General features: G+C 52.8%; 59 protein-coding genes, 1 pseudogene and 1 riboswitch (2 of these 61 running past the window's edge). Of the genes and pseudogenes, 29 read left to right on the forward strand and 31 right to left on the reverse strand.

Annotated features, from left to right (window positions below):
- On the forward strand, positions 1-595 hold the 3' portion of the coding sequence (ycgR, locus tag WB371_RS14700) for a flagellar brake protein YcgR (RefSeq protein WP_336220790.1). Its footprint begins 140 nt before the window's first position; the window shows 595 of its 735 coding nt (coding positions 141-735); its start codon lies off the left edge, out of view; the stop codon is at positions 593-595.
- Here ycgR and emtA read toward each other — a convergent pair whose 3' ends face one another.
- Positions 596-1207, reverse strand: coding sequence for a membrane-bound lytic murein transglycosylase EmtA (emtA, locus tag WB371_RS14705; RefSeq protein ID WP_336220791.1), 612 nt, complete (start codon positions 1205-1207; stop codon positions 596-598).
- Between the two features lie 138 nt (positions 1208-1345).
- On the opposite strand from emtA, the gene ldcA reads away from it, so the two are divergent.
- Entirely contained in the window at positions 1346-2260 is a 915-nt protein-coding gene (ldcA, locus tag WB371_RS14710; RefSeq protein ID WP_336220792.1) for a muramoyltetrapeptide carboxypeptidase, read from the forward strand.
- A gap of 97 nt (positions 2261-2357) precedes the next feature.
- Positions 2358-4094 (forward strand): potassium/proton antiporter, encoded by a 1737-nt coding sequence (locus WB371_RS14715; RefSeq protein ID WP_336220793.1) that lies wholly within the window; start codon positions 2358-2360, stop codon positions 4092-4094.
- Here the strand turns inward: WB371_RS14715 and WB371_RS23835 are convergent.
- From WB371_RS23835 to WB371_RS14725, 3 genes and pseudogenes are all read right to left on the reverse strand, one after another.
- Positions 4035-4178: pseudogene (locus WB371_RS23835) on the reverse strand (hypothetical protein); the annotation flags it as partial. The gene WB371_RS14715 and the pseudogene WB371_RS23835 sit on opposite strands and share 60 nt — an antisense overlap.
- Positions 4139-5209: a catabolic alanine racemase DadX gene (gene dadX, locus WB371_RS14720; protein WP_336220794.1), complete on the reverse strand. Its 1071-nt coding sequence runs from the start codon at positions 5207-5209 to the stop codon at positions 4139-4141. The gene dadX and the pseudogene WB371_RS23835, both read right to left, overlap by 40 nt.
- 12 nt (positions 5210-5221) lie before the next feature.
- Positions 5222-6520, reverse strand: a complete 1299-nt coding sequence (locus WB371_RS14725) for a D-amino acid dehydrogenase (protein WP_336220795.1) — start codon at positions 6518-6520, stop codon at positions 5222-5224.
- Positions 6521-6848: 328 nt separating this feature from the next.
- Between WB371_RS14725 and WB371_RS14730 the strand changes: the two genes are divergently transcribed.
- A complete protein-coding gene (locus tag WB371_RS14730; RefSeq protein ID WP_336220796.1) occupies positions 6849-8381 on the forward strand; it encodes a SpoVR family protein in 1533 nt (510 codons plus the stop codon).
- A 35-nt stretch (positions 8382-8416) separates the two neighbouring features.
- Here WB371_RS14730 and fadR read toward each other — a convergent pair whose 3' ends face one another.
- Positions 8417-9136 carry a fatty acid metabolism transcriptional regulator FadR gene (fadR, locus tag WB371_RS14735; protein WP_336220797.1) on the reverse strand — a complete coding sequence of 240 codons (720 nt, stop codon included), beginning with the start codon at positions 9134-9136 and terminating at the stop codon, positions 8417-8419.
- A 220-nt stretch (positions 9137-9356) separates the two neighbouring features.
- Between fadR and nhaB the strand changes: the two genes are divergently transcribed.
- Both nhaB and dsbB read left to right on the forward strand, forming a co-directional pair.
- Complete coding sequence (nhaB, locus tag WB371_RS14740; RefSeq protein WP_336220798.1) at positions 9357-10901, forward strand: Na(+)/H(+) antiporter NhaB; 1545 nt, start codon at positions 9357-9359, stop codon at positions 10899-10901.
- Positions 10902-11042: 141 nt separating this feature from the next.
- Positions 11043-11573: a disulfide bond formation protein DsbB gene (dsbB, locus tag WB371_RS14745; protein WP_336220799.1), complete on the forward strand. Its 531-nt coding sequence runs from the start codon at positions 11043-11045 to the stop codon at positions 11571-11573.
- A 46-nt stretch (positions 11574-11619) separates the two neighbouring features.
- Here dsbB and WB371_RS14750 read toward each other — a convergent pair whose 3' ends face one another.
- From WB371_RS14750 to WB371_RS14760, 3 genes are all read right to left on the reverse strand, one after another.
- Complete coding sequence (locus WB371_RS14750) at positions 11620-12066, reverse strand: YcgN family cysteine cluster protein (RefSeq protein WP_336220800.1); 447 nt, start codon at positions 12064-12066, stop codon at positions 11620-11622.
- A 93-nt stretch (positions 12067-12159) separates the two neighbouring features.
- Positions 12160-12819 carry a fumarylacetoacetate hydrolase family protein gene (locus tag WB371_RS14755; RefSeq protein WP_336220801.1) on the reverse strand — a complete coding sequence of 220 codons (660 nt, stop codon included), beginning with the start codon at positions 12817-12819 and terminating at the stop codon, positions 12160-12162.
- Positions 12820-12886: 67 nt separating this feature from the next.
- Positions 12887-13180: a YcgL domain-containing protein gene (locus WB371_RS14760; RefSeq protein ID WP_336220802.1), complete on the reverse strand. Its 294-nt coding sequence runs from the start codon at positions 13178-13180 to the stop codon at positions 12887-12889.
- Positions 13181-13306: 126 nt separating this feature from the next.
- Between WB371_RS14760 and minC the strand changes: the two genes are divergently transcribed.
- Genes minC through minE form a run of 3 tightly spaced genes read left to right on the forward strand, consistent with a single transcriptional unit; the run spans position 13307 to position 15120 of the window.
- Positions 13307-14014, forward strand: coding sequence for a septum site-determining protein MinC (gene minC / locus WB371_RS14765; protein ID WP_336220803.1), 708 nt, complete (start codon positions 13307-13309; stop codon positions 14012-14014).
- Between the two features lie 23 nt (positions 14015-14037).
- Positions 14038-14850, forward strand: a complete 813-nt coding sequence (minD, locus tag WB371_RS14770; RefSeq protein WP_336220804.1) for a septum site-determining protein MinD — start codon at positions 14038-14040, stop codon at positions 14848-14850.
- A gap of 3 nt (positions 14851-14853) precedes the next feature.
- Complete coding sequence (gene minE, locus WB371_RS14775) at positions 14854-15120, forward strand: cell division topological specificity factor MinE (RefSeq protein ID WP_336220805.1); 267 nt, start codon at positions 14854-14856, stop codon at positions 15118-15120.
- Positions 15121-15248: 128 nt separating this feature from the next.
- On the opposite strand, the gene WB371_RS14780 is transcribed toward minE, so the two are convergent.
- Entirely contained in the window at positions 15249-16166 is a 918-nt protein-coding gene (locus WB371_RS14780) for a LysR family transcriptional regulator (RefSeq protein ID WP_336220806.1), read from the reverse strand.
- 103 nt (positions 16167-16269) lie between these two features.
- On the opposite strand from WB371_RS14780, the gene WB371_RS14785 reads away from it, so the two are divergent.
- Positions 16270-17349, forward strand: coding sequence for a tartrate dehydrogenase (locus WB371_RS14785; RefSeq protein WP_336220807.1), 1080 nt, complete (start codon positions 16270-16272; stop codon positions 17347-17349).
- 92 nt (positions 17350-17441) lie between these two features.
- On the opposite strand, the gene rnd is transcribed toward WB371_RS14785, so the two are convergent.
- The 5 genes from rnd to WB371_RS14810 form a co-directional block, all read right to left on the reverse strand.
- Entirely contained in the window at positions 17442-18569 is a 1128-nt protein-coding gene (rnd, locus tag WB371_RS14790) for a ribonuclease D (RefSeq protein ID WP_336220808.1), read from the reverse strand.
- A gap of 69 nt (positions 18570-18638) precedes the next feature.
- Complete coding sequence (gene fadD, locus WB371_RS14795; protein ID WP_336220809.1) at positions 18639-20324, reverse strand: long-chain-fatty-acid--CoA ligase FadD; 1686 nt, start codon at positions 20322-20324, stop codon at positions 18639-18641.
- 204 nt (positions 20325-20528) lie between these two features.
- Positions 20529-21110: a Slp family lipoprotein gene (locus tag WB371_RS14800; protein ID WP_336220810.1), complete on the reverse strand. Its 582-nt coding sequence runs from the start codon at positions 21108-21110 to the stop codon at positions 20529-20531.
- 59 nt (positions 21111-21169) lie between these two features.
- On the reverse strand, positions 21170-21865 hold the full coding sequence (tsaB, locus tag WB371_RS14805; protein WP_336220811.1) for a tRNA (adenosine(37)-N6)-threonylcarbamoyltransferase complex dimerization subunit type 1 TsaB: 696 nt from the start codon (positions 21863-21865) through the stop codon (positions 21170-21172).
- Positions 21866-21922: 57 nt separating this feature from the next.
- Positions 21923-23833 carry an ATP-dependent DNA helicase gene (locus WB371_RS14810; RefSeq protein ID WP_336220813.1) on the reverse strand — a complete coding sequence of 637 codons (1911 nt, stop codon included), beginning with the start codon at positions 23831-23833 and terminating at the stop codon, positions 21923-21925.
- A 134-nt stretch (positions 23834-23967) separates the two neighbouring features.
- Between WB371_RS14810 and WB371_RS14815 the strand changes: the two genes are divergently transcribed.
- On the forward strand, positions 23968-24312 hold the full coding sequence (locus WB371_RS14815; protein ID WP_336220814.1) for a RidA family protein: 345 nt from the start codon (positions 23968-23970) through the stop codon (positions 24310-24312).
- Positions 24313-24319: 7 nt separating this feature from the next.
- On the opposite strand, the gene WB371_RS14820 is transcribed toward WB371_RS14815, so the two are convergent.
- Positions 24320-24499: a YoaH family protein gene (locus tag WB371_RS14820; RefSeq protein WP_043000413.1), complete on the reverse strand. Its 180-nt coding sequence runs from the start codon at positions 24497-24499 to the stop codon at positions 24320-24322.
- Between the two features lie 73 nt (positions 24500-24572).
- Here WB371_RS14820 and pabB point away from each other — a divergent pair, with 73 nt between their 5' ends.
- The 4 genes from pabB to WB371_RS14840 all read left to right on the forward strand — a co-directional run bounded on the left by pabB (position 24573) and on the right by WB371_RS14840 (position 29816).
- Positions 24573-25934, forward strand: a complete 1362-nt coding sequence (gene pabB, locus WB371_RS14825) for an aminodeoxychorismate synthase component 1 (RefSeq protein ID WP_336220815.1) — start codon at positions 24573-24575, stop codon at positions 25932-25934.
- Positions 25935-25937: 3 nt separating this feature from the next.
- Positions 25938-26516 carry a CoA pyrophosphatase gene (locus tag WB371_RS14830; RefSeq protein WP_336220816.1) on the forward strand — a complete coding sequence of 193 codons (579 nt, stop codon included), beginning with the start codon at positions 25938-25940 and terminating at the stop codon, positions 26514-26516.
- A 185-nt stretch (positions 26517-26701) separates the two neighbouring features.
- Complete coding sequence (gene sdaA, locus WB371_RS14835; RefSeq protein WP_336220817.1) at positions 26702-28066, forward strand: L-serine ammonia-lyase; 1365 nt, start codon at positions 26702-26704, stop codon at positions 28064-28066.
- A 151-nt stretch (positions 28067-28217) separates the two neighbouring features.
- The gene (locus WB371_RS14840) at positions 28218-29816 is read left to right on the forward strand and encodes an EAL domain-containing protein (RefSeq protein ID WP_336220818.1); all 1599 of its coding nucleotides are present in this window, start codon (positions 28218-28220) and stop codon (positions 29814-29816) included.
- 6 nt (positions 29817-29822) lie between these two features.
- On the opposite strand, the gene yoaE is transcribed toward WB371_RS14840, so the two are convergent.
- Together yoaE and WB371_RS23840 are read right to left on the reverse strand one after the other, a co-directional pair.
- Positions 29823-31382, reverse strand: a complete 1560-nt coding sequence (gene yoaE / locus WB371_RS14845) for a CNNM family cation transport protein YoaE (protein WP_336220819.1) — start codon at positions 31380-31382, stop codon at positions 29823-29825.
- Positions 31370-31675 (reverse strand): protein YoaL, encoded by a 306-nt coding sequence (locus tag WB371_RS23840; RefSeq protein ID WP_420704054.1) that lies wholly within the window; start codon positions 31673-31675, stop codon positions 31370-31372. The genes yoaE and WB371_RS23840 overlap by 13 nt, the downstream gene beginning before the upstream one ends.
- Before the next feature lie 148 nt (positions 31676-31823).
- Here WB371_RS23840 and manX point away from each other — a divergent pair, with 148 nt between their 5' ends.
- From manX to mntP, 5 genes are all read left to right on the forward strand, one after another.
- Positions 31824-32792 (forward strand): PTS mannose transporter subunit IIAB, encoded by a 969-nt coding sequence (manX, locus tag WB371_RS14850; protein ID WP_336220820.1) that lies wholly within the window; start codon positions 31824-31826, stop codon positions 32790-32792.
- A gap of 57 nt (positions 32793-32849) precedes the next feature.
- The gene (locus WB371_RS14855; protein WP_336220821.1) at positions 32850-33650 is read left to right on the forward strand and encodes a PTS mannose/fructose/sorbose transporter subunit IIC; all 801 of its coding nucleotides are present in this window, start codon (positions 32850-32852) and stop codon (positions 33648-33650) included.
- Positions 33651-33662: 12 nt separating this feature from the next.
- A complete protein-coding gene (locus tag WB371_RS14860) occupies positions 33663-34514 on the forward strand; it encodes a PTS mannose transporter subunit IID (RefSeq protein WP_336220822.1) in 852 nt (283 codons plus the stop codon).
- A 54-nt stretch (positions 34515-34568) separates the two neighbouring features.
- Positions 34569-35027 (forward strand): DUF986 family protein, encoded by a 459-nt coding sequence (locus tag WB371_RS14865; RefSeq protein WP_336220823.1) that lies wholly within the window; start codon positions 34569-34571, stop codon positions 35025-35027.
- A 197-nt stretch (positions 35028-35224) separates the two neighbouring features.
- Positions 35225-35328, forward strand: a riboswitch (yybP-ykoY riboswitch).
- Between the two features lie 116 nt (positions 35329-35444).
- Complete coding sequence (gene mntP, locus WB371_RS14870) at positions 35445-36011, forward strand: manganese efflux pump MntP (protein WP_336220824.1); 567 nt, start codon at positions 35445-35447, stop codon at positions 36009-36011.
- Here mntP and rlmA read toward each other — a convergent pair.
- The 6 genes from rlmA to mgrB form a co-directional block, all read right to left on the reverse strand.
- The gene (gene rlmA / locus WB371_RS14875) at positions 36008-36817 is read right to left on the reverse strand and encodes a 23S rRNA (guanine(745)-N(1))-methyltransferase (RefSeq protein ID WP_336220825.1); all 810 of its coding nucleotides are present in this window, start codon (positions 36815-36817) and stop codon (positions 36008-36010) included. The genes mntP and rlmA overlap by 4 nt on opposite strands.
- A gap of 63 nt (positions 36818-36880) precedes the next feature.
- Positions 36881-38626: a peptidoglycan glycosyltransferase FtsI gene (ftsI, locus tag WB371_RS14880; RefSeq protein ID WP_336220826.1), complete on the reverse strand. Its 1746-nt coding sequence runs from the start codon at positions 38624-38626 to the stop codon at positions 36881-36883.
- Positions 38627-38844: 218 nt separating this feature from the next.
- Positions 38845-39054 carry a transcription antiterminator/RNA stability regulator CspE gene (cspE, locus tag WB371_RS14885; RefSeq protein WP_001062678.1) on the reverse strand — a complete coding sequence of 70 codons (210 nt, stop codon included), beginning with the start codon at positions 39052-39054 and terminating at the stop codon, positions 38845-38847.
- A 12-nt stretch (positions 39055-39066) separates the two neighbouring features.
- Positions 39067-39210: a DUF2627 domain-containing protein gene (locus WB371_RS14890; protein ID WP_043000402.1), complete on the reverse strand. Its 144-nt coding sequence runs from the start codon at positions 39208-39210 to the stop codon at positions 39067-39069.
- Positions 39211-39852: 642 nt separating this feature from the next.
- The gene (locus WB371_RS14895; protein WP_336220827.1) at positions 39853-40140 is read right to left on the reverse strand and encodes a YebO family protein; all 288 of its coding nucleotides are present in this window, start codon (positions 40138-40140) and stop codon (positions 39853-39855) included.
- A gap of 74 nt (positions 40141-40214) precedes the next feature.
- Positions 40215-40358: a PhoP/PhoQ regulator MgrB gene (gene mgrB / locus WB371_RS14900; RefSeq protein WP_042318479.1), complete on the reverse strand. Its 144-nt coding sequence runs from the start codon at positions 40356-40358 to the stop codon at positions 40215-40217.
- Between the two features lie 160 nt (positions 40359-40518).
- Between mgrB and WB371_RS14905 the strand changes: the two genes are divergently transcribed.
- Positions 40519-40758, forward strand: a complete 240-nt coding sequence (locus tag WB371_RS14905; RefSeq protein ID WP_336220828.1) for a YobH family protein — start codon at positions 40519-40521, stop codon at positions 40756-40758.
- Between the two features lie 178 nt (positions 40759-40936).
- Here the strand turns inward: WB371_RS14905 and kdgR are convergent, their stop codons facing one another.
- On the reverse strand, positions 40937-41728 hold the full coding sequence (kdgR, locus tag WB371_RS14910; RefSeq protein ID WP_336220829.1) for a DNA-binding transcriptional regulator KdgR: 792 nt from the start codon (positions 41726-41728) through the stop codon (positions 40937-40939).
- A gap of 176 nt (positions 41729-41904) precedes the next feature.
- Between kdgR and WB371_RS14915 the strand changes: the two genes are divergently transcribed.
- Positions 41905-43278, forward strand: a complete 1374-nt coding sequence (locus WB371_RS14915; protein WP_336220830.1) for an MFS transporter — start codon at positions 41905-41907, stop codon at positions 43276-43278.
- A 42-nt stretch (positions 43279-43320) separates the two neighbouring features.
- On the opposite strand, the gene htpX is transcribed toward WB371_RS14915, so the two are convergent.
- The 4 genes from htpX to WB371_RS14935 all read right to left on the reverse strand — a co-directional run bounded on the left by htpX (position 43321) and on the right by WB371_RS14935 (position 47744).
- Positions 43321-44202: a protease HtpX gene (gene htpX / locus WB371_RS14920; RefSeq protein ID WP_336220831.1), complete on the reverse strand. Its 882-nt coding sequence runs from the start codon at positions 44200-44202 to the stop codon at positions 43321-43323.
- 192 nt (positions 44203-44394) lie between these two features.
- Positions 44395-46443 (reverse strand): carboxy terminal-processing peptidase, encoded by a 2049-nt coding sequence (gene prc, locus WB371_RS14925; RefSeq protein ID WP_336220832.1) that lies wholly within the window; start codon positions 46441-46443, stop codon positions 44395-44397.
- Between the two features lie 19 nt (positions 46444-46462).
- Positions 46463-47149, reverse strand: a complete 687-nt coding sequence (proQ, locus tag WB371_RS14930; RefSeq protein WP_336220833.1) for an RNA chaperone ProQ — start codon at positions 47147-47149, stop codon at positions 46463-46465.
- A gap of 97 nt (positions 47150-47246) precedes the next feature.
- Positions 47247-47744 (reverse strand): GAF domain-containing protein, encoded by a 498-nt coding sequence (locus tag WB371_RS14935; protein ID WP_336220834.1) that lies wholly within the window; start codon positions 47742-47744, stop codon positions 47247-47249.
- Between the two features lie 128 nt (positions 47745-47872).
- Between WB371_RS14935 and yebS the strand changes: the two genes are divergently transcribed.
- From yebS to WB371_RS14960, 5 genes are all read left to right on the forward strand, one after another.
- A complete protein-coding gene (gene yebS, locus WB371_RS14940) occupies positions 47873-49156 on the forward strand; it encodes a membrane integrity lipid transport subunit YebS (RefSeq protein WP_336220835.1) in 1284 nt (427 codons plus the stop codon).
- Positions 49125-51758, forward strand: coding sequence for a PqiB family protein (locus tag WB371_RS14945; protein ID WP_336220836.1), 2634 nt, complete (start codon positions 49125-49127; stop codon positions 51756-51758). Before yebS ends, WB371_RS14945 begins: the two co-directional genes overlap by 32 nt.
- 76 nt (positions 51759-51834) lie before the next feature.
- Positions 51835-53274 carry a 16S rRNA (cytosine(1407)-C(5))-methyltransferase RsmF gene (gene rsmF / locus WB371_RS14950; protein WP_336220961.1) on the forward strand — a complete coding sequence of 480 codons (1440 nt, stop codon included), beginning with the start codon at positions 51835-51837 and terminating at the stop codon, positions 53272-53274.
- Between the two features lie 113 nt (positions 53275-53387).
- Positions 53388-53624: a DUF1480 family protein gene (locus tag WB371_RS14955; protein ID WP_336220962.1), complete on the forward strand. Its 237-nt coding sequence runs from the start codon at positions 53388-53390 to the stop codon at positions 53622-53624.
- 101 nt (positions 53625-53725) lie between these two features.
- Complete coding sequence (locus WB371_RS14960; RefSeq protein ID WP_336220837.1) at positions 53726-53926, forward strand: YebW family protein; 201 nt, start codon at positions 53726-53728, stop codon at positions 53924-53926.
- Positions 53927-54350: 424 nt separating this feature from the next.
- On the opposite strand, the gene WB371_RS14965 is transcribed toward WB371_RS14960, so the two are convergent.
- Genes WB371_RS14965 through yobA form a run of 3 tightly spaced genes read right to left on the reverse strand, consistent with a single transcriptional unit; the run spans position 54351 to position 55955 of the window.
- Positions 54351-54689, reverse strand: coding sequence for a YebY family protein (locus tag WB371_RS14965; protein WP_336220838.1), 339 nt, complete (start codon positions 54687-54689; stop codon positions 54351-54353).
- Positions 54690-54705: 16 nt separating this feature from the next.
- On the reverse strand, positions 54706-55578 hold the full coding sequence (gene copD, locus WB371_RS14970; RefSeq protein ID WP_336220839.1) for a copper homeostasis membrane protein CopD: 873 nt from the start codon (positions 55576-55578) through the stop codon (positions 54706-54708).
- A 2-nt stretch (positions 55579-55580) separates the two neighbouring features.
- The gene (gene yobA, locus WB371_RS14975) at positions 55581-55955 is read right to left on the reverse strand and encodes a CopC domain-containing protein YobA (RefSeq protein WP_336220840.1); all 375 of its coding nucleotides are present in this window, start codon (positions 55953-55955) and stop codon (positions 55581-55583) included.
- Positions 55956-56092: 137 nt separating this feature from the next.
- Here yobA and WB371_RS14980 point away from each other — a divergent pair, with 137 nt between their 5' ends.
- Positions 56093-56323, forward strand: coding sequence for a DNA polymerase III subunit theta (locus tag WB371_RS14980; protein ID WP_336220841.1), 231 nt, complete (start codon positions 56093-56095; stop codon positions 56321-56323).
- A gap of 96 nt (positions 56324-56419) precedes the next feature.
- Positions 56420-56601, forward strand: partial view of a carbon-nitrogen hydrolase family protein gene (locus WB371_RS14985; RefSeq protein WP_336220842.1) — the beginning only. The gene runs 475 nt beyond the window's last position; the window shows 182 of its 657 coding nt (coding positions 1-182); it begins with the start codon at positions 56420-56422; its stop codon lies beyond the right edge, outside the window.

Consider the following 56601-nt stretch of genomic DNA (forward strand, 5'->3'; position numbering starts at 1 on the left):
AGCAGCAAGACTGGTGATGGATTTTGGCAGTCAGCAAAATGAAAACATCGCCGTTCAGAAAGCGCACAATATTACGTTCACCGCAGAAACCCAGGGCGCAAAAGTCGAATTCACCCTTGAGCAGGTGCGTAGCGGGGAATATCAGCAGCTTCCGGCCTTTATTACGCCGCTGCCGCCATCATTATGGTTTGTTCAGCGCCGGGAATACTTCCGCATCTGCGCGCCGCTTCACCCGCCTTACGGTTGTACTGCGTCGATGCCGGATAACAGCACCCTGCGCTTTCGCCTGTACGATCTGTCGCTGGGGGGAATGGGTGCGTTGCTGGAAGGACCGAAACCGGCAGGCCTGACGGAAGGCATGCTTTTTTCACACATTGCACTGAATATGGGGCAATGGGGAATCTTTCACTTTGATGCGCAACTGATCTCAATAACCGAACGGAAAGTGATTGATGGCAAGAATGAGACGATCTCCACTCCCCGCCTGAGCTTTCGTTTTCTCAACGTCGGCCCGGCGGTGGAGCGGGAACTACAGCGGATTATCTTTTCACTCGAACGGGAAGCGCGAGAGAAATCGAATAAAGTGCGAGAGTGATTACATCGCGTCCAGCGCGCGTTGCAGCTTATAGATATAACGCGGCGCCTGCGGTGCCGGATGGTTATCCGCGACGTGTTCAACAAACTCATCGGGACTCAGATCGTTGATTTTACTGACCGCTTTTTTCCGGTCAGAGGAGAAAGTACGTAGCAACGCGCCTGCGCCATTAGCGTAGGAGACCACTAACGCGTACTGCATCACCTGTGGGTCTTCAATCCCGGCGAGCGGGCCGTTTTCCAGAATACTCAGGTAGGCGGCTCCCATGGAAATATTGCGCTCCGGGTTCTTCAGTTCGCTGGTGGAGGGTTCGCCGCTCCAGCCCATACGACGGTAGACATCACGCCCGGACGTTGACGCTTTAAGCTGCATCAGTCCAATCGCATTTGATTTGCTGACCGCATTCGGATTCCCACCTGACTCGATGGCGATGATCGCCGTAATCAACTGCGGGCTGACGCCCCACGCGGCCCCTGCCTTTTCGCTGATCGGCATCCATTGCATCGCACGCTTGACCGGTACTTCCGCGTTCCACGGTGGATTTTTATAATCCTGCTTTGAACTACAGCCTGCGAGAATCACAATCAAAAAAGCAAACCATCTTAATTTCACGTCTTCTGTCCTTATCGCCGGAATTTTTCGTTGCTGAAACCACCGTTATCCACCGGATAAAAAAAGCGTCATCCGGCAAAACGTTCTAATATAGGCGGCATGATATACATTTGGTTTCTGTTGTAGCAAGGAATAGCCATGTCGCGTTTTCACTTAATTGCCCCGTCGGGCTACTGCATCAATCAGCAAGCCGCATTGCTCGGTATCCAGCGTCTTACGGAGGCAGGACATCAGGTTAGCAACACGGCGGTCGTCGGTCGTCGGGATCAACGCTTTGCGGGTACGGAAACGGAGCGCCTTGCTGATGTAAACGGTCTCGCTGCGCTCACCGCGCCTGACACTATCGTCATGCCTGTACGCGGTGGCTATGGCGCAAGCCGGTTGCTCGAACAGATTAACTGGCAGGCGCTGGCAAAGCGACAGCAGCAGGATCCGCTACTGATTTGTGGACACAGTGATTTTACCGCGATTCAGTGCGGTCTGCTGGCACAGGGAAATGTCATTACCTTCAGCGGCCCGATGCTGGCCGCGAACTTCGGCGCACCGACGCTGAATACCTTTACGGAAGCACATTTCTGGAAGGCTTTGCGTAATGCGCAGTACACAGTCGAATGGCAAAGTAATGGCCCAGCGTGTCACGCAGAAGGCATGCTGTGGGGCGGGAATCTGGCCATGCTGATTTCACTCATCGGCACGCCGTGGATGCCGAAAATTGATAACGGTATCCTGGTGCTGGAAGACATCAATGAGCACCCCTTCCGCATTGAGCGGATGTTGCTTCAGCTCTTTGACGCGGGCATTCTCAACCGCCAGAGTGCCATTGTGCTGGGTAGCTTTAGCGGCAGTGCGCCAAATGATTACGATGCCGGTTATGATCTGAATTCGGTCTGTGCGTTTATATGTGAACGGCTCTCTGTCCCGCTGGTGACCGGACTCGATTTTGGTCATGAGCAGCGCACCGTTACGCTGGCTCTGGGCGCTCATGCAGTGCTGGATAACACGCCTGATGGCGCGCAGCTCACGCTCTCGGGTCATCCCTTTCTGAAATCGTAAAAAAAGCGGCCGCAAGGGCTAAGTAAAACCCGGTTGCGGTCGTTATTATGATAATGTGAATAGATACGAAAATGCGTAATTGAGGAGTATACGAACGTTGGACGCCACGGCAATAATCAGTCTTTTCATCCTGGGGTCCGTCCTCGTCACCAGCAGCATTTTACTCAGTTCATTTTCATCACGCCTCGGCATTCCGATTCTGGTTATCTTCCTTGCAATTGGCATGCTGGCAGGTATAGACGGCGTGGGTGGGATCCCCTTCGATAATTATCCCTTTGCCTATATGGTCAGTAACCTGGCGCTGGCAATTATCCTGCTTGATGGCGGAATGCGGACCCAGGCGAGTTCCTTTCGGGTTGCGCTGGGACCGGCGCTGTCACTCGCGACGGTAGGCGTGCTGATCACCTCCGGTTTAACCGGCATGATGGCCGCCTGGCTGTTTAAACTCGATCTGATCGAGGGGTTGCTGATTGGCGCGATTGTCGGGTCAACGGACGCGGCGGCAGTCTTCTCGCTTCTGGGCGGCAAAGGGCTCAACGAACGCGTCGGCTCAACGCTGGAAATTGAATCCGGCAGTAACGATCCGATGGCGGTTTTCCTGACCATCACGCTGATTGAGATGATTCAGCAGCATGAAAGCGGTCTGAGCTGGATGTTCGCGGTCCACATTATCCAGCAGTTTGGTCTCGGTATCCTGCTTGGGTTGGGCGGTGGCTATCTGCTCCAGCAGATGATTAACCGTATTTCTCTACCTGCCGGGCTCTATCCGTTACTGGCCCTGAGCGGCGGGATCCTCATTTTTTCCCTGACAACAGCACTGGATGGCAGCGGGATCCTGGCGGTCTATCTGTGCGGATTTTTGCTGGGAAACCGCCCGATTCGTAACCGCTATGGTATTTTGCAAAACTTCGACGGGCTGGCCTGGCTTGCGCAAATTGGCATGTTCCTGGTGCTTGGACTGTTAGTGAATCCTTCCGACCTGTTGCCGATCGCCGTTCCTGCGCTGATCCTCTCGGCGGGCATGATTTTCCTCGCCCGTCCGCTTTCCGTTTTTATTGGGCTGCTGCCGTTTCGCGGCTTTAACCTGCGTGAACGCGTCTTCATCAGTTGGGTGGGTCTGCGTGGCGCGGTGCCCATCATCCTCGCTGTTTTCCCGATGATGGCAGGACTGGAAAACGCCCGCCTGTTCTTTAACGTCGCCTTCTTCGTGGTCCTCGTTTCACTGGTCTTTCAGGGGACATCGCTCACCTGGGCTGCAAAAAAGGCGAAGGTGGTGGTGCCGCCTGTCGGTTGGCCGGTTTCTCGCGTTGGCCTCGATATTCACCCGGACAATCCGTGGGAGCAGTTTGTCTATCAGTTGAGCGCCGATAAATGGTGTGTGGGCGCAGCGCTGCGCGACCTGCATATGCCGGAGGAAACGCGGATCGCAGCGCTGTTTCGTGACAATGTGCTGTTTCATCCGACTGGCAGTACGCGCCTGCGTGAAGGTGATGTGTTGTGCGTCATCGGACGCGAGCGCGATCTGCCAGCGCTCGGTAAACTGTTCAGCCAGTCGCCCCCGGTGGCGCTGGATCAACGTTTCTTCGGTGACTTTATTCTCGAAGCCAGCGCTAAATACGCCGATGTGGCGCTGATCTACGGCCTGGAAGACGGGACAGAATACCGTGATAAGCAGCAAACGCTGGGCGAAATTGTTCAGCAATTGCTGGGAGCCGCGCCGGTCGTCGGTGATCAGGTGGAATTTGCCGGGATGATCTGGACGGTTGCAGAGAAAGAAGATAACGCCGTGCGCAAAGTCGGGGTTCGCGTGGCCGGAGAGGAAGACGAAGAGTAGTTGCCATGCCGGATAAGCGCAGCGCCATCCGGCACACAAAAAAGTTACACTGTCACCACTGGCACACGTAACGCCAGAGCACACATTAACTCATAGCCCACCGTGCCCGATGATTTCGCCACATCATCAATCTTGATCTCTTTGCCCCACAGTTCTACCGGCGTTCCAATCCCCGCCTGTGGGCATGGGGTTAAATCAACCGCCAGCATGTCCATCGACACCGTTCCTACCGTCGTGGTCCGGACGCCATCGACCATAACCGGCGTTCCGCTGGGGGCATGACGCGGGTAACCGTCCGCATAGCCCGCCGCCACAATGCCAATTCGCTGCTCGCCTTTGGCGGTATAGCGTCCGCCGTAACCCACCCTATCGCCCGCTCTCAACGTCTGTACGCCAATGATTTCGCTGCTGAGCGTCATTACCGGTTTCAGTCCGGTATTGGCAATATCGCGCCACTCCCCCGACGGTGATGCGCCATACAGAATAATCCCCGGTCGTACCCAGTCGAAATGCGCTTCAGGATGCCACAGCGTAGCCGCTGAATTGGACAATGAGCGACGGCATTCCATTCCTTCTGTCGCCTGTGCGATACGCGCCATTGCATTGCGGATCCCGTCAGGGTGTTCTGCATCGGCAAAATGCGACATCACTGTCATTTCGCCGACGTTCGGCATCGCCCGCAGTTGTTGCCAGACCGTTTGCAGGCGTTCCGGCAGAAAGCCAAGACGGTTCATGCCGCTGTTAACCTTCACGTAGACGTCCAGCGGCGCTTTCAGTTTTGCATTCTGAATGGCTTTCAACTGCCAGTTGCTGTGAACACAGGTCGTCAAACGCCACGTATCGTAAACCGCTAAATCTTCTGCATGAAAGAACCCCTCCAGCATCAGGATCGGCCCTTTCCAGCCGCGCTCACGCAGTGTGACTGCTTCTTCCAGATTTAACAGGGCAAAACCGTCGGTGCCTCCCAGGGCGCTCCAGACGCGTTCTATACCATGTCCGTAGGCATTGGCTTTTACCACCGACCAGACGCGGGCATCCGGTGCGGCCTGACGGACTATGCTTAGATTTTGTTTCATCGCCTGCAGGTCAAGGCTGGCCAGTATCGGGCGGGTCATTTCGCGTCCTTCTTAGTGATGTGCGCCGTGTAAATGTTGCGCTCGGGCCGGTGTAAAGCCAGCGCTGTAGCGCGCCACGCTCAAATCTTCATAGGGAATGGCCGGCGTGCGACCCGACAGAATGTCGCTTAACAACTGTCCGGAGCCACACGCCATCGTCCAGCCCAGCGTGCCATGTCCGGTATTCAGTAGCAGATTCTTAAAGCGGGTGCGCCCGACCACCGGTGTGCCGTCAGGCGTCATGGGGCGTAAACCGGTCCAGAAGGTCGCCTGTTCAATATTACCGCCGCGCGGGTAGAGATCGCGCACCACCATTTCGAGCGTTTCACGGCGCGGCTTAAGCAACTCGGTGTTAAACCCGACGATTTCCGCCATGCCGCCAACGCGAATACGCTGGTCAAAACGAGTAATCGCAATTTTGTACGTTTCATCAAGAATAGTCGAAACCGGCGCACCGTCCTCCTCTGCGACCGGAATGGTCAGTGAATAGCCTTTCAGCGGATACACCGGAATATCAACGATCCCTTTCAGCATCGCCGTGGAGTAAGACCCCATCGCCATGACATACGCATCAGCTTTGACAATCTCTGCGCCACATTTCACGCCGTAAATTCTTTCACCTTCGCACAGCAGTTTGTCCACCGGCGTATTAAAGCGGAATTTCACCCCGGCCTGTTCGCACATCTGTGCCAGACGTTGGGTAAAGAGCTGGCAGTCACCGGTTTCGTCATTCGGCAATCGCAGGCCGCCGGTAAGCTTATGCGCCACTTCAGCCAGCGCCGGTTCAACTTCCGCCAGGCGACGGGCCTCCAGCAACTGATACGGTACGCCAGCATCTTCCAGAACGGCGATATCACGCGTTGCATTCTCATACTGCTGTTCGGTCCGGAACAACTGCAACGTGCCGCCCTGCCGTCCTTCATACTGGATACCGGTCGAGGCACGCAGCGCTTTCAGGCAATCGCGGCTGTATTCTGCCAGCCGAACCATCCGGCTTTTGTTTTCCATATAGTGGCTGGTGTCGCAGTTGCGCAGCATTTGCCACATCCATTTTAACTGGAACGGCGTGCCATCCAGTCGCACCGCCAGCGGCGCATGACGCTGGAACATCCATTTTATCGCCTTCAGCGGAACGCCAGGCGCTGCCCAGGGCGCGGCATAGCCCGGGGAGATCTGCCCCGCATTCGCCGCGCTGGTTTCCAGCGCCGGACCGGGTTCCCGATCGATGACGGTGACATCATGTCCAGCCTGACTCAGATACCAGGCGCTGGTCACGCCAACGACGCCACTTCCCAGTATGACAACTCGCATAGCCACTCCGTTAACATTAACAGTAAAAGAACAATCATCTAATTACATCTTGATAACTCAGATGAAAATATTATTCAACATATGGCTTTTTTATGGTGACAGACCTCACATCGTATGCTTAGTGCATTGATATCACGGCTTTGGCATCTCCTGCTGCGATGCATTTTTATACAGCACAAAATAGCGTTAAGTAGTCAAAATGTGGCGAATTGGTCAGCGGAAATCGCAAAGAAAAAAATTCTTCCGGAACACGGTTTTTAACAGGGTGTTCTATGCTTGAAATGAGGTGCTCCACACAGAGAGTGCCGCCAACAATGAGGGTGCGCGAATGGCTACGATTGATTCCATGAACAAGGACACCACACGGTTGAGCGATGGACCCGACTGGACGTTTGATCTGCTGGATGTCTATCTGGCAGAGATAGACCGCGTGGCGAAACTCTACAGACTGGATACCTACCCGCACCAGATTGAGGTCATCACCTCTGAACAGATGATGGATGCGTATTCCAGCGTCGGGATGCCGATCAACTATCCTCACTGGTCGTTCGGTAAAAAGTTTATCGAGACCGAGCGCCTGTATAAACACGGGCAGCAAGGGCTGGCCTATGAAATCGTCATCAACTCAAACCCATGTATCGCCTATCTGATGGAGGAGAACACCATTACCATGCAGGCACTGGTGATGGCTCACGCCTGCTACGGGCATAACTCCTTCTTCAAAAATAACTATTTGTTCCGTAGCTGGACCGACGCCAGCTCGATTGTGGACTATCTGATTTTCGCCCGTAATTACATTACCCAGTGTGAAGAGCGGTACGGCGTGGACGAAGTTGAGCGGCTTCTGGACTCCTGCCATGCGCTGATGAACTATGGCGTCGATCGCTATAAGCGCCCACAAAAAATCTCGTTGCAGGAAGAGAAAGCCCGTCAGAAAAGCCGGGAAGAGTATCTGCAAAGTCAGGTGAACATGCTGTGGCGCACCCTGCCGAAGAAAGAAGAAGAGAAAACCATTGCCGAAGCGCGGCGCTATCCTTCTGAGCCGCAGGAAAACCTGCTCTACTTTATGGAGAAAAATGCGCCGCTGCTGGAATCCTGGCAGCGTGAGATCCTGCGCATTGTGCGCAAAGTCAGTCAGTATTTTTATCCGCAAAAACAGACGCAGGTGATGAACGAAGGCTGGGCCACCTTCTGGCACTACACCATCCTGAACCACCTGTATGACGAAGGAAAAGTCACTGAGCGTTTTATGCTGGAGTTTCTCCATAGTCATACCAACGTGGTATTTCAGCCGCCCTACAACAGTCCGTGGTACAGCGGAATCAACCCTTACGCACTGGGTTTTGCCATGTTCCAGGATATTAAGCGTATCTGTCAGTCGCCAACGGAAGAGGATAAATACTGGTTCCCGGATATGGCCGGTTCTGACTGGCTGGAGACGCTGCATTTCGCGATGCGTGATTTCAAAGACGAGAGCTTCATCAGCCAGTTCCTGTCGCCGAAGGTTATGCGCGATTTCCGTTTCTTTACGGTGCTGGATGACGATCGGCAAAACTACCTGGAAATCTCCGCCATTCACAATGAGGAAGGCTATCGCGAAATTCGCAACCGCCTCTCCTCGCAATACAACCTGAGCAATGTCGAGCCGAATATTCAGGTCTGGAACGTGGACCTGCGCGGCGATCGCTCTCTCACCCTGCGTTATATCCCGCATAATCGCGCGCCGCTGGATAAAGGACGCAAAGAGGTACTCAAGCACGTCCATCGCCTGTGGGGGTTTGATGTGATGCTGGAACAGCAAAATGAAGATGGTAGTGTGGAACTGCTGGAACGCTGTCCGCCTCGGCTGAACAGCCTGTAAAAAGCAAAACCCCCTCATCATGAGGGGGTTCGTTTTTATCGGCCCTGAATGGCTAAATCGCCAGGCAGGTTCTTCTGCATACGGTGCCAAATCTCGCCGCTGTCATGACCATAACGACGCACCGTTTCGTACACCTGATCGTGCGCGCCCTGCAGACAAAGCTGTGACAGCTTATGATAGAACCCAAGCGCAAGGCCGCGCGCTTCCGGGTTGGCGAAATAGTGACGGCCAATGCGGGTATATAACCCTTTCATCCCGTTCAGAATCAGACCGTAAATGGGGTTGCCGGAGGCAAACGCCAGACCGCGGAAAATGTTGTAATCGAGATCCGCAAACGCATCGGCGTGGTCGGCAACTTCCTGTGCGGTCGCCAGTACTTCCTGGGCTTTATCCGGATGCTGACGAAACGCAGTGCGGATAAAGATTGTGGAGATATTCGTACGAACCGACAGCAGATTATCAATCAACTGTGGAACGCTTTCGTGATCGAGACGCGCCAGGGTTTCCAGAATATTCAACCCGGACGTTTCCCAGAAATTATTCACCTTCGTCGGTTTGCCATGCTGAATGGTCAACCAACCGTCTCGCGCCAGACGCTGCAACACTTCGCGTAACGTGGTACGCGTCACTCCGATAAGTTCAGAGAGTTCACGTTCTGCAGGCAAGATAGTACCAGGTGGGAAGCGGTTATTCCAGATACTTTCAATGATGTACTCTTCCGCGAAACCCGCCGGGCTCTGCGCCTTAATGACCATAGTGAGATTTCCATTACACAGCAAAACATAGTTGGACTCATCATACCAGACGGGTTTGACGCCCGATAGCAGACACAATGAAGAAAAAGGGGATCAAGGCTCCATTTTCTTGATAACAGGGCCGGTGGGGTTTAAGTCTTGCCTGTATCAAGACTGACCGCTAAGCTTTGCGGCTAAACATAAAAATATCAACTTAAGTTATAAGGTAAGGGAAACCACCATGGAGCTCTCCTTGGGCCGTGCGCTATGGCGCAATTTTCTGGGCCAGTCCCCCGACTGGTACAAACTCGCACTACTGATCTTCCTGATCGTTAACCCGCTGATTTTCATCATCAACCCGTTTATTGCAGGCTGGCTGCTGGTCGCGGAGTTTATCTTTACGCTGGCGATGGCGCTGAAATGTTACCCGCTACTGCCCGGCGGACTGCTGGCTATTGAAGCGGTTATTATCGGCATGACCAGCGCGGCCCACGTGCGCGAGGAAGTGGCGAATAATCTGGAAGTCTTGCTGCTGCTGATGTTTATGGTGGCGGGTATCTATTTTATGAAGCAGCTCCTGCTGTTTATTTTTACCCGTCTGCTGCTGAGTATTCGCTCCAAAACGCTGCTGTCGCTGGCGTTTTGTATCGCAGCCGCCTTCCTTTCCGCCTTCCTCGATGCGCTGACCGTTGTGGCGGTAGTCATCAGCGTCGCCGTCGGATTTTACGGTATTTATCATCGGGTGGCCTCTTCCCGTGGCGATGATAGCGACATTCTTGATGACAGCCATATTGATCAGCACTATAAAGCCGTGCTTGAACAGTTTCGGGGTTTTTTACGTAGCCTGATGATGCATGCCGGAGTGGGAACCGCGCTGGGCGGCGTAATGACGATGGTAGGTGAACCGCAAAACCTGATTATCGCGAAAGCCGCTGGCTGGCACTTTGGCGACTTCTTCCTGCGGATGTCACCCGTTACCGTTCCTGTACTGATTTGCGGTCTGCTGACGTGTGTTCTCGTAGAGAAAATGCGCTGGTTTGGCTACGGCGAAACGCTGCCGGAAAAAGTGCGCGACGTTCTGCAACAGTTTGACGACAGAAGCCGTCAGCAGCGTACCCGTCAGGACAGAGTAAAACTGATTGTCCAGGCGTTGATTGGTGTCTGGCTGGTTGTCGCGCTCGCCCTGCATCTGGCGGAAGTGGGACTGATTGGTTTGTCGGTGATTATCCTCGCGACCTCACTGACTGGCGTCACTGACGAACACGCTATTGGTAAGGCATTCACTGAATCCCTGCCGTTTACGGCCTTGTTGACGGTCTTTTTCTCCATTGTCGCCGTCATTATCGACCAGCATCTTTTCTCGCCGATTATTCAGTTCGTCTTACAGGCGTCGGAACATGCGCAATTGACGCTGTTCTATCTCTTTAACGGCCTGCTTTCATCAATCTCTGACAATGTCTTTGTCGGCACGATTTACATCAATGAAGCGAAAGCGGCGATGGAAAGCGGCGCAATTTCGATGAAGCAATATGAACTGCTGGCTGTCGCAATCAATACAGGCACCAACCTGCCCTCTGTGGCGACGCCAAACGGTCAGGCCGCGTTTCTGTTCCTGCTCACCTCTGCGCTGGCGCCGTTGATCCGTCTTTCCTACGGGCGTATGGTCTGGATGGCGCTGCCTTATACGATTGTACTGACACTTATTGGTTTGCTGTGCGTTGAATTCACGCTCGCGCCGTTAACGGAATGGATGATGCAAACCGGCTGGTTAGCTACACTTTCATAACAACTTACCGGGCGTTTCGCTGCCCGGTTTGTTTTTTTGCGTAATATTTATCCAATTACACATTATTTGAATTTCTCCTGGTGGCGCTGTAAACGATTTAGTTTACACTGCCGTATCTACGCATCTTGCAGGGAAATAATTATGTTGCGATATTTGAACCAGTGCTCACGGGGTCGGGGTGCATGGTTATTAATGGCTTTCACCGCCCTGGCGCTCGAACTCGTTGCGCTGTGGTTTCAGCACGTGATGCTGCTTAAGCCGTGCGTCCTGTGCATCTATGAGCGCTGTGCGCTGTTTGGCATCATGGGCGCCGGGATCGTGGGTGCCATCGCGCCTAAAACTCCGTTGCGCTATATCGCGTTGGTCATCTGGATCTACAGTGCCTGGCGTGGAGTACAACTGGCATGGGAACACACCATGATCCAGCTTCACCCTTCTCCATTTATGACCTGTGATTTCATGGCACGCTTCCCGAGCTGGTTGCCGCTGGATAAATGGTTGCCGCAGGTGTTTGTCGCTTCAGGTGACTGCGCACAGCGTCAGTGGGAATTTTTGACGCTCGAAATGCCGCAGTGGCTGCTGGGTATTTTCGCCGCATATCTGGTCGTCGCGGTGCTGGTGCTGATTGCCCAACCGCTGAAACCCAAAAGACGTGATTTGTTTAGTCGTTAATCTCATACGCTCCCATTCGGGAGCGTTTTTTATCAGCCGCGAAAAATCAGTCAGCCCACGATGGTTTATTCAGGATATGATCCTGCCAGTCATGCACATCTGACTCTTTAACCGCGATATGGCGTACCGAAATTCGCTCGCCATGCATCGCCGCTTTTGATCCGGTAAGCAACGGATGCCACTCTGGCAGCGCTTTTCCTTCCGCCAGAAGACGATAGGAGCAGGTCATCGGCAGCCATTCAAACGTGGGCAGGTTATCACGCGTCAGTTTGATACAGTCCGGCTCGTATTCGAACCGGCGTTCATAGTTGCGACACTGGCAGGTTTTAATATTGAGCTGTCGGCACGCGACGTTGGTGAAGTAGATTTCATCAGTGTCCTCATCCATCAGCTTATGCAGGCAACACTGACCACAACCATCACAGAGCGACTCCCATTCGGCATCGGTCATTTCATCCAGGGTTTTACGTTGCCAGAAAGGTAAATCGCTCATCAGGGTATCCGCCATTGCTATAAAGGTGCACCTTATAACCAGTCTGGCACGCTGATGCAAGTTTTGCCGCCCCAAAAAGGCGGCAAGCAGAGATTACATTACGCGGGTGGTCAGAGAGTGACCATTAAAATTGACCACCAGCTCATCGCCGCTGGCGAGCGGTCCAACGCCTTCTGGCGTACCGGTGAGTACAACATCGCCAGCTTTCAGCGTGAAAAATTTGCTCATATAGGCAATTAAGGGCACGATTTTATGAATCATGTCGGCGGTAGTCCCCTGCTGGCGAACCTCACCATTGATGGTAAGACTCAGCGAGGTATCCTGCGGATCGCCGGTGAACTCTGCCGCAGGGATAAACCCAGACAGCGGGCAGGAATTATCGAACCCTTTGGCTTTTTCCCAGGGTTGTCCGGCTTTCTTCATCTTTCCCTGAATATCACGTAGCGTAAGATCGAGCGCCACGCCGTAGCCGGCAATGGCTTTACGTACATGCTCTTCTGTGGCCTGACGTAGCGTCGCACCAATCAGAACAGCCAGTTCAATCTCATGATGAACCGACCCCATGTCCGTTGGGATCGCCAATGGCTGGCGTATATCGCAGAGCGCGGTTTCCGGTTTGATAAACAGCACCGGCTCATCCGGCGTCGCACTGCCCATTTCCTTTATATGTTTCGCGTAGTTACTGCCCACACAAACCACTTTACTTACCGGGTAGTCAAGCAGCGCGCCCTGCCAGTTATGATGTTGATACATTCATTTCCCCTAAATCTGTCATCGTAAACGTCAGAAATAGCGCCGGCAGGAATAACGCCGACGCCCCTTATTTGTCTGTTTCAGGATTGTTTTGCGTCGATGCTGATAGATGTTTCTTCAATAAATCTTCCGGTGGTGGCGGCAACTGTAAATAATAACCCTGCTCGGTTAAGGCTTGTTTGACTTTATCCAGGGAAGCGTTAACTAACTTTTTGCGACCGTCCAGCGGCAATATCATTGCCAGTTGCGGTTGACCAAATCCTTTCATCAGATCTTCAGGTACACGAGAGAAATCGTCTTTTTTTTCGACATATAAATAGGTCTGGTCACGTTTAGTACTTCTGTAGATCACACAAAACATACTTTTTACTCTGAATTAAACGGATGGCGACTTGCCTCAATATAATAGTGACTATAACATGCCTTCTGGACTTCGGAATATCACTCCGCATCGGGGATGATAAATAGCAAATTGAGTAAGGCCAGGATGTCAAACACGCCCATCGAACTTAAAGGCAGCAGTTTCACCTTATCAGTGGTTCATTTGCATGAAGCAGAACCCGAGGTTATTCGTCAGGCGTTAGAAGACAAAATCGCTCAGGCTCCGGCTTTTTTAAAACATGCCCCTGTGGTGGTGAACGTCAGTGGACTTGAAACGCCCGTCAACTGGCCGGTTCTGCAAGAGGTTGTCGCGTCGACAGGGTTGCGTATTATTGGCGTCAGCGGCTGTAAAGATACCCGTTTAAAAGCGGAAATCGACCAGATGGGTCTTCCTTTACTCACTGAAGGTAAAGAGAAAGTGGCACGTTCCGCTCCACCTGAACCCGTTGCACCCGCCGTTGTCACGCAAAACGCTACTTCCGTCACAAAAACGCGTTTTATTGATGTGCCGGTTCGTTCCGGTCAGCGTATTTATGCACCACAATCAGATCTGATTGTCACAAGTCACGTCAGCGCTGGCGCTGAGCTTATCGCTGATGGCAATATTCATGTTTACGGCATGATGAGAGGCCGTGCGCTGGCAGGCGCCAGTGGTGACCGGGAAGCGCAAATTTTTTGTACCCACCTGACGGCAGAACTGATGTCTATCGCAGGTGTTTATTGGCTGAGTGATAAAATCCCAGCAGAATTTTATGGCAAAGCGGCGCGTTTGCAGTTGGCAGACAACGCTTTGACAGTTCAACCGTTGAATTGATCCCTTTTTAACAAGGAATTCCTATGGCACGCATTATTGTTGTTACTTCGGGTAAAGGGGGCGTTGGCAAAACCACCTCCAGCGCGGCCATCGCTACTGGTTTGGCCCAGAAGGGAAAGAAAACTGTCGTTATTGATTTTGATATCGGCCTGCGTAACCTCGATCTGATCATGGGGTGTGAACGTCGGGTTGTTTACGATTTCGTCAACGTCATTCAGGGCGATGCAACGCTGAACCAGGCGTTAATCAAGGACAAGCGCACAGAAAACCTCTTTATTCTTCCTGCCTCTCAGACTCGCGATAAAGACGCGTTAACGCGTGAAGGCGTCGCAAAAGTGCTTGACGATCTGAAAGCGATGGATTTTGATTTTATCGTTTGTGACTCGCCTGCGGGGATAGAGACTGGCGCGCTGATGGCGCTCTATTTTGCTGATGAAGCCATTATCACTACCAACCCGGAAGTCTCATCGGTTCGCGACTCAGACCGTATCCTGGGCATTCTGGCCTCGAAATCCCGCCGCGCCGAGAACGGCGAAGATCCGATCAAAGAGCATCTGCTGTTGACCCGCTACAATCCGGGTCGTGTCAATAAGGGCGATATGCTCAGCATGGAAGATGTACTGGAGATCCTGCGCATTAAACTCGTCGGGGTTATCCCGGAAGATCAGTCTGTCCTGCGCGCCTCTAACCAGGGTGAACCGGTCATTCTGGACATCAATGCAGACGCTGGTAAAGCGTATGCCGATACGGTAGATCGTCTGTTGGGAGAAGAACGTCCTTTCCGCTTCATTGAAGAAGAGAAGAAAGGTTTCCTCAAACGCCTGTTCGGAGGATAAGTTATGGCATTACTGGATTTTTTTCTCTCGCGGAAAAAGAATACAGCGAACATCGCCAAAGAGCGATTACAGATTATTGTCGCCGAACGTCGTCGTAGCGACGCTGAGCCACATTATTTGCCGCAATTGCGTAAAGATATTCTTGAAGTCATTTGTAAGTATGTCCAAATTGATCCGGAAATGGTCACCGTTCAGCTTGAACAAAAAGACGGCGATATTTCTATTCTCGAATTGAACGTTACCTTGCCGGAAGCCGAAGAGTCGAAATAATCTCTTTGTTAAGAAAATTCCTGGGCATTAAAAGGCAGAGCAATCTGCCTTTTATTTTTTTGAAAAAATCTGAATAACATTCCCCTTTTCTTAAATAGATTGGTTATTTATACAGTGTTTTACTCTTTTTATTTGAGTGAAAAGGCCGGATACCGCTCTGCGAAATAGTGGCGTAAAAATTCCACAGTAATACGAACTTTAGCCGAGGTGGCCAGTCGGGATACATAGACAGCCCAGATATTGGCGGGCTGATAATACTCTGGCAACACATGTACAAGATGCCCGCTGGCGATGTTATCGCAGACATCCCACCAGGAGCGTAGCGCAATCCCCTGCCCGTCCAGGCACCATTGATGCACAATCTCTCCGTGATTTGACGACAGCGCGCCAGTGACCTTAATAGCATGATCCCCCTCTTTGTTTCGCAACTGCCAGATGCCAAAGGGGTGGTCGCGCTCCTTGATAACCAGACAAGAGAATGACGACAGATCGGCAAGTTGCTTTGGCATCCCTTTTTGCGCAAGGTAATCGGGTGAAGCACAAAGAATTCGGTAGTTAGTGCCGAGTTTTCTGGCAATTAAATTCGGCGCGATATCATCGCCTATCCGGATATCAAGATCGACGCCCTCGTTGACCAAATCCACCAGCCGGTCTTCCACATCAAAGCGCAGTTCCAGTTGCGGGTACTGTTTTGCCAGCGCCGAGAGCGCAGGCGCCACAATCCGTCGGCCAAAACCGAAACTGCTGATAATACGGAGCATCCCCTGTGGAACCTGACGCACATCAGAGAGCTCGTCCATCATCTGATCCACATCCTGCAGGATGCGCTGCGCCCATTCATAGATACGTTCTCCTTCTTCGGTGATCGTGACACGACGGGTTGTCCGGTGCAGTAACACCACATTCAGGTTCTGCTCAAGCAGAGCGATGCGTTTACTGACAAACGCCGGTGAAACGCCCATTTCCTGAGCGACAGCGGCAAACCCGGCACGGCGGGCGACCATCATAAAGACGCGTAAATCAGTCAGCAGAGGAGGATTATTCATGATCTGTGTTTTATGTTTCACCAGTTAGGGAGATTAACTCTCGCTCAGTCAATTATAGGATAGCGAAGATGTCAATTATGCAACCCGATATGTGAGAACTGCTATGAAGAAAACCTGTCGTATTGCCGCTATTCCGGGGGATGGTATTGGGAAAGAAGTGCTGCCTGAAGGCATTCGTGTGCTACAGGCTGCTGCTAAACGCTGGGATCTGTCTCTCCATTTTGAAACGTTCGAATGGGCCAGTTGTGAATATTATCTTCGCCACGGGAAAATGATGCCGGATGACTGGCGTGAGCAGCTATCGTCCTTCGATGCCATTTACTTTGGCGCCGTGGGCTGGCCGGAAACCGTCCCGGACCATATCTCTCTTTGGGGATCGCTGCTGAAATTCCGTCGCGAGTTTGATCAGTATGTGAACCTGCGCCCGGTTCGTCTTTTCCCCGGCGTGCCATGCCCGCTGGCAGGGAAAAAGCCCGGCGACATTGATTTCTACGTGGTGCGTGAAAACACCGAAGGCGAGTATTCCGCGCTGGGCGGTCACATCAATCCAGGCACCGAGCATGAAGTGGTCATTCAGGAATCGGTTTTTACCCGTCGCGGCGTGGATCGCATTCTGCGGTATGCGTTTGAACTGGCGCAAAACCGCCCACGGAAAAGGCTCACGTCTGCGACCAAATCAAATGGTCTGGCGATCAGCATGCCGTTCTGGGATGAACGAGTGGAAGCAATGGCACAGCATTATCCTGATATTCACTGGGACAAGCAGCACATCGATATCCTCTGCGCCCGGTTTGTCATGCAACCGGAGCGCTTTGATGTCGTGGTCGCGTCGAATCTGTTTGGCGATATTCTCTCCGATCTTGGCCCGGCATGTACCGGCACTATCGGTATTGCGCCTTCCGCTAACCTGAACCCGGAACGTTCATTTCCCTCGCTGTTTGAACCGGTGCATGGTTCAGCTCCTGATATTTATGGCAAGAACCTCGCTAACCCTGTTGCCACAATCTGGGCAGGGGCGATGATGCTGGATTTCTTAGGAGAGGGGGATGCCCGTTACACCGCGGCACATGACGGTATTCTGACCGCCATTGAGCAGGTTATTGCCAGCGGACCTAAAACACCGGATTTGCAGGGAAGCGCCACAACCCAACAGGTCGGTGAAGCGATCTGCGCGCAGATATAACGGTTCAATGCCTGATGGCGCTGCGCTTATCAGGCCCACGGTCGCGTAGTCTGTAGGCCGGATCGGGCGTAACCGCCATCCGGCAAAAAACATTAAAGCGGATACTCTGCCAGCAACGCGTTCAGCTTCACCGCCATTAATTCCGCGCGCCAGCCGGAAATCATTTCAGGCTCAGCGTTCTGCGGTTTGAGTTTCCAGTGCCAGTTCAGCAACTGATTTATCTGCCGACGCGACGCCAGTAGCTCTGCGCTGACGCTATGCTCTGCGCTCACTTCTGTTACCAGCGCCTTGATCGCTTTAAACGCTTTGCGATAACCGGGCATATCCATCAGATTGAGCTGCGGTTCCGGCAACGCCTCTTCGGGTAACGCCTGGGCTTTGGCCACCAGCGAAAGCAGCGTTTTCCCATGAAAACGAATTTCACTGCCCGAGAGACCGAGACTATCCAGTTCACCCATACTCCCCGGCATATAGCGCGCCACGGCCCACAGATGTTCTTCGCGAACCACGAAATTAACCGCCAGATCGCGCTCGCGCGCTTTGCGCAGACGCCAGTCGGCAAGCAGTTGCAGGCAGGCCAGTTGACGCGTGCGCAACTGCCAGGCGTTGGTGATGTCGCGCCAGGCTTCTTCCGGCGCCAGAATCTCCTGACGACGAGTTTGCATCAGGCGACACTCATCCAGCGCGGCAGACAGCCACCCCGCCACCTCGGTTTCCGCCATCAGCTTCCCGGCGATAGGCAACAAATACCAGACGTCCGCCGCCGCATATTCACACTGACGTTCGGTCAGTGGTCGCGCCAGCCAGTCGGTGCGTGACTCGCTCTTGTCCAGCGCCACCCCCGTAAACTCTTCCACCATTGACGCAAATCCCCATGACAGCGGACGACCGCAGAACGCCGCCAGAATCTGGGTATCAATGAGCGGTTGCGGCAGTTCGCCAAACGCATTCAGAAAGACTTCCAGATCTTCACTGCCCGCATGCAGGTACTTGGTGATGGCGGTATCGCGTAAAATGGCCTTCAGCGGCGACCAGTCAGTGATACCGTGTGGATCGATCAGCGCAACATGCTCGCCATCAAACAACTGAATCAAACCCAGTTGCGGATAATAGGTACGGGTACGAACAAATTCAGTATCCAGGGCAATTGCGGGAAACGCGCGGACTGCTTCGCACAGCGTTGCCAGCGCGTCATCAGTGGTGATCAGTTGATAATTCAAATCGCATTCTCTCGGTTTACGCCAAAAAAAACGCCGGATTCATCCGGCGCTTGACGTGTTGCTTAACGCTCAGCCCTTATTGTCCACTTTGGCACGGGCTTCGTCACGCAATTCTCGACGTAAAATTTTCCCGACGTTGGATTTTGGCAGTTCATCGCGGAACTCCACCAGCTTCGGGACTTTATAACCGGTGAGCTGACGTCGACAGAAGGTCACCAGCGCTTCATCGGTGAGCGAGGCATCTTTTTTTACGACAAAAATCTTCACCGCTTCGCCGCTGCTGCCTGAAGGCACGCCCACCGCCGCGACTTCCAGCACACCGGGATGCTGCATGACGACATCTTCAATTTCATTCGGATAGACGTTGAAGCCGGAGACCAGAATCATATCTTTTTTACGATCGACAATACGCAGAAAACCTTCATCGTCCATCACTGCGATATCACCTGTATGCAGCCAGCCGTCTTTTATGATCTCATCCGTCGCATCAGGACGTTGCCAGTACCCCAGCATCACCTGCGGACCTTTCACGCACAGTTCGCCGGGCTCGCCTGCTGGCACTTCGTTGTCGTCATCATCCACCAGTTTGGCTTCGGTCGACGGTACCGGCAATCCAATGCTGCCACTGTGATAATCAATATCATGCGGGTTCACGCTGACCAGCGGCGCGCATTCTGTCAGACCATACCCTTCGAGGAGATACTGACCGGTCAATTTAACCCAACGCTCGGCGACCGCCTGTTGTACCGGCATACCGCCGCCGGCGGAAAGATGCAGCGTGGAGAAATCGAGTTGCTGGAACTCTTTATTGTTCAGCAATGCATTAAACAAGGTGTTCACGCCCGTCATTGCAGTGAACGGGTATTTCGCCAGCTCTTTTACCAGGCCTGGAATATCGCGCGGATTGGTGATCAGCAGGTTCTGCCCACCCAGTTCAATAAACAGCAGGCAGTTCATGGTCAGGGCAAAAATGTGATACAGCGGCAACGCGGTCACTACCAGTTCTTTGCCAGGGTACAAAAGCGGCCCATAGGTGGCTTTCACCTGTTCGAGGTTAGCCAGCATATTGCGGTGCGTCAGCATCGCTCCCTTCGCTACACCGGTCGTCCCCCCGGTGTATTGCAGGAACGCCAAATCTTCAGAAACCACTTCCGGTTTGACATACTGCATGCGGTAACCGGCGTGCAGCGCGCTGCGAAAAGAGATCGCATCGGGCAGATGATACTTTGGCACCAGACGTTTGATGTACTTCACCACAAAGTTCACCAGCGTGCCTTTGGCCGTCGAAAGCTGATCGCCCATCCGGGTCAGAATCACATGCTTCACGCTGGTTTTATCCACCACTTTTTCCAGGGTATGGGCAAAGTTGGAGACAATCACAATCGCCGCCGCGCCGCTGTCATTGAGCTGATGCTCCAGTTCACGCGGGGTATAAAGGGGATTGACGTTCACGACGATCATTCCGGCGCGCAAAATGCCGAACAGCGCCACCGGATACTGCAACAGGTTCGGCATCATCAGCGCCACGCGGTCACCTTTTTTCAGTCCGAGGCCTTGTTGCAGGTAAGCGGAAAACGCACGGCTGCGCTCCTCCAGCTTACGGAAGGTCATCACCTCCCCCATATTAACGAAAGCAGGCTGATCGGCGTAGCGTGCGACAGACTGTTCAAACAGCTCCACCAGGGATTGATAACGGTCAGGATTGATCTCCGCAGGAACATCCGCGGGATAACGGTTTAGCCAAACCTTCTTCACTGCATCACCTCTAAAATGAGTGTTCGTCGTCATCTCAACCCCAGATAATAAACAAGTCGTTAACATAATATTAACTCAGCGTACCAGTTTATTAATCACTCGACTGAAAGGTTGCGAAGCGCGTCACTATTTATTTTTCTTATGACATAACGAATGCAGAAACAGCGGACCAGCCGCTGTTTCTTTTACTGATAATACAAAGGGTTACTCTGTGACTATCGTTTGAACTTGTGCGGGCCCCGGGTTGTACCAACCCCAGCCGCCATAGCCATATGGCCAGCCCCGCCCGCCATAAAACCACGGGTCGATCGGTTGTGGTGGCATCACCACCTGCTGGGCAAGCCGCCAGCGTTTATAGCCCGTGACGTCCATAGTCATGAATTTGTAAGGCGTACTGCCCACTTTACCCTCGATGGTGCCCGTAATCGGCCCAACGACGGTGACCAGTTGCCCACGGAAATCGACCGGATCGAGGAAACCATTCACGTTTGCGTAAATACGCCCGCGTGAAGCTTCACCCAGAACAGGCCGCGCGCCGCTATCCAGCGGAACGGTGGCGATTTCCAGCCGGGTTTTCCCCTGCTGGTTCTGGATATCCACTACTTTGCCGCCAAAGCGCGCTTCCTGGCCGACATACAATTGCGGGGCATTCATCACCCGAACCAGATCGTCTTGCGGCGTGGGACTAGAGCCTTTAATCGCATCCGGAACCGTGACGCACCCGCTCAGCATGAACGCCATCGCGCCGGCAAGCAGGCCTTTAAAAACGTATTGTTGAACCGCCATACTGCGACTCCTTTTCTCAGCGCACTGACCCGGCGTTTTACGGGCCATATTACTGAGAGTCATTCTTTTCCGGGAAGTTTCTTCCAGGCCACGTTGTTACGCAAATAAACCGGTTCGGCGTGTTCAACCGCCACGGTGCGACCTTCAGTCAACATCTGGCAGGCAATCGGCAACATGTCCTCTGCTGCTGGCAACAAAACCTCACCGTCGCGCAGTGTCAGACCGCTCTCTTTACCCAGTTCAGGCCAGGCGGGCCAACCGGTGCCCACCGTTACCCATTCCCCGGAAAGCTGCTGTAACCGCTCAGTCACCTGCTCAGGTTTCAGCACGGCCTCGGTGTCTTCACCGTGCCAGATACCGTTTTCGTCGCGCTGGTACTCGGCCCAGTAAACTTCGCCCATCCGCGCGTCAATGGCCGCCAGTACGCGCCCCGCTCCGGTTTTACGCCAGGCGCCCTGCGCCATCGTCGCGAGGGTAGAAACGCCGATCATTGGCAGGTTCGCGCCCAGTGCCAGCCCTTGTGCAATCCCAATCCCAATACGCACGCCGGTAAAGCTTCCTGGTCCACGACCATAAGCCAGCGCGTTGAGTTCCGTCAGGGTTGTGCCGCCAGCGGCAAGAATATCCTGCACCATTGGCAGGATGCGTTGAGTATGTTCCCGAGGGCAAAGCTCAAATTGAGCAGAGAGAGTACCGTCGTTCCACAGAGCCACAGAGCAGGCTTCTGTGGCGGTATCGATAGCCAGAATTCGCATGAGTCTTCGTGCTTAGATCAACAAAATGGCCCGCATCTTACCATAGCCATTCAGAAATTACTCGGATGACGGTATCGCCAGGAATCGCACGGCGCGGGCGATGTCACGGGTACGCGGCGCAGGCGGCAGACTGGCGAGAAAGGTCGCGCCGTAAGGACGCATCACTAACCGGTTGTCGCATATCACCAGTACACCGCGATCGTCAGCATCACGGATTAAGCGTCCAACCCCCTGCTTCAGCGTGATGACCGCATCCGGCAGTTGCACATCTTCAAACGGATCGCCGCCGCGTAAGCGACAGTCCTCCATTCGCGCTTTCAGCAGTGGATCGTCCGGCGAAGTGAACGGCAGTTTGTCGATGATAACCAGTGAAAGCGTATCACCGCGCACATCCACCCCTTCCCAGAAGCTGCTGGTTGCCACCAGCAAAGCGTTACCCGCGCTGACAAACTGCTGTAACAGTTGCCCCTTACTGGTTTCGCCCTGTAGCAGCACCGGCAGCGTCATGGTGGCGCGGAACTGCTCCGCCAGATCGCGCATCATTGCGTGCGAAGTACAGAGCATAAAACAGCGGCCATTGTTCGCTTCGATGATCGGTCTTAACATTGCCGCCAGTTGGCGCGCCGCGCCCGGCTGGTTAGTTTGCGGCAGATTGCGCGGCACACAGAGTAACGCCTGACGGGTGTAATCAAACGGGCTGGGCAGCAACATCGACTCTGCCTGCTCAATTCCCAGACGCGCCGTGAAGTGGTGTAAATCGTCATTCACTGAGAGCGTTGCAGAGGTGAAAATCCAGCTTCCGGGCTTCTGCTCCATCACCTCTTTGAATTTATCCGCGACCGTGAGCGGCGTTAATGCCAGGGTGAAATTCCGCGAGGTGCATTCGTACCAGTAGCTGTAACCGGGCTGGTTTATCTCTTTCAAACGCTTGAGGCGCGCGCGATACAGCGTGGCGCGTTCAAACGCGGCATCGAGCAGTGCCGAACGCCCCAGCGACAATTTCGCCACGTCGTAGCAAAGCTCCAGCGTGTCATCAAGCAGTAAAAAGGCGCGCTGCACTCGCTGATCGGCCAGCAGTTCTCGCAGGTTGCCGCGATAGCCCGGCTCGCCCAGTTGCAGGCGGAAATCCTGAGCACTTTGTGCCAGACGGTCAGCACACTTTTGCAACTGTTGGGTATCTTTCAGCTCAGTGCGGTACGCAATGGTGATGTCTTTGGCCAGGTCCATCAACTGGCGGCTGGAGAGCGACTGGCCGAAATACTGGCTGGCGATATCCGGTAACTGATGGGCTTCGTCGAAAATCATGACGTCGGCTTCCGGGATCAGCTCGCCAAAACCACTCTCTTTCACCACCATGTCGGCCAGAAACAGATGATGGTTCACCACCACGACATCCGCATCCATCGCTTTTTTACGCGCTTTTACTACAAAACAGTCTTTGTACAGCGGGCAGTCGCTACCGAGACAGTTATCGTTGGTGCTGGTGACCAACGGCCAGGCCTGGGAATCTTCTGCGACGCTGACGCAGGTACTGATGTCGCCGTCTTCGGTCTGATTCGACCAGGAGCGCAGCAAAATCACATCGCTTAAGGTCTGGACAGGGAGATCGCCGCCCGCCAGCGCCTGTTGTTCAAGGCGCTCAAGGCATAGATAGTTGGAACGTCCTTTCAACAGAGCCAGTCGTCCGGTGTACTTCAGCGCTTTTGCTACGGTGGGCAGGTCGCGGCTGTAAAGCTGATCCTGCAGGGCCTTTGACCCCGTTGAGACAATCACCTTCTTTTTCGCACGCAGAGCAGGCGCCAGATAGGCGTAAGTTTTCCCCGTGCCCGTTCCGGCTTCCACCACCAGAGGCTGCGATTTTTGAATGGCCTGAGCGACCGCAACTGCCATCTGCCGTTGTGGTTCACGCGGTTTAAATCCCGGTATCGCTTTAGCCAGTTGACCGTCTGGTGCAAAATCGTCCGTCACACTACCCCCTGTTGATTTGAACAGGGATTATGTCAGGCCCGGCACGCTTACGCCAGTTGAAGAGGTGACGACGCCCTGACATTATGGCAGTCTTGCCCTTTATGCAGAATATGAACGTAAAAGAGGAAGGCTTTATGACTATTATCCGCATTGATGCCGAAGAACGCTGGTCTGACGTGGTGATTCACAACAATACGCTGTACTACACGGGCGTACCGTCAAATCTCGACGCCGACGCGTTTGAGCAGACCGCCAACACGCTGGCGCAAATTGACGCCGCGCTGCAACAGCAAGGCAGCAGCAAGTCACGCATTCTTGATGCCACCATTTTCCTTGCCGATAAAGCCGATTTCGCAGCAATGAACAAAGCCTGGGACGCCTGGGTCGTCGCCGGTCTCGCGCCTGTGCGCTGTACCGTACAGGCCGGGTTGATGAACCCGAAATACAAAGTGGAGATTAAGATTATCGCGGCGGTGTAAACCGACGTTACTCGTCTTCGTCTTCAAAGCGCGCCACAATACGTTCTCCGGTGTGAGTGGCGCGCAACTCTTCTGCCACCAGCGCGATGGCCTGACCGCTGCTCATTCCCTGTGACATCAGTTCCTGAATACGCTCGACCGCTTTTTGTTGCTGTTCGTGACTGAGTGAAGGTAAACCTGCAAACATCGTTAACTCCTGCTAAATTGTCTGCGCTAATTATTTCATGCTACCCGGAACATAGCCAGTACAGTCAGGATCAATGAAGACGTTATCTCCCGCGATTATCACGCTCCCCTGGCGTCAGGACGCCGCAGAACACTATTTCGCCCCTCTAAGCCACCTGCCCTGGGCGATGCTGTTGCATTCCGGTCATGCGGAACATCCGCACAGCCGCTTCGATATTGTGGTGGCCGATCCGGTTTGTACGTTGCAAACGCGCGGCGAGACCACGCAGATTCGCGATGCAAAGGGCAACCACGTCACGCATGACGACCCGATGGCGGTGCTGCAACAGGCGTTATCTGCTCTGGGTCTTCAGTCGCCTGCTAACACAGACTTACCGTTTCAGGGTGGCGCGCTCGGGTTGTTTGGCTACGATCTGGGGCGTCGCTTTGAATCGTTGCCCTGCCATGCCCGCCCGGATATCGCGCTGGCGGATATGGCGGTGGGTCTCTATGACTGGGCGCTTACCGTCGATCATCAGCGCCGCGTTGTGACACTCCTCAGCCACACGGACGTGCAGGCGCGACTTAACTGGCTGGAAAGTCAAATGCCGCCTTCACGTAAGCCCTTTAAGCTCACCACAGGCTGGCGGTCAAATATGACACGGGAACAGTACGGCGAGAAATTCCGTCAGGTGCAGGCGTATCTGCACAGCGGCGACTGTTATCAGGTCAATCTCGCCCAGCGCTTTCAGGCCTCTTTTGAGGGCGATGAATGGCTGGCTTTCGTGCGCCTGAATCAGGCCAACCGCGCCCCGTTCAGCGCGTTTTTACGCCTGGAGGATGGCGTCATTCTGAGCCTTTCGCCCGAACGGTTTATTCTGCTGGCTGAGGGTGAAATTCAGACCCGACCAATCAAAGGCACGCTGCCGCGCCTGCCACAGCCGGACGCGGACCGGAAGCAGGCAGAGAAACTGGCGAATTCCCCAAAAGACCGGGCGGAGAATCTGATGATCGTCGATTTGATGCGTAATGACATCGGGCGCGTGGCCGTACCCGGCTCTGTGAAGGTGCCGGAACTGTTTGTTGTCGAACCCTTCCCGGCGGTGCATCATCTGGTTAGCACCGTGACCGCCCGTTTGCCGTCCACCCTCCATGCCACCGATCTGCTGCGCGCGGCCTTTCCCGGCGGGTCGATTACCGGTGCGCCAAAAATCCGCGCGATGCAGATCATTGACGAACTAGAGCCCCACCGCCGCAACGCCTGGTGTGGCAGTATCGGCTATCTGAGCGTCTGCGGGACTATGGACACCAGCATTACTATCCGTACTCTGATAGCCGTAGACGGTCAACTGTATTGTTCGGCGGGCGGCGGCATCGTGGCAGACAGCGAAGAACAGGCGGAATATCAGGAAACCTTTGATAAAGTGAATCGTATCCTGCAGCAACTGGAGAACTAAAACGTGGATAATCAGAGTCTGACGCTGGATGATTTCTTGTCGCGTTTTCAACTTTTGCGCCCACAGATCAACCGTGAGTCACTTAATCAGCGCCAGGCAGCGGTTCTCATTCCCATTGTTCGTCGCCCTCAGCCGGGAATGCTGCTGACCCAACGCTCGGTACATCTGCGTAAGCATGCCGGACAAGTGGCGTTTCCCGGTGACGCGGTAGACAGTACCGACGTATCGCTTATTGCCGCCGCGCTGCGTGAAGCTGAAGAAGAAGTGGCGATTCCGCCCGAGGCCGTGGAGGTGATTGGCGTGCTGCCGCCGGTCGACAGCGTGACCGGATTCCAGGTGACGCCGGTGGTCGGCATTATTCCCCCGGATCTACCCTGGCGCGCCAGTGAGGATGAAGTTTCTGCGGTCTTTGAAATGCCGCTGGCGCAGGCGCTGCATTTAGGCCGCTATCACCCGCTGGATGTTTACCGACGCGGCGATTCACATCGCGTCTGGCTTTCGTGGTATGAGCATTATTTCGTCTGGGGCATGACCGCCGGAATAATTCGTGAGCTGGCGCTACAAATCGGCATGAAGCCCTGACTATACTTATCTTTACGCGCAGAAGACACAACCTGAAACTCCCGTCACAACATTAGTAAAAACGCGGTTACTCATTAGTTTAATTCATGTGAATAGTTAAGCCGATCCCCGCGTTCCCTCTTACACTATGCGCAGTTATTACATCGTTTCTGGAAGTTTCCAGTCACCCTGTCAGGAGTATTATTGTGATTAGTCTATTCGACATGTTTAAGGTGGGGATTGGTCCCTCATCTTCCCATACTGTAGGGCCTATGAAGGCGGGTAAACAGTTCGTCGATGACCTGGTCGAAAAAGGATTACTGGATAGCGTTACCCGGGTTGCTGTCGACGTGTACGGTTCACTGTCGCTGACGGGTAAAGGTCACCACACCGATATCGCCATTATTATGGGTCTGGCGGGCAATGAACCTGCCACCGTGGATATTGATAGCATCCCGGGCTTCATCCGCGATGTGGAAACGCGCGGACGCCTGCTGCTGGCTCAGGGTCAGCACGAAGTGGATTTCCCGCAAAACGACGGGATGCGTTTTCATAACGGCAACCTGCCGCTGCATGAAAACGGTATGCAGATCCATGCGTATAACGGCGATGACGTCGTTTACAGCAAGACGTATTACTCCATTGGCGGTGGCTTTATCGTTGATGAAGAACATTTTGGTAAGGATGCGGCAAATGAGGTAAGCGTTCCTTATCCGTTCAAATCCGCAACTGAAATGCTGGACTACTGCAACAGCACCGGCCTTTCCCTTTCCGGTCTGGCGATGCAAAACGAACTGGCCTTGCACAGTAAGAAAGAGATTGAAGAGTATTTCGGCAACGTCTGGCAGACCATGCAGGCCTGTATCGATCGCGGCATGAATACCGAAGGCGTATTACCGGGTCCGCTGCGCGTGCCTCGTCGTGCTTCCGCACTGCGCCGGATGCTGGTCTCCAGCGATAAGCTCTCTAACGATCCGATGAACGTGATCGACTGGGTGAACATGTTCGCGCTTGCCGTGAATGAAGAAAACGCGGCGGGCGGTCGTGTTGTGACCGCGCCTACCAACGGCGCGTGCGGTATCGTGCCTGCGGTTCTGGCTTATTACGATCATTTTATCGAATCCGTCAGCCCGGATATCTATACCCGTTATTTCCTGGCGGCAGGCGCTATCGGCGCGCTGTATAAAATGAACGCGTCAATTTCAGGCGCTGAAGTCGGATGCCAGGGGGAAGTCGGCGTGGCCTGCTCGATGGCAGCCGCTGGCCTTGCTGAACTGTTGGGTGCGAGCCCGGAGCAGGTTTGCGTCGCCGCCGAAATCGGCATGGAACATAACCTGGGACTGACCTGTGACCCGGTTGCCGGACAGGTACAGGTGCCGTGTATTGAACGCAATGCGATCGCGTCTGTGAAGGCCATCAACGCCGCACGTATGGCGATGCGTCGTACCAGCGCCCCGCGCGTCTCGCTGGATAAAGTCATCGAAACCATGTACGAAACGGGTAAAGATATGAACGCCAAATACCGTGAAACATCGCGTGGCGGTCTGGCGATTAAAGTTCAGTGTGACTAAACAAATCATAAAGCAAATCTAATACTCACTCTTCGCCCATCTGCAACGGATGGGCGAAATTTATCCCCCTTTCTCGTCTGCCTGTGGTTTCCCCACTACACTTGCACTGTTACGGTTGGCTTTAGTGGCTTACGGTTGTCAGGTGGCCGGCATGCAGACAGCACAACGAATCATTAAAAAATATCGCCGCAATCGTTTTATCCTCTGCGTACTCTGTGCGCTCATCACGCTCATCCTGACACTGGGCATCCGATTTATTTCGGAGCGGAATTTAAATCAGCAGCGCATCGCCACCTATGCCGCTCGCGCGGTAACCACCCTGGATGACGTCCTGCGTCCGTTGCAAAGTGGTCGCGATATCCTGTTACCGCTGATTGAACTCCCCTGCTCAGCATCGCACCTCCCGCTGCGCAAGCAGGCCGCCTGGCTGCAAACGGTACGTGCTATTGCACTGGTAAAAGGTGGAATACTGTATTGCTCCAGCGTCTTTGGCTACCGTAACGTTCCAGTCAACCAGCTTCAACCCGGTCTCCCCGTGGCACATGCACAGCTTTTGCTTGCAATCGATCCCGTGCTTATCAAAGGCAGCCCGGTTCTTATTCAATGGTATCCCGCGTCGACGGACGGCAAAGATGGGGTGCTGGAAATCGTTAACATCGACCTGCTTACCCGGCTGCTGCTCGAACCACGTACGCCACTGATTACGGGGGCCAGTTTGACGGTCGGTAATCGACATCTCATTTTCGGGCAAGGGGTAGTCGAGAAATTGCCCCCCCTCGACGGTGACGCCCGATATCCATTACCGTCACAACACTTTCCTTTTACCATCAGCGTGACAGGACCCGGCGCAGACAAACTGGCGTTTAAAACGCTACCGGACCAACTGCCACTGGCATTCATGCTCAGCCTGATGGTGGGTTATCTCGTATGGCTGGCTTCCGCCAGGCGGATGAGTTTTACCTGGGAAATTAGCCTCGGAATTGCGCAGCAGGAATTTGAGCTTTTTTGCCAGCCTTTACTGAATGCCCACACAAAACAATGTCTGGGGGTGGAGATTTTGTTGCGCTGGAATAACCCCCGTCAGGGCTGGATTTCTCCGGATGTTTTTATCCCTATTGCCGAAGAACAGCGTCTCATCGCGCCATTAACACGCTATGTCATCGCAGAAACTATCCGCCAGCGGCATGTCTTTCCCATGAGCAGGCAGTTCCATATTGGTATTAATGCCGCGGCGAGCCATTTCCGTCATGGAGAATTGTTGAAAGACCTCAACCAGTACTGGTTCAGCCAGCAGCCCATTCAACAACTGGTGATTGAGCTGACCGAGCGGGATGCGTTGCGGGACGTGGATTATCGGATTGTCCGTGAGCTGCACCGGAAAAATGTCAAACTGGCGATCGATGATTTCGGGACCGGAAACAGCTCACTGTCATGGCTTGAAAAACTTCGCCCGGACATTCTGAAAATCGATAAGTCCTTTACCAATGCGATTGGCACTGATGCGGTTAATTCGACAGTGACCGACATTATTATCGCGCTGGGACAGCGGTTGCATATCGAGTTAGTCGCAGAAGGTGTTGAAACGCAGGAACAGGCGCAGCATCTGCGCCGACATGGTGTGGATTTACTGCAGGGATATTTATTTGCCAGACCGATGCCGCTGCGTGATTTTCCGCAGTGGCTGGCGGGCAGCCAACCGCCGCCCCCCAGACATAACGGACGCATGGCGCCCGTTATTCCCTGGCGCTAGAGACCATTACTCCTCTTCATCGTGCGCGGGTTGCTCTTTAACAATACGCACCAGGTCAACGCGGTAATCATTCGCGTCGACAATCGTAATGCTCAGGGGAGCGACTTCAATCACATCCCCCGTGCGGGGAATATGCCCGTTGACTGCGATCACAAGCCCCGCGACGGTTGCGATATCTTCGTCTTCATCGACCAGGTTATCCAACGCCAGCGCCTGTTGCAGGGCATGCAGGTCGGTGCCTCCCTTAACCAGCCAGCCATCGCCATCAACGATAATTTCCGGCGTTTCATCGGCATCCGGAAACTCACCGGCAATAGCTTCAAGAACATCCAGCGGTGTGACCAGCCCCTGCACAACGCCAAATTCGTTGGTCACGATGACGAAGCTGCCGCGCGCACGACGCAGGACGCCAAGCAGGTTGATCGGATCCAACGTTTCCGGCACCACAATGGCGGGAGAAGCAGAGGCGATAGCCGCCACGTCGACGCCTTCTTCCAGCGCCACCAGCAGCTCTTTCGCACGCACGATACCGATGACTTCATCCAGTTCACCACGGCATACCGGGAACAAACTGTGCGGCGAGGAGAGCAACTGCTCGCGGATTTCATCGACGCTCAGATTGGCATCCACCCAACTGATTTCACCTCGCGGGGTCATGATTCCGCGCAGCGATCGCTGAGCCAGGGTCAGTACGCCGTTAATCATATAGCGCTCTTCTTCGGCGAATGCCCCTTCCGGAACAGGCACAGCCGCCTGACTGTCAGTTTCATGCTGAACCGTCGTCTGGCGCTTCCCGCCCATCAGACGCAAAATCGCGTCAGCCGTACGCGCACGCAGCGGCAGCGTTGACTGATGGCGAATGAAGTTACGGCGCGCAATCTGGTTAAAGACTTCAATGATGATCGAGAAGCCAATCGCGGCGTACAGGTAACCTTTCGGGATATGGAAACCAAAACCTTCGGCGACCAGGCTCAGACCAATCATCAGCAGGAAGCTCAGGCAGAGCACTACCACGGTCGGATGTTGGTTGACGAAACGCGTCAGCGGCTTCGACGCCAGTAGCATCACAGCCATCGCAATCACCACCGCAGCCATCATCACCGGCAGATGGTTAACCATACCGACAGCGGTAATGACAGCATCCAGTGAGAACACCGCGTCTAAAATGACGATTTGGGTAACGACAACCCAAAAGCTTGCATAGCCTTTGCCGTGCCCGGCGTCATGCTCACGGTTCTCAAGACGTTCATGGAGTTCCGTTGTCGCTTTGAATAACAAGAAGATCCCCCCCAGCAGCATAATCAGATCGCGGCCTGAGAAGGTGAAATCCATCACGGAGAACAGCGGTTTTGTCAGGGTGACCATCCACGAAATAATGGACAGCAGGGCCAGACGCATAATCAGTGCGAGAGATAAACCAATCAGACGCGCTTTATCTCGCTGCTTCGGCGGCAGCTTATCAGCAAGGATTGCGATAAAGACCAGGTTATCGATTCCCAGAACAATTTCGAGGACGACAAGCGTAAGCAAACCCGCCCAAATCGAGGGATCCATTAAGAATTCCATGACAAGCTCCTGCTGAAGGAAGGGTTAACAGTCGATAAAACATTGTGCAGACAAAACGCGTGGCATGACATGCCAGACGGACAGGCGCGATGCGGCCTGAGGATGAAATGACGTCGGTGACGATCCATACTGCGGGCTAGTGCCCTATACTCCTGGTAGGTTAAACAGAGGGTAAACATAACAGAGACAACGTGTTTTTGGCAAAGATTTACCTTCCTTTGCAAAGAGTTGTAACAGAGATATTTTACACTCCGAAATTTCTTATTGGTTAAAGCTAAATTACGGATCTTCATCACATAAAATATTTTTTCGCTATCTAAAATAATTCACGAACATTCTGAGTTTTTCATTGTAACCCTTATCTGAATCGATTCGATTGCGGACGACGATTCAAATACATCTCTCACGTTGATGTGTTAACGATAATAAAGGAGGTAGCAAGTGACCATTGCTATTGTTATAGGCACACATGGTTGGGCTGCAGAGCAGTTACTCAAAACGGCAGAAATGCTGTTAGGCGAGCAGGAAAATGTCGGCTGGATCGATTTCGTCCCAGGCGAGAATGCCGAAACGCTGATTGAAAAGTACAACGCTCAGTTAGCAAAACTCGATACCAGTAGCGGCGTGCTGTTCCTCGTTGATACATGGGGAGGCAGCCCGTTTAACGCTGCCAGCCGCATTGTCGTCGACAAAGAGCATTATGAAGTGATCGCCGGGGTGAACATCCCAATGCTGGTTGAAACACTGATGGCGCGTGATGACAATCCGGGCTTCGATGAGCTGGTTGCGCTGGCAGTAGAAACCGGGCGCGAAGGCGTGAAAGCGCTGAAAGCGAAACCGGTTGAAAAACCGACCCCTGCCCCCGTCGCAGCGGCGCCAAAAGCAGCGGCACCTGCAAAACCGATGGGCCCGAACGATTATATGCAAATAGGTCTTGCACGTATCGATGATCGTTTAATCCACGGTCAGGTTGCGACGCGCTGGACCAAAGAAACCAACGTTACCCGTATTATCGTTGTTAGTGATGAAGTTGCCGCAGACACCGTGCGTAAAACGCTGTTGACCCAGGTGGCGCCTCCGGGCGTAACCGCTCATGTGGTTGATGTTGCCAAGATGATTCGTGTTTACAACAACCCGAAATACGCTGGCGAACGTGTGATGCTGCTGTTCACCAACCCGACGGATGTCGAGCGCATTGTCGAGGGCGGTGTGAAAATTACCTCCGTGAACATTGGCGGCATGGCTTTCCGTCAGGGCAAAACGCAGGTTAACAACGCCATCTCCGTTGATGCGACGGACATCGAAGCCTTTAAAAAACTCAATGACCGCGGTATTGAGCTGGAAGCGCGTAAAGTGTCCACCGACCAGAAACTGAAAATGATGGATTTGATTGCCAAAGTGGGTAAATAACACGCGGCATTAAATGAGCTTTCACACATAAGTCTGTATAGCAATAGGAGAAGTACAATGGAGATTACCACTCTTCAGATTGTGCTGGTGTTCATCGTCGCATGTATCGCGGGTATGGAGTCGGTACTTGATGAATTTCAGTTCCACCGCCCACTGGTGGCCTGTACGTTGATTGGCGCCGTTCTCGGGGATATGAAAACCGGTATTATCATCGGTGGTACCCTGGAAATGATCGCCCTGGGCTGGATGAACATCGGTGCAGCCGTTGCGCCCGATGCGGCTCTGGCATCCATTATCTCTACCGTGCTGGTTATCGCCGGTCACCAGAGCATCGGCGCCGGTATCGCGCTGGCAATCCCACTGGCCGCTGCGGGTCAGGTTCTTACCATCATTGTTCGTACCATCACCGTCGCCTTCCAGCACGCCGCTGACAAAGCGGCGGAAAGCGGCAACCTGACGGCCCTCTCCTGGCTGCACGTCTCCTCCCTGTTCCTGCAGGCAATGCGTGTCGCTATCCCGGCGGTCATCGTTGCGATTTCCGTCGGCACCAGCGAAGTCCAGAGCATGCTGAACGCGATTCCGGAAGTGGTGACTGGCGGTCTGAATATCGCTGGCGGCATGATCGTGGTAGTGGGTTACGCGATGGTCATCAACATGATGCGTGCGGGCTACCTGATGCCGTTCTTCTATCTCGGCTTCGTCACTGCGGCCTTTACTAACTTCAACCTGGTCGCTCTGGGTGTGATTGGTGCGGTAATGGCTATCCTGTACATTCAGCTGAGCCCGAAATATAACCGCGTAGCGGGCGCCCCTGCGGCGGCGGCTGGCAACAACGATCTCGATAACGAACTGGACTAACAGGTGAGCGAAATGGTTGATATGACTAAAACTATCACTGAGAAAAAACTCACACAGAGTGATATTCGTGGCGTGTTCATTCGTTCTAACCTGTTTCAGGGTTCATGGAACTTCGAACGTATGCAGGCGCTGGGTTTCTGTTTCTCCATGGTACCGGCTATTCGTCGCCTGTATCCGGAAAACAACGATGCGCGTAAACAAGCCATCAAACGTCACCTGGAATTTTTTAACACCCATCCCTATGTTGCCGCTCCGGTTCTCGGCGTAACGCTGGCGATGGAAGAACAGCGTGCTAACGGCGCAGAAATTGACGATGGCGCCATTAACGGTATCAAAGTCGGTCTGATGGGTCCGCTGGCTGGCGTGGGTGACCCGATTTTCTGGGGTACTGTACGTCCAGTCTTCGCTGCGCTGGGTGCCGGCATCGCCATGAGCGGCAGCCTGCTCGGTCCGCTGCTGTTCTTTATTCTGTTCAACGCTGTCCGTCTGCTGACCCGTTACTATGGCGTCGCGTACGGTTACCGCAAAGGTGTCGATATTGTTAAAGATATGGGCGGCGGCTTCCTGCAAAAACTGACTGAAGGGGCGTCAATCCTCGGCCTGTTTGTCATGGGGGCGCTGGTTAACAAGTGGACACACGTGAACATTCCGCTGGTGGTGTCAACCATCACCGGTCAGGATGGACAGACACGTGTGACGACGGTACAAACCATTCTCGATCAATTGATGCCGGGTCTGGTTCCGTTGCTGCTGACCTTTGCCTGTATGTGGCTGCTGCGCAAAAAAGTGAACCCACTGTGGATTATCGTTGGCTTCTTTGTCATCGGTATTGCGGGTTACGCTGTCGGTCTGCTTGGTCTTTAAGACTGTTGTACACTACCGGGGCCAATTGGCCCCGTTTTTTTATCTGGAGGATGAATGACTATCACGGACCTGGTGCTGGTTCTGTTTGTTGCCGTTTTACTGGTTTACGCTATTTATGATCAGTTCATCATGCCGCGCCGTCATGGCCCCACTCTGCTTACCATCCCTCTGCTACGCCGTGGCCGTGTGGACAGCGTCATCTTTATCGGCTTAATTGCGATCCTTATCTATAACAACATCACCAGTCATGGCGCCATGATTACCACATGGTTATTATGCGCACTGGCATTGATGGGGTTTTATATTTTCTGGATCCGGATGCCGAAGATCATCTTCAAGCAACATGGTTTTTTCTTCGCCAATGTATGGATAGAATATAACCGCATTAAAGAGATGAATTTATCTGAGGATGGCGTTCTGGTGATGCAATTAGAACAACGCCGCCTGCTTATTCGCGTGCGAAATATCGATGACCTCGAAAAGATATATAAACTTCTCATTTCCTCTCAGTAAGTTACCGTCATAGCCTGAACTATGTTTTTCCTGATTTTACGTTTACCAAAAACATAGCCAAGGCTATATTTCTGCCGGATAAATGTTATTTATTTTAACGTTTTATCTACCAATAAACTTAAATGAAAATCGTTTTCAAGTGGGTCTAAAATAATATTTATCCGTTGTTGTTTTATATTCTCAAATTATGTTAAGGTTGCGCCGTCATTTGGGGAGTAGCCGATTTCCAGACTCCGGAAATGTACGTGTCAACATACTCGTTGCAAAACGTGGCACGTACGGACTGAGACAGATTTCAGTCAGGCGAGACCATAGGCACATCAACTGCTATGCATTCGCAATGAACACCAGGTTCAGGTCTGCATGTTTACTGGGGGCGGTGATGTGTTTTATGGAAACCCCGGTCAGGACGCTGTCATGAATATCACCGCAACGATTATTCTCGCTTTCGGCATGTCGATGGATGCTTTCGCCGCATCAATTGGCAAAGGTGCCACCCTGCATAAACCCAAATTTTCTGAAGCACTCCGCACCGGTTTGATCTTTGGCGCAGTCGAAACATTGACCCCGTTGATTGGCTGGGGATTAGGTATGCTAGCCAGCAAATTCGTACTGGAGTGGAATCACTGGATTGCCTTCGTTCTGTTGGTCTTTTTGGGCGGGCGTATGATCATCGAAGGCTTTCGTGGTGCAGATGATGAGGATGAAGAACCATTACGCCGTCATGGCTTCTGGTTACTGGTGACGACCGCGATCGCAACCAGCCTTGATGCTATGGCGGTCGGCGTGGGTCTGGCGTTCCTGCAGGTCAATATTATTGCGACAGCGCTGGCAATTGGCTGCGCCACCTTGATCATGTCGACGCTGGGGATGATGGTCGGTCGCTTTATCGGTCCGTTACTGGGAAAACGCGCCGAAATTCTCGGTGGGGTGGTGCTTATCGGTATCGGCGCCCAGATCCTCTGGACACATTTTCACGGTTAATCCGCACGCTGCCAGATGTGAAGGCTAAAATCCGTCTGGCAGGCAAAATTCTCAGTGCTTGCCAGTTGCTCCCAAACATGCGGTTTCGCCCGCCAGGCAAAAGGCGTCATCTGTAAGAGCGCCACCGCTTCTTCCCCACTCAGCTTCATGGGATAGGCGAGCGTTTTCTCTTCAATCAGATTGAAACCTTCCAGTTGTTCGGTATGCGATGCGTGAAGCCGGACTTCATCATAGATCAGTCCCTTCAGCTCCATTAAATGGCGTGGGCCGGGCGTTGCCGTAATAACCCATCCGCGCGGCTTAACCACCCGCGCCAGTTCTTCCGCTTTACAAGGTGCGTAAATCCGCACGATAGCATCCTGACAGGCATCAGCAAACGGCAGACGGTGGCTCGACGCGACACAGAACGTCACCTGACGATAACGTTTAGCCGCCGCTTTAATCGCAACCTTTGCCACATCCAGTCCACAGGTGTTGACTGCCGGTAACGCATCTGCAAAGGCGTGCGTGTAGTAGCCTTCCCCACAGCCGATATCCAGAATCGCAGTCGCTGAATCGTCCAGTCGTGCGGAAAGTTGCTGAACAATCGCATCACGTAACGGTTGATAATGACCAGCATCCAGAAACGCCCGTCGCGCCTGCATCATCTCCCCACTGTCTCCCGGATCACGTGACCGCTTATGCTGTACAGGCAACAGGTTCACGTAGCCCTCTTTCGCCACATCAAATTGATGCCGTTGCGGACAAACATAGCTATTATTTACGCGCGCAAGGGACTGATGACAAAGCGGGCAGGAAAACGACATAACAACTCCGGCAGGGAAATTCAGGGCGCAAGTGTATCGCGATTTCCCGCCAGGGAAAATCACTTAACGCCCGGAGAATGTATCCTTATTGCGTTGCATCACCAGCAAATGGCTGGAGTCGGCAGGCATCCCATCAGGTTCCACGTTTTCAAGACGCAATACGTCCCCCATGATCTGACTGAATACCGGCGCGGAGACTGCGCCTCCGTAATAGGCCCCATTTTGCGGATTGTTGATAACCACCACCAGAGCGAATTTTGGATGACTCGCCGGGGCAACGCCCGCGGTGTAAGCCACATACTTATCGACATATTTCCCGTCGTCGCCAATCTTCTTCGCCGTCCCGGTTTTTACCGCTACCCGATACCCTTTGACAGCAGCTTTCGTCCCTCCCCCTCCGGGTAACGCGACACTCTCCATCATGTGCTCTACCTGTCTGACCAGCGCTTGCGACATAACCCGCTTGCCGATAACAGGTGGATCGATTCGGGTAATGGACAGTGGTCGATAAATACCAAAACTACCAATCGTGGCATAGACATGCGCCAGTTGCAGCGGGGTGACCATCAGACCGTAACCAAAGGCAAATGTTGCGCGATCCAGGTCACTCCAGTAGCGGCGTTGCGGCATCAGACCCCGACGCTCTCCGGTCAACCCAAGCCCGGTCGGTTGACCAAAGCCGAAGCTTTTGTAGGTATCAATTAACCGCTGAACAGGCATTGCCAGCGATAAATGTGACACTCCCGTGTCACTGGATTTCTGTAAAATCCCGGTTAGCGTCAGCTCCGGATAAAATCCCACATCGCGAATTCGATGCCCGTTAATAACAAAGGGATGCGTGTCGATAACGCTGTCCGGTTGTACAATGCCCTGCTGTAGCGCCGTCATAATAACCAGCGGTTTTACCGTTGAACCAGGTTCGAAGGTATCGCTTATTGCGCGGTTGCGAAAATCATCGAGCCTCGCGCCGTCACGGTTATTCGGGTTGAACCAGGGAGAATTGGCCATTGCCAGAATCTCACCTGTCGCAATGTTCACAAGTATTGCGGCTCCGGAATCCGCTTCATTCCAGGTAACCGCATTATCCAGCGCGTCTTCTGTGACAGTCTGTAGCCGCTCATCAATACTGAGCTGCAATTCATGCGCCGGCACAGGATTTACTTCAGCGATGTTTTCAATAACATGGCCGAATTTATCCTTACGCACCAGACGCGACCCTGGCTTGCCTGTTAGCTGGGCATTAAAACTTTTTTCAACGCCTTCAATACCCTGACCATCAATATTGGTAAAACCAATCAAATTAGCGGCGATATGTCCTGCCGGGTAAAAACGACGTGACTCTTCGCGCAAGTTGATACCAGGAAGACCCAACCGGTCGATCCACTCCGCCTGGCGCGGAGAAACCTGGCGCGCAAGATAGATAAACCTCGCTGATGGTTCACGGTCAATCCGCGCTGCCAATGCCTCAGGAGAAAGTTGAAGCGCTTTCGCCAGCGCCTGCCAGCGTTTGTTCTCACTGATGCCTCCTTTACTGAGTATCATTTTGGGATCGGCCCAGACCGCATTCACTGGCACGCTCACCGCCAGTGGACGCCCTTCCCTGTCGGTGATCATCCCGCGAGGTGAGGCTGTAGTGACTTCGCGTAGTGAGCGCATATCTTCCTGTTTGACCAGTGAGCCTGGCTCGACTATTTGTAACCAGGCGACCCGTCCTAGCAGTAGCCCGAGACTGAGCAAAATAGCCACGCAAAGAAGCGCAAATCGTAAAGGAGTGAAATGTCTTGCCGCGCCATCGCTTCTTTTTTTCACCGGTTCTCCCCCTTCAAATCATTCAGGTGATTGATTTAACGAGAAAGACATGCGGAAATCGGCGAAAACAATGCTAATAATCTCATGGCTTTGCAACAAAGCGCTAATGAGAGCGGGTTTGGAAATATTTGGAAGGATTATGAATTAAAAAGCCCCGCATCAGCGAGGCTTTAAATCTGAGGTTGATGCGCATAAGCGCTTCAAATCAGTGGTGTCGATCAGATAGCTGTTACGTTAACAGCAGCTGGACCTTTCTGGCCGTCCTGAATTTCGAACTCAACGTTCTGGCCTTCAGCCAGAGTTTTGAAGCCATTACCCTGGATAGCGGAGAAGTGTACGAACACATCTTTGCTGCCATCTGCCGGAGTAATAAAGCCAAAACCTTTAGACTCGTTGAACCACTTAACTTGACCTTTAATCTTTGCCATTTGCAAAATTCCTTAGAGTGTTTTCTTAGCCCGCAGGCATAACATAGATAAAACTGAGACATTACTGCTTGAGGCACTAATATAAGGTTCGGCAGAGAAGCGGTATTCAACGACAACGTGTTTACTCAGGACTTCTTTACTGAAAATGCCACACATAAACAGAACTGTACCTCGTTTAACCCAAAACGTGTTATCACATACAACGTTAATTATGGCAAGCCATTTTTAAACGTGTCTCGATCGGTCGCACAAATCTCACAAGTCGATACAGAGTATCTGCACGGTTATGCATCAATACTCAAACCGCAATATCGCCGATTCCTTCCTGTCCCCACGCCAGGCCCGCAGTCCGACGGGGCTTTTCAACCATAGTCTACAAACCGCACTGCCGCCAGTACCTCAACGCAACGACTGGCTGTTAGTACAAATTCTGCTTTGTTATGCATAATTTGTCTCAACGCAAAATAGGCGAAATTTCGTAATAGCGAAAAATTTTGCCGGTTCTGGATTTCTATTCTTTTTATGCACTAATTTAATGAAAGAATGATGACAATGCACAAAAATAGGGAGAGAAACGTTTCGCTTATTATAAAACCGATCGTTCTCACAAAACAGAGAAGACCATCGCATTAACTTATGAGAATATATAATTAAGCAACAGTAAACGTGAACAGGTGAAATCTGTGATGGCGGGATATTGTTGCGCTTATCATACTTGCCCTAAGTTCGGGCAACACATGAGACAGGAAGAAGAGACTCTGCAAGGGTTCATCATCCCTCTTCCTGCCACACACAATGTCAGCGTTCTGCAACCAGTCGGATGATGTCATCATCCTCTTTATCGTCATTTACTGTCGACGACGATTGAGACACTTTTTCCGGTTCGTTCGCTTCGCAAAGACGACGCAGCAATGCATTTTGTCGCTTCTGCTGATCTAACAGCGCTTCAAGCAGCTCAATCTGCTCATTGGTTCGCGAGCTCGCGCGGTTGATAAAGAACCACAACACCAGCCCCACGACCAGAACCACCATTGACACAATCAAAGACGCAAAATTCAGTACGCCAGAATTCACTACTTCGTTCATTTCACCACCTCAATGTAGACAGACCATCTTACCACTGCCACAGAGGAAGGACATCAACGTATACAAAAATGCTTTCACCACGGGATAAATTTATTGATGGCGCAAATTCCGCTGAAAAATTGTACATCCTGATCGCACATGATATTGAACACCTGGGCCCAGAGCAGCAGGCACACAAGCACAACAACGACCAGGATTATCCATCGAAACTTTTTCACTCCACTCTCCGCATCAACATCTTATGCTGCTAAATTAACATGCGTATCTTAAACCGGGGCTAACAACAGCGACATTATCGCTTTTTTTAGGAATGATTCACTTGTTTCAATAAGTGTAGGCGCTAAGCTCAATATCACTCACAGAAGAACAGAGGTCATAATGCGTGTAATCATTCGCGCCGTTGTATTATGTGCGCTTGTCTGGATTGGATTATTACTGAGTGGTTATGGTGTGTTAATTGGCAGTAAAGAGAACGCCGCAGGACTGGGGCTTCAGTGCACGTACCTCACCGCGCGGGGAACGGCAACTGCGCAATACGTCCATACAAACAGTGGCATCATCGGCCTGACCGACTGCCCGATATTACGAAAAAGCACCGTTGTTATTGATAATGGCTAATATCGGGTCTTTTACAGAAACAGATGCTTTTAAATTAACCAGTTTATCCACTTCATCACCATGGATAAACGACACACATAAACTAATCAGCGAGTTTATAACGTAATTGTATTTAGATAATCATGTAAAACTGCCGGTTTTTCGACCGGCAGTTTTATTTTTTAACGAACATCGTCATTCAGAACGGATATTTGTTGTATCCCATCTGCTCTGAGATCTTACGCGCCGCTGTATGCAGCATTGCAACATACTCGTGTAAACGCTCTTCGGAGAAACGCAGAGTCGGGAAAGAGATACTCAGGCCAGCAATCACAACGCCGAAGCGATCAAATACCGGTACGCCGATGCAGCGTAAGCCCTCTTCTTGTTCTTCGTTATCTTCGCCATAACCCTGCTCGCGGACTTTATCCAGTACAGGCATTAACGCTTCTGTCGTGGTGATAGTGCGATCGGTGCTGCGTTTATACTCGACGCCATCAAGAATTTGCTTCACTTCTTCAGGATCACGCCATGCCAGCAGCACTTTGCCGATAGCGGTGCTGTACAGCGGATTTCGGCGGCCAATTCGTGAATACATACGCAGGTTATACATCGAATCAATCTTATGAATGTATACGATGCTGTCTTCGTCCAGTGCGCCAAGATGTACCGTCTCTTTAGTCAGACGGGAAAGTTCTCTCATCTGAATATCCGCACTGCGGATGAGGTCAACGTTCTGTAACGCGCGAGCGCCCAGTTCAAACAGTTTCAGCGTCAGAGAGTATTTCTCTGATTCGCCCTCCTGCGCAACGTATCCCAGCGTTTTCATGGTTTGCAAAAAGCGATAAACGGTACTTTTTGACATCATAACGCGTTGTGATAGCTCAGTAATCCCTATTTCGCGCTCTTCCCCCAGCGCCTGCAAAATGCCAAAAACTTTTAGCACAGAAGATACAGAATCAGGTTGTTTATCCAGATCTGCGTTAGCCATTTATCACCTCATTACGAGTGTTTTATAAAAATCAGAACAATTTTTTATTATAATTTCCCGTCCTGGCACTCGCAATCCATCTTTGCTGACTTCGTTACAAATCTGGGAGATTCAGCCGAAATATCAGTGCTAGAATGACTACTCTGATCATATTCCTCGTAGAAACTATCATTCCTATGACTCAATCTTTGGCCGATGGCCTGCCCCTTCCCCAACGCTACGGCGCCATTTTGACTATCGTTATCGGTATTTCGATGGCGGTACTGGATGGGGCCATTGCCAACGTGGCGCTTCCCACTATTGCCGCCGATTTGCAGGCCTCCGCAGCCCGTTCCATCTGGGTGGTAAACGCCTATCAAATCGCGATTGTGGTGTCGTTACTTTCGCTTTCGTTTCTGGGAGATATGTTTGGCTATCGGCGCATCTACAAATGCGGGCTGGTTGTCTTTCTACTGGCGTCTCTCTTCTGCGCGCTCTCAAACTCACTGCAAATGTTGACCATGGCACGTGTGGCACAGGGTTTTGGCGGGGCGGCGCTAATGAGCGTCAACACCGCGTTGATCCGTTTGATTTACCCTCAGCGTCATCTGGGTCGAGGAATGGGAATCAACTCATTTATCGTCGCCGTCTCCTCCGCTGCAGGCCCGACGCTTGCCGCCGCCATTCTCTCCCTGTCGTCGTGGAAGTGGTTGTTTCTGATTAACGTGCCTTTAGGGATTATCGCACTGCTTCTGGCGGTTCGTTTTCTTCCCCCAAACGCTTCGCGCAGTCATAAGCCTCGCTTTGATCTCCCCAGCGCCGTGATGAATGCGCTGACGTTTGGCTTACTGGTTACGGCATTGAGCGGGTTTGCACAGGGTCAGTCTCTGACGCTGATTGCGGCAGAACTGACCGCGCTGATGGTAGTGGGTTTCGTATTTATCCGGCGTCAGCTCTCATTGCCGGTGCCGTTATTACCTGTCGACCTGCTGCGCATTCCGCTTTTTTCCCTGTCAATTGGCACCTCTGTCTGTTCGTTCTGCGCGCAAATGCTGGCAATGGTTTCGCTTCCCTTCTACCTGCAAACGGTGCTGGGACGCAGTGAAGTTGAAACGGGTCTGTTACTGACGCCCTGGCCTCTGGCAACCATGGTGATGGCTCCGCTGGCGGGTTATCTGATTGAGCGCGTTCATGCCGGTTTACTTGGCGCACTCGGGCTTATGGTGATGGCATGCGGTTTGTTTGCTCTGGTATGGCTACCGGTTGCGCCTTCCGATCTCAATATCGTCTGGCCGATGATCCTCTGTGGCGCCGGGTTTGGCCTCTTTCAGTCGCCCAACAACCATACGATTATCACTTCTGCCCCGCGTGAACGCAGCGGCGGAGCCAGCGGGATGTTAGGGACTGCGCGTCTGCTGGGACAGAGTTCAGGAGCGGCTCTGGTGGCGCTCATGCTAAATCAGTTCGGTGATAATGGCACACATGTTTCTCTGCTTGCTGCGGGGTGTCTTGCCACCCTTGCGGCAATTGTGAGTGGTTTGCGCATCACGCAACCTCGCGCACAGGGATAAAAAAAGCACGTCCGAGGACGCGCTTTTCACCCGAAAAAAGAGTTATTTCAGGTATTCCCCACTGCGTAACGCTTCAATACGTTTATCCAGCGGCGGGTGAGTCATAAACAGCTCGCTCAGCGATTTTCCTTTACCGTTAATGCAGAACGCCATCATGCTGGATGCTTCCTGCGGTTCGTAACTGGTTTTCAAACGCTGCAATGCGGCAATCATCTTTTCGCGACCAACCAGTCTGGCAGAACCGGCATCAGCGTGAAATTCACGGTGACGGGAGAACCACATGGTGATAATGCTCGCCAGAATACCGAACACCAGTTCCAGCACCATTGCGACCACGAAGTAAATCATCGGGTTGCCGTTACTGCCTTCACCTTCATCACGGTTTCCACCCAGAAAACCGGCGGCGATCTGCGCCAGAATACGCGAAATAAAGATAACAAAGGTGTTCACCACCCCCTGGATCAGCGTCATGGTGACCATGTCACCGTTGGCGATATGGCTGATCTCGTGAGCAATAACCGCTTCCGCTTCGTCCGGACTCATGTTTTGCAGTAAACCGGTACTCACCGCAACAAGTGACGCGTCACGGCGTGCCCCCGTCGCAAAAGCATTAATGTCCGGCGCATGATAGATAGCCACCTGCGGCATGGCGATACCCGCCTGGCGTGCCTGCGTTTCGACGGTGTTGATCAACCAGCGTTCTCTTTCGTTGCGCGGTTGTTCAATCACTTCTCCACCGACAGAGCGTAGCGCCATCCATTTGGACATCAGCAGTGAAATAAAGGAACCACCGAAACCAAACAGCAACGCCATAATCATCAGACCCTGAACGCTGCTCGACTGAATCCCTGTCAGGCTCAGCACCAGCCCGAAAACGACCATAACGGCCAGGTTCGTTAACAGGAAGAGCGCGATTCGCATCATAATTTTCTTTTAACCTCAAATTAACAAAACGCACTATGCGATTACCCATATCGTATGGGTCGTAGCGCTATTTTCAAGCATCATTGCCCCGTAAGTCACCAGAAAGACACAACTTTACATTTTGTTGCACCATACTGACTGCCTCACGCACTTGTTAAAAAAAGAGGCACAATTTCTTGTGCCTCCTTGACGCTATTTTGACGCGGCGGGTTGTTCCGCGGGCTTCGCTTTTTCCAGCGTCGCCAGATCCAGCGCAATCTTCACCGTTTCATCAAGATACGGATCCGGCTCCTGGTAATCTTTTGGCAGGTCATCCAGTTTTTTCAGCACCGGCTTTCCTTCGCGCTTCAGGCGATCATTAATGCGTGCCAGACGCAACGCATCATCTTCGTTATTCTCTTTTTCACGCTGCGCGTAATTAAGAGATGCGATGTTACGCTTGTCCTTCATCGCATTGAAACGCGCGATATCTTTCATTATGTACTGGAATTCAGGATCCTGAGCGATTCGGGTGTTATGTTTTTTGAGCAATTCCGGGCCAAACGGTCGCAGATCGTCTGATTTCACATACGTTGCCGCCTCGATGCTGTCCCACGGTAGCGCATTGTCTTCAAACTTCTCACCGGTTTCTGTCTCTTCGTTACCTGTCGGCATCACGATATCCGGCGTAACCCCTTTACGTTGGGTACTGCCGCCGTTCACCCGGTAAAACTTCTGAATCGTGTACTGAACGGAGCCGAGTGCCGGCCATTCCGGACGTAGCATCTGATCGTAAATGCGGTTCAGCGAACGATACTGCTGCACGGTTCCCTTACCAAAGGTCGGTTCGCCGACAATCAGCGCGCGGCCATAATCCTGCATCGCGGCGGCAAAGATTTCCGACGCCGAGGCACTGAAGCGATCGACCAGCACAACCAGCGGACCTTTATAGTAAACAACGCCATCAGTATCGCTATCTTCACGAACTTTACCGTTGTTATCGCGAACCTGAACCACCGGACCAGAAGGGATAAACAGACCCGACAGGGAAACGGCTTCGGTCAACGCCCCGCCGCCATTTGTACGCAGATCAATCACGATGCTGCTGACATTCTGTTTTTCAAGTTTCTGCAACTGAACTTTGACATCGTCAGTCAGGCCAACATAGAAGCCCGGGATATCCAGCACACCGACTTTCTCTTTACCCACCGTCTTCACGGACATCTTAACGGCACGGTCTTCCAGACGGATTCGCTCACGCGTCAGCGTCACGATACGGGTTTTCGTTCCCTTACCGGCAGGCAGAATTTCGAGACGAACCTTGCTGCCTTTTGGCCCTTTGATGAGCGCGACCACGTCATCCAGACGCCAGCCGATCACATCAACCATGCTCTTGCCCGTCTGACCCACACCGACGATGCGATCGCCAACGCTTATCAACTTGCTCTTCGCGGCTGGACCACCGGCGACCATGGAATTGATGACCGTATAGTCATCATCCATCTGAAGCACGGCGCCGATCCCTTCGAGGGACAGGCTCATCTCAGTGTTAAACTGTTCGGTATTGCGCGGCGACAGATAATTCGTATGAGGATCAATTTCACGCGCAAAGGCCGTCATCGCCATTGAGAAGACATCTTCACTGTTCGTCTGAGTCAGACGACGGATGGCGGATTTATAGCGACGAGTCAGCGTCTCACGAATTTCTTTATCATTTTTGCCGGTGAGTTTCAGACTTAACTCATCGAACTTCACCTTGCCGTCCCACAGCGCATTCAGCTCAGCGTCGTCTTTTGGCCAGGGTGCTTTGCTGCGATCGAGATTGAAGGTGTCAGTCCCGGTGAAGTCCATCGGACGTTCCAGCACCTTCAGTGCGTACTGATAACGCTCGAAGCGCCGTTTCTGCGCCAGATTATAGAGATCGTAAAAGACGTCGAGATTACCCGAACGTAATTCGTCGCCCAGTTGCCCCTTTTTCTTCGCAAACTGCTCCACATCACTCGCCAGCAGCACGTTGTGGCTGTAATCGAGTAAGTTCAGATAGCGGTCAAAAATTTTGGCGGAAAAAGCCTGATCGAGGTCGAACTGGCGGTAGTGAGAGCGCGTGAAACGCGACGTTACGCGCTCACTTACCGTTGCGTGTTGAGTCTCTTCCTTAAGAACTGGAATTTGATCGACACGCGTAATGTCGTCCACGGCGAAGGTCTGGCCTGCTATTGCAAGCAGGCCAGCTAACGTGGTAAGCCTAAAAAATGTGTTCATGCCAGGCCTGGCCTCCGTTTCAGAACACCAGATGTTCTGCGCGTACAATCAAAGACATACCCGAATTCAGCTGTACACGGACGCCATCTTTGGTGATTTCTAACACGGTGGCATCCATCGCATCATTACCTGCTTTCACCTTCAGAGATTGTCCAACGCTCAGCGCTGAAATATCAGAGACTGGCGTCAGTTTCTCTTCACGAGGTGCACGCGGCGCTTTAGCTGCCGGTTTATCAGCACGCGGTTTACGCTCAGTCGCTTCTTTGCGACGTGGCGCAGGACGCGGCTTACGTTCACGACGAGACGCGTCATCGGTCTCGCCTGCAGCGGCGGCGGCTTCGCGTTTTTTCGCTTGCTGCTCTGCACGCTGCGCCTGAACGCGGGCTTTCGCTTCTTCAAGCTGTTTACGCGCATGTTCAACGTGTTGCTCATCCAGCTCACCACACGGGTTGCCATCGAGATCGACACGCGTTGCGCCCGGCTTAACGCCGTAGAGGTAACGCCAGCTAGAAGTATAAAGACGTAAAGCGGAACGAAGTTGCGTTTTGCTGAGGTTCATTTCACCCTCAATACGCTCTACCAGATCCTGAAAAATACCAATTTTCAGTGGGCGCGCTTCGCCTTCCGCACTAAAACACTGCGGAAAACGTTCGGCCAAAAACGCGATGACTTCTTTACTGCTATTCAACTTAGGTTGATTTTCCATGAAATTTCCTGATTACAACGGACGTAGCCAACAAGCAGCAGGCATGAACAGGCGTCATTATAATGACGCCATCAGTAATTGCTACGTTATCCGTTGATTATCCTGCGACGCTCGCAAAGAATTTTTTGTAATCCGTCGTTGCAAGCACTTTTTCTAGCTGAGCAACGAGCTGTCGGAGCCCCGCTTCATCCTCAGCGGTGAAGCGGCCAAATGCGGTACTGTCGATGTCCAGCACCCCAATAATCTGCTGATTTACGGTTAGCGGCAGGACAATTTCTGAATTACTCGCCGCATCGCAGGCAATATGCCCATCGAAAGCGTGAACATCTTCAACACGCTGGACCTGGTTGCGGGATACTGCCGTACCACACACGCCACGCCCCACCGGGATCCGCACGCAGGCAATTTTGCCCTGAAACGGACCCAATACCAGGGTATCGTCTTCAAGCAGATAAAATCCCGCCCAGTTCACCTCTGAAAGACGTTCGAACAATAGCGCACTGGTGTTTGCCAGCGTCGCCAGAAAACTGCTCTCTCCTGCCATTAATGCCTGAAAATCGCGATTCAGATCCGCGTATAGCTCTGTTTTGTTCATTATATAATCACTTAGTTGTCTTACCTTGTACCGCAGCCTATTAAAATAAGCATTAAATGCGTTAATGCTCAAGATCATTCCCGTCATGAGTTAAGATTACATAAATCTAACATTATGATTCGCGATACATGGCTCTCAAGACTCAATCTATTACGCCACCAAAAAAAATAGCGATCCGATCCATCAGCGAAGCACTTCCGCGTGCGCACTACCAGCGTTGTCCCCAATGCGACCTGCTGTTTAGTTTGCCGAAAATGCGTTCACACCAGAGCGCGTATTGTCCCCGCTGCCAGGCGAAGATTCGCGATGGTCGTGACTGGTCGCTGACGCGTCTGGGGGCAATGGCGATCACTATGCTGTTGCTGATGCCCTTCGCCTGGGGCGAGCCCTTGCTGCATATCTATTTGTTAGGGATCCGCATTGATGCCAACGTCATGCAAGGGATCTGGCAGATGACCCGGCAAGGCGACCCCATTACCGCGGCGATGGTGCTGTTTTGCGTTGCTGGCGCCCCTCTCATCCTGGTCAGCGCCATCGCCTACCTGTGGTTCGGTAATATTCTCGGCATGAATTTACGCCCCGTTCTGCTGATGCTGGAGAAGCTTAAAGAGTGGGTGATGCTGGACATCTATCTGGTGGGGATTGGCGTGGCGTCGATCAAAGTCCAGGATTACGCTTTTTTGCAGCCAGGCGTCGGATTATTAGCTTTTATTGCACTGGTTATTCTCAGCATCCTGACGCTTTCGCACCTGAACATCGAACAGTTGTGGGAGCGTTTCTATCCGCAACGGCCGGCAAAACGCCCTGACGAAAAACTTCGCGTTTGCCTCGGCTGTCATTTTACCGGCTATCCGGATCAACGTGGGCGGTGCCCGCGCTGCCACATCCCACTCAGGGAGCGCAGGAATCAAAGTATTCAAAAATGCTGGGCGGCGCTGTTGGCGTCGATCGTTTTGCTGTTGCCCGCTAACCTGATGCCTATCTCCGTTATCTACGTCAACGGAGGGCGCCAGGAAGACACGATCATGTCCGGTATTCTGTCGCTGGCAAACAGTAATATCGCCGTGGCCGCCGTGGTTTTTATCGCCAGTATTCTGGTGCCCTTTACCAAAGTGATCGTCATGTTTACGTTACTGCTCAGCATTCACTTCAAATGCGAACAGGGTTTACGTACGCGAATCCAGTTGCTGCGACTGGTCACGTGGATTGGTCGTTGGTCGATGCTGGATCTTTTTGTTATCTCCTTAACCATGTCGCTGATTAATCGCGATCAGATTCTTGCTTTTACAATGGGACCGGCTGCGTTTTATTTCGGCGCAGCGGTAATTTTGACTATTCTTGCTGTGGAATGGCTGGACAGCCGCTTACTTTGGGATGCACATGAGTCAGGAAACGCCCGCTTCGCCGACTGAAGCGCAGATTAAAACGAAACGCCGTATCTCTCCCTTCTGGCTACTCCCGCTGATTGCATTGATGATCGCGGGATGGCTTTTCTGGAACAGTTACGAAGATCGCGGTAACACGGTGACGATCGACTTCATGTCTGCCGATGGCATCGTCCCGGGCCGCACGCCCGTTCGCTATCAGGGCGTGGAGGTCGGTACCGTGCAGGATGTCAGTCTGAGCGAAGACCTGCGCAAAATTGAAGTCCGCGTCAGCATCAAATCTGATATGAAAGATGCCCTGCGAGCTGAAACGCAGTTCTGGCTGGTAACGCCGAAAGCCTCGCTTGCGGGTGTCTCAGGACTTGATGCGCTGGTCGGTGGGAACTATATCGGCATGATGCCCGGTAAAGGCGAAGAACAGGACCACTTCGTCGCGCTCGACACCCAGCCAAAATATCGACTGGACAATGGTGATTTGATGATTCACCTCAACGCGCCGGATTTGGGCTCGCTCAACAGCGGGTCTTTGGTCTATTTCCGTAAGATCCCGGTTGGCCGGGTGTACGATTACAGTATTACTCCGAACAAACAGGGCGTGACCATTGACGTTCTGATTGAACGCCGCTTCACCAATCTGGTGAAAAAAGGCAGTCGTTTCTGGAACGTTTCGGGGGTTGACGCCAACCTCAGTTTGAGCGGTGCAAAGGTGAAACTGGAGAGTCTGGCTGCCCTGGTGAACGGTGCGATTGCCTTTGACTCGCCAGAGAATTCAAAACCCGCCGCGCAGGACGACACCTTCGGACTGTATAAAGATCTGGCGCACAGCCAGCGCGGCGTCATCGTTAAACTTGATTTGCCCAGCGGCGAGGGGCTGAAAGCCGATTCAACCCCGCTGATGTATCAGGGACTGGAAGTGGGTCAGCTCACGAAGCTTGATTTGCAACCCGACGGCAAAGTCACTGGCGAAATGACGGTCGATCCCAGCGTAGTAACGCTGCTGCGTGACACGACACGCATCGAACTTCGTAGCCCTAAACTCTCGCTGAACGATGCCAACATCAGCGCATTACTGACGGGTAAAACCTTTGAGCTGGTGCCTGGCACTGGCGAAGCGCGCAACACCTTTGCTGTCGTGCCCGGCGAAAAAGCGCTGCTTCACGAGCCGGACGTATTAACGTTTACCCTCACCGCCCCCGAAAGTTATGGCATTGATGCGGGTCAGCCGCTGATCCTTCATGGCGTCCAGGTGGGCCAGGTAATTGAACGTAAGCTGACGAGCAAAGGCGTCGAGTTTACCGCTGCGATTGAGCCGCAGAATCGCGATCTGGTCCAGGGTGACAGTAAATTCGTGGTCAACAGCCGCGTGGATGTCAAAGTCGGTCTGGATGGCGTTGAATTCCTCGGCGCCAGCGCCAGCGAATGGTTAAGCGGCGGCATTCGCATTTTGCCAGGCGGCAAAGGTGCGATGAAATCCAGCTATCCGCTGTATGCCAACCTCGAAAAAGCGGTGGAAAACAGCCTGAGTGACCTGCCGACCACCACGCTGAGTCTGAGTGCGGAAACGCTGCCCGACGTACAGGCGGGCTCCGTGGTGCTGTATCGTAAATTTGAGGTGGGTGAAGTGATCACCGTACGCCCACGCGCCAACGCCTTTGATATCGATCTGCACATTAAACCGGAGTACCGCAACCTGCTGACCAGTAACAGCGTGTTCTGGGCGGAAGGTGGCGCGAAAGTGCAACTCAATGGCAGCGGACTTACCGTACAGGCCTCCCCTCTGTCTCGTGCGCTCAAAGGGGCCATCAGCTTTGATAATCTGAGCGGCGCCAGCGCCAGCCTGCGCAAAGGCGATAAGCGTATTTTGTATGCCTCTGAAACGGCGGCGCGTGCGGTTGGTGGGCAGATTACGCTTCACGCCTTTGACGCCGGGAAACTGGCGGCCGGGATGCCGATTCGCTATCTTGGAATCGACATCGGTCAGATTCAGACGCTTGAGCTCATCACCTCTCGCAACGAGGTGCAGGCAAAAGCGGTGCTGTATCCTGAATATGTACAAACTTTCGCTCGCAGCGGTACGCGTTTCTCGGTCATCACACCACAAATCTCCGCGGCTGGCGTGGAGCATCTCGACACCATTCTCCAGCCCTACATCAACGTCGAACCGGGCCGTGGTAACCCGCGCCGCGACTTCGAATTGCAGGAAGCCACCATTACCGACTCGCGCTACCTTGACGGCCTGAGTATTGTAGTCGAGGCTCCGGAAGCCGGTTCCCTGGCCATTGGTACACCGGTGCTGTTTCGCGGTATAGAAGTCGGAACGGTGACAGGCATGACGCTGGGGTCGCTGTCCGACCGGGTGATGATCGCCATGCGTATCAGTCAGCGCTACCAGCACCTGGTGCGCAATAACTCTGTTTTCTGGCTGGCATCCGGCTACAGTCTGGACTTCGGCCTGACCGGGGGTGTAGTGAAAACCGGTACCTTTAACCAGTTCATTCGCGGCGGTATTGCGTTCGCCACCCCTCCCGGCATTCCGCTGGCGCCGAAGGCACAGGCAGGAAAACACTTCCTGTTGCTGGAAAGCGAACCAAAAGAGTGGCGTGAATGGGGAACGGCCCTGCCACGTTAATGTCAGGCTCCGGCGTGCCCGCGCCGGAGCCTTTATGCTACACTGCGCGCCTGTTTTACTGCCGGTGGTGCCCCACGTGACTCAACACGCTGTTTATTTTCCTGAAGCCTTTTTGACGCAAATGCGCGAGGCAATGCCTGCGACCCTCTCCTTTGACGAGTTTCTTGCCGCCTGCCAGCGTCCGCTACGTCGCAGCATTCGCGTTAATACGCTCAAAATATCTGTCGCCGATTTTCTCCGTTTAACTGCGCCTTATGGCTGGACGCTGACCCCGATCCCCTGGTGCGAGGAGGGTTTCTGGATTGAACGCGATGATGAAGAGGCATTGCCGCTTGGCAGTACCGCCGAGCATCTGAGCGGCCTGTTTTATATTCAGGAAGCCAGCTCCATGCTGCCAGTGGCAGCCCTGTTGGCGGATGGCAACTCACCGGCACGGGTGATGGACGTTGCGGCTGCCCCTGGTTCAAAAACCACGCAAATCGCGGCCCGGATGGGGAATCAGGGGGCTATTCTCGCAAACGAATACTCCGCCAGCCGCGTTAAGGTTTTGCATGCCAATATCAGCCGCTGCGGGATCAGTAACGTAGCGCTGACCCATTTCGATGGCCGGGTGTTTGGCGCGGCATTGCCGGAAATGTTTGACGCTATATTGCTTGATGCCCCCTGCTCTGGTGAAGGCGTGGTGCGTAAAGATCCTGATGCACTGAAAAACTGGTCGGTTGAAAGCAATCTTGAGATTGCGGCCACACAGCGTGAACTGATTGAAAGCGCTTTTCGCGCCCTGCGCCCCGGCGGCACGCTGGTCTATTCGACCTGTACGTTGAACCGTGAAGAAAACGAGTCCGTCGTCAAATGGCTGAAACAAACCTGGCCTGAGGCAGTCGAGTTTTTACCGTTAGGCGATCTGTTTGCGCAGGCAAGCAACGCGCTGACGGCAGAAGGATTCTTGCACGTGTTCCCGCAGATTTATGACTGTGAAGGATTCTTCGTCGCCCGTCTGCGGAAAACGGCGAGCATTCCTGCCCTGCCTGAACCGAAGTACAAAGTGGGTCAATTCCCCTTTTCGCCCGTCAGAGAACGTGAATCCGCGACGCTTCGCCAGGCCGCCAGCACAGTCGGTCTGCGTTGGGGGGAAAACCTGCGTCTCTGGCAACGTGATAAAGAGATCTGGTTGTTTCCTTCTGAGATTGAACCGCTGATCGGAAAAGTGCGCTTCCAGCGCCTGGGCATCAAACTTGCGGAAGCCCATAATAAAGGTTATCGCTGGCAGCATGAAGCCGTTATTGCTCTTGCCGATGTGAATCACCCCTGTGCATTTGAGCTGTCAGGCCAGGAGGCCGAAGAGTGGTATCGTGGTCGTGATGTTTACCCGCAGGCTGCTCCCGCCACGGATGATGTGCTGGTCACTTTCCAGCATCAGCCGATAGGACTCGCTAAACGAATTGGTTCACGACTCAAAAACAGTTACCCACGCGAGCTGGTTCGTGACGGAAAACTGTTTACCGGTAACGTCTGAAACGGGAAATTTACGCACTTTTTTACTGGCGCTTTTGCCTGCGTTGACTACGCTGAGAAATGGACCACTCAACTGGTCGTACCACAATCAGCGAACCCACGGAGAGCACGATGATGAAAACCAGTGTGCGCATTGGCGCTTTTGAAATTGACGATGCCGAGCTGCACGGCGAATCGCCAGGAGATCGAACGTTAACCATTCCGTGTAAATCCGATCCGGATTTATGTATGCAACTGGATGCCTGGGATGCCGATATCAGCATTCCGGCACTGCTCAATGGAGAACATTCGGTCCTCTTTCGCACTCGTTATGACAGTAAGTCTGATGCCTGGATCATGCGTCTTGCCTGATTCAAAAAGAACCCGTCAGCCCGGCGGGTTATTTATTCCCCCTTCCCGCTTGCGTTAATTCCTCCTACACTTTTGATATGGCTGTACAAAACGAGGATGGAATGTTCGCACTGGTTCTGTTTGTGTGTTACCTGGATGGCGGTTGTGAAGATATCGTGGTGGACGTCTACGATACAGAGCAACAGTGCCTCTATTATATGGACGATCAGCGGATTCGCCACGGCGGCTGTTTTCCCGTTGAAGATTTTATCGATGGTTTCTGGATGCCGGCACAGCAATACAGTGACTTTTCATTACGTTAACGGCACCAGCGTTAACGAGTGATTTGCCCGCAGTCATGCCCTAACATAAATTTAACAATAACAGCAAAAAACGCTGGACGTTGATATCCAGGAATAGGTATGGTTTACGCAGAATGCTGAGTGTCAAACGCCATTTGGCTCAGGAAAAGCACCAGGTTCTGCAGATAAAAAGAGACCGAATACGATTCCTGTATTCGGTCCAGGGAAATGGCTCTTGGGAGAGAGCCGTGCGCTAAAAGTTGGCATTAATGCAGGCTAAGTCGCCTTGCCCTTTAAGAATAGATGACGACGCCAGGTTTTCCAGTCCGCGGCTAAAGTGGCTGGAAAAAAAGGGCGATTGTCACTGGCTGACAGACAAAAACCGCAAGATCATCTTCAGGATGCTTGCGGTTTTTTATTGGAAATCAGAACGATATTTTGGGAACTAGCAGAGTGTTTTCGCACGTTCGATAAACGGCGCCAGACTCATTTTTTCGCCCGGTTTTGCCGGATCGTCAATCTGAATCACGGAAAGAGGCTGCGCGTTGGTTTTGCCACTCGCCACCTGCTCTTGCGCGACATCGTTAAGTGGATACTGCACTAACGTGCTGGGATTAATCACGTACAGCGCATTACCCGGCCGACAAGTCAGCATCACCTCTTCGCGATTAAAAGCCCATTTGTCTTTGCCGATTTCAAACCGGCTCACGGTGATGACCTGTGGAGCCGCCAGCGCAGCCCCTGAACTGGCCAGTAGCAATAAAGAGAGAATCACTTTTTTCATGAATTTTGCCTGTCCTTCAGAACGGTTCCAGCGTCGCAAACAGGCTGACGATTGCCAGCACCCCTGCGCCAATAGCCCATTCGATCTTCGTCATCCAGATAAAATACTGACGGAGGCGATCGCACTCCTGTCGCATCCGTGGTACGAGAACATACCGGTTCACCAGTGCGATTGCCACCATAAGCGCGACAAGTGCACATTTTAACAAAAGCCACTGTCCCCACCCTGTCAGCCAGGGAGCCGAGGCCCCCTGAATGAAAAGCACATTCGCTATACCGGTGAGCAACACGCCAGCAACGGCAAGGTGACCATAGCGCGAGAAACGCATCATGGTGTAGATCGCCTGCTGTTGCCAGCGTCCTGTAGCCATTCGCATACAGTAAATGACGGGCAACAATCCGCCAAACCAGGTCGCAGCACAAATCAGATGCAATGCATGACTGGTCTTCTGGAGTGCGCCGGAAATGCCTGTGTGCAACGTGGCATGCCCTATTCCCGCCAGCAACACGAACTGTGCGAGAGCCAAAATCAGCAGCAGACGCGGCAGATTTCGCGGAACAACCAGAGCCGCCGCCAGCGTGACCAGCCCCAGAACAATCTGCCAGAGCCAGACGCCACCAAACTGAGTGTGCAATACCAGTTCCCAGACAGGTGGAGAAATGACGTCCTGCCAACCAGAGCCCATCAGACCGCCCTGAATCGCCAGCATCAAGGCCGCGCTAAGAAAACTCCACAGCGCTGCGTGCTGTTGCAGGCGCAAAAAGCGCCGGTTCAGCAGGCGACGAATTGACCCAGGTGCCAGCCATGCCCCATAGAGCGCAGAACCCAACAGCAGCATCAGCGCCGTAAAATGGATAAAGCGAAGCGCGACCCAGGTAAACGTCAGCATGCTTATTTCACGCTAAAGGTGTACTGCCCTTTGGTTTTGTGACCATCTACCGAAACCACGTGCCATCTTACCTGGTATTTCCCTGGTTTCAGAGTCTCGTCGAGCGGAACAATGAGCTGCGTTTTGTCCTGCTCATTGCGTTTTGCAGGATGGGTTTTAATTTCCTCCTGCTTTGGACCGGTAATCGTTGCCCCGCTAAATCCGGGCTCGATCCCTTCGGAGAAATTAAGCGTCAGCGCCTGTGGTGACGCGTTAACCTCGGCATCCGCCGCCGGGAACTGATGCGTCAGGTGCGCATGCGCCCACGCTGCTGGCGTTGCCAGGGCTGAAGCCAGAAAAAGAAGTGTAAAGCGCAATGTACGTGCAGGAGTGACCATATTCACTATTCCTTTTAGTTATGTCTTATTTTAAGAGGATAACCTTCAACAATGTTCGAGTCGAGAATCATCAATTGTGGCTTGCCATTCCGACGCACTCTTAGTAACTTTTGCGCGCATGACAGAAGGAGAACCCCATGCTTAAGAATCTCGCTCAACTGGAGCAAGCTGAAATGGACAAGGTCAACGTGGATCTTGCCGCCGCTGGCGTCGCATTTAAAGAGCGCTATAACATGCCCGTTGTGGCTGAAGTGGTCGAACGAGAGCAGCCTGAGCATCTGCGTGACTGGTTTCGCGAGCGCCTTATTGCTCATCGTCTGGCATCGGTTTCCCTCTCGCGTTTACCCTACGAACCAAAACCTAAATAACGCTTACACATCCTTACATATTGCCTGCTACAGTATAAGTCGATTCTTATTCTATGATTTAAGGACGATTGTAGACACTATGAAAAGGAAATCATTATGTCGCACTGGAAAATAGCTGCCGCACAGTACGAACCGCTAAAAACCACGTTTAAAGAACACATTGCTCACCATCTGGATTTCATTAACGCGGCAGCCCGACAACAATGCGAACTGCTGGTTTTTCCCTCTCTTTCCTTACTCGGCTGTACCAACGATAACCCGTCGTTACCCGCCCCTCC

The organism is Citrobacter amalonaticus (assembly GCF_037053465.1).
Lineage (GTDB): Bacteria > Pseudomonadota > Gammaproteobacteria > Enterobacterales > Enterobacteriaceae > Citrobacter_A > Citrobacter_A amalonaticus_H.

What these genes read in the sequence shown, in the direction of transcription:
- htpX (WP_336220831.1), bottom strand. Translation starts at nt 44,202, where the DNA reads ATGATGCGAATCGCGCTCTTCCTGTTAACGAACCTGGCCGTTATGGTC.
- yoaE (WP_336220819.1), bottom strand. Translation starts at nt 31,382, where the DNA reads ATGGAATTCTTAATGGATCCCTCGATTTGGGCGGGTTTGCTTACGCTT.
- mntP (WP_336220824.1), top strand. Translation starts at nt 35,445, where the DNA reads ATGAATATCACCGCAACGATTATTCTCGCTTTCGGCATGTCGATGGAT.
- WB371_RS14935 (WP_336220834.1), bottom strand. Translation starts at nt 47,744, where the DNA reads ATGAACAAAACAGAGCTATACGCGGATCTGAATCGCGATTTTCAGGCA.
- copD (WP_336220839.1), bottom strand. Translation starts at nt 55,578, where the DNA reads ATGCTGACGTTTACCTGGGTCGCGCTTCGCTTTATCCATTTTACGGCG.
- WB371_RS14915 (WP_336220830.1), top strand. Translation starts at nt 41,905, where the DNA reads ATGACTCAATCTTTGGCCGATGGCCTGCCCCTTCCCCAACGCTACGGC.
- WB371_RS14725 (WP_336220795.1), bottom strand. Translation starts at nt 6,520, where the DNA reads ATGCGAGTTGTCATACTGGGAAGTGGCGTCGTTGGCGTGACCAGCGCC.
- WB371_RS14800 (WP_336220810.1), bottom strand. Translation starts at nt 21,110, where the DNA reads ATGGCGGTTCAACAATACGTTTTTAAAGGCCTGCTTGCCGGCGCGATG.
- WB371_RS14785 (WP_336220807.1), top strand. Translation starts at nt 16,270, where the DNA reads ATGAAGAAAACCTGTCGTATTGCCGCTATTCCGGGGGATGGTATTGGG.
- WB371_RS14860 (WP_336220822.1), top strand. Translation starts at nt 33,663, where the DNA reads ATGGTTGATATGACTAAAACTATCACTGAGAAAAAACTCACACAGAGT.
- WB371_RS14750 (WP_336220800.1), bottom strand. Translation starts at nt 12,066, where the DNA reads ATGAGCGATTTACCTTTCTGGCAACGTAAAACCCTGGATGAAATGACC.
- WB371_RS14780 (WP_336220806.1), bottom strand. Translation starts at nt 16,166, where the DNA reads ATGAATAATCCTCCTCTGCTGACTGATTTACGCGTCTTTATGATGGTC.
- proQ (WP_336220833.1), bottom strand. Translation starts at nt 47,149, where the DNA reads ATGGAAAATCAACCTAAGTTGAATAGCAGTAAAGAAGTCATCGCGTTT.
- prc (WP_336220832.1), bottom strand. Translation starts at nt 46,443, where the DNA reads ATGAACACATTTTTTAGGCTTACCACGTTAGCTGGCCTGCTTGCAATA.
- dadX (WP_336220794.1), bottom strand. Translation starts at nt 5,209, where the DNA reads ATGACCCGCCCGATACTGGCCAGCCTTGACCTGCAGGCGATGAAACAA.
- WB371_RS14865 (WP_336220823.1), top strand. Translation starts at nt 34,569, where the DNA reads ATGACTATCACGGACCTGGTGCTGGTTCTGTTTGTTGCCGTTTTACTG.
- minC (WP_336220803.1), top strand. Translation starts at nt 13,307, where the DNA reads ATGTCAAACACGCCCATCGAACTTAAAGGCAGCAGTTTCACCTTATCA.
- WB371_RS23840 (WP_420704054.1), bottom strand. Translation starts at nt 31,675, where the DNA reads ATGAAGATCCGTAATTTAGCTTTAACCAATAAGAAATTTCGGAGTGTA.
- kdgR (WP_336220829.1), bottom strand. Translation starts at nt 41,728, where the DNA reads ATGGCTAACGCAGATCTGGATAAACAACCTGATTCTGTATCTTCTGTG.
- WB371_RS14760 (WP_336220802.1), bottom strand. Translation starts at nt 13,180, where the DNA reads ATGTTTTGTGTGATCTACAGAAGTACTAAACGTGACCAGACCTATTTA.
- fadR (WP_336220797.1), bottom strand. Translation starts at nt 9,136, where the DNA reads ATGGTCATTAAGGCGCAGAGCCCGGCGGGTTTCGCGGAAGAGTACATC.
- WB371_RS14905 (WP_336220828.1), top strand. Translation starts at nt 40,519, where the DNA reads ATGCGTGTAATCATTCGCGCCGTTGTATTATGTGCGCTTGTCTGGATT.
- ldcA (WP_336220792.1), top strand. Translation starts at nt 1,346, where the DNA reads ATGTCGCGTTTTCACTTAATTGCCCCGTCGGGCTACTGCATCAATCAG.
- WB371_RS14730 (WP_336220796.1), top strand. Translation starts at nt 6,849, where the DNA reads ATGGCTACGATTGATTCCATGAACAAGGACACCACACGGTTGAGCGAT.
- rlmA (WP_336220825.1), bottom strand. Translation starts at nt 36,817, where the DNA reads ATGTCGTTTTCCTGCCCGCTTTGTCATCAGTCCCTTGCGCGCGTAAAT.
- cspE (WP_001062678.1), bottom strand. Translation starts at nt 39,054, where the DNA reads ATGGCAAAGATTAAAGGTCAAGTTAAGTGGTTCAACGAGTCTAAAGGT.
- tsaB (WP_336220811.1), bottom strand. Translation starts at nt 21,865, where the DNA reads ATGCGAATTCTGGCTATCGATACCGCCACAGAAGCCTGCTCTGTGGCT.
- WB371_RS14815 (WP_336220814.1), top strand. Translation starts at nt 23,968, where the DNA reads ATGACTATTATCCGCATTGATGCCGAAGAACGCTGGTCTGACGTGGTG.
- WB371_RS14855 (WP_336220821.1), top strand. Translation starts at nt 32,850, where the DNA reads ATGGAGATTACCACTCTTCAGATTGTGCTGGTGTTCATCGTCGCATGT.
- WB371_RS14980 (WP_336220841.1), top strand. Translation starts at nt 56,093, where the DNA reads ATGCTTAAGAATCTCGCTCAACTGGAGCAAGCTGAAATGGACAAGGTC.
- WB371_RS14890 (WP_043000402.1), bottom strand. Translation starts at nt 39,210, where the DNA reads ATGTGTGGCATTTTCAGTAAAGAAGTCCTGAGTAAACACGTTGTCGTT.
- minE (WP_336220805.1), top strand. Translation starts at nt 14,854, where the DNA reads ATGGCATTACTGGATTTTTTTCTCTCGCGGAAAAAGAATACAGCGAAC.
- pabB (WP_336220815.1), top strand. Translation starts at nt 24,573, where the DNA reads ATGAAGACGTTATCTCCCGCGATTATCACGCTCCCCTGGCGTCAGGAC.
- dsbB (WP_336220799.1), top strand. Translation starts at nt 11,043, where the DNA reads ATGTTGCGATATTTGAACCAGTGCTCACGGGGTCGGGGTGCATGGTTA.
- yebS (WP_336220835.1), top strand. Translation starts at nt 47,873, where the DNA reads ATGGCTCTCAAGACTCAATCTATTACGCCACCAAAAAAAATAGCGATC.
- WB371_RS14960 (WP_336220837.1), top strand. Translation starts at nt 53,726, where the DNA reads ATGTTCGCACTGGTTCTGTTTGTGTGTTACCTGGATGGCGGTTGTGAA.
- WB371_RS14820 (WP_043000413.1), bottom strand. Translation starts at nt 24,499, where the DNA reads ATGTTTGCAGGTTTACCTTCACTCAGTCACGAACAGCAACAAAAAGCG.
- WB371_RS14755 (WP_336220801.1), bottom strand. Translation starts at nt 12,819, where the DNA reads ATGTATCAACATCATAACTGGCAGGGCGCGCTGCTTGACTACCCGGTA.
- WB371_RS14945 (WP_336220836.1), top strand. Translation starts at nt 49,125, where the DNA reads ATGAGTCAGGAAACGCCCGCTTCGCCGACTGAAGCGCAGATTAAAACG.
- nhaB (WP_336220798.1), top strand. Translation starts at nt 9,357, where the DNA reads ATGGAGCTCTCCTTGGGCCGTGCGCTATGGCGCAATTTTCTGGGCCAG.
- WB371_RS14895 (WP_336220827.1), bottom strand. Translation starts at nt 40,140, where the DNA reads ATGAACGAAGTAGTGAATTCTGGCGTACTGAATTTTGCGTCTTTGATT.
- WB371_RS14965 (WP_336220838.1), bottom strand. Translation starts at nt 54,689, where the DNA reads ATGAAAAAAGTGATTCTCTCTTTATTGCTACTGGCCAGTTCAGGGGCT.
- WB371_RS14840 (WP_336220818.1), top strand. Translation starts at nt 28,218, where the DNA reads ATGCAGACAGCACAACGAATCATTAAAAAATATCGCCGCAATCGTTTT.
- minD (WP_336220804.1), top strand. Translation starts at nt 14,038, where the DNA reads ATGGCACGCATTATTGTTGTTACTTCGGGTAAAGGGGGCGTTGGCAAA.
- yobA (WP_336220840.1), bottom strand. Translation starts at nt 55,955, where the DNA reads ATGGTCACTCCTGCACGTACATTGCGCTTTACACTTCTTTTTCTGGCT.
- WB371_RS14955 (WP_336220962.1), top strand. Translation starts at nt 53,388, where the DNA reads ATGAAAACCAGTGTGCGCATTGGCGCTTTTGAAATTGACGATGCCGAG.